Consider the following 55,058-nt stretch of genomic DNA (forward strand, 5'->3'; position numbering starts at 1 on the left):
CCTTCGCCCGCTTCCTGGGCAGCGACTACGAGGAAGCCATCCGGCTCGCACAGGAGGCGCTGCGCCAGCGCAGCGACTTCGTCGGCGGGCATCGGGTGCTGGTCGCAGCCGCCGCCATGGCCGGGCAGACCGAGATCGCGCGCGCGGCCCTGAAGGAGCTCCATCGCGCTCAGCCGAACGTGTCGCTGGCCTGGATCGCCGAGTTCATGCCGATCAAGCTCGACGCCGACCGCGAGCACTACCTCGAAGGCTTTCGCCGCGCCGGCCTGACCTGAGCCGCACGGAGGCCGCTATCCCCTCGAATCAACAATGGTGTTAAGCTCGTTTTGCTTTGGGGGAGCATGAGGCGTGACGGGTTCGCACACTGACCCGTGTTTTCCCGGGGTGAGGCAGTCAGCTCTTTGAGGCGTAACGCGCGGCATGATTCGCATTTCGACGATCTTCATCGCCATCTGCATGGTTCTGGTCGCGGCCTCGCTCGGGCTTGTGCTCTACTCGGTCGCCGGCATCAGCGGAACCGAATCCGCCATCGTGGCGCTGACCGCGCTGACCTTCCTGATCCTCTACAACGCGGTGTCGATGCGGCTGCGCGACCGCAGCGACGTCGGCGGCCAGATCGCCGACCTCTCGCGCGGCACCGCCGACCTCGCCCGCCAGGTCGCCGAGTTCGGCCGCCGGTTGGCTGCGATCGAGGGGCGCATCGCCTCGTCGAATTCGACCAACTCCGACCGCATCCAGTCCGTGGTCGGCGAGATCAACGAACTCGGCGGGCTGGTCAGGCAACTCGCCAGCACCGTCTCGACCCATGAAGACCTCCTGGCGGGGGCCACGCCGACACCCTCCCCCGCTCCGGTCGCCGCGCCCGAACTGATGGCGCCGCTCGACCTGATGGCGACGGTCGAGGAGCGGCCGGTTGCGCCGCCGCTCCCCGCGGCGCCCCCGGCCCCCGCAGCGCAGCCGCGGCCCGCGCCGGCGCTCCAGACCCAGGCCGCCAATGGCCGCAACCAGACCCAGTTGCTGGCCACGCTGCGCAACGCCATCGACGAGAACCGCATCGACATCTTCCTCCAGCCGATGGTGACGCTGCCGCAGCGCAAGGTGCGGTTCTACGAGGCGGTGACGCGCCTGCGCGACGAGCGCGACCAGCTGATCGCCGCCGAGGAGTTCATCAGCATCGCCGAAGCCTCAGGTCTGATCGGACGCATCGACAACATGGTGATGCTGCGCTGTGTGCAGGTGCTGCGCCGCCTGATGGTGCGCAACAAGGATGTCGGCGTGTTCTGCAACGTCGCAGCCTCCACGCTCGGCAATTCCACCAGCTTCGCGCAGTGCCTCGACTTCCTCGAAGCCAACCGGGCGTTGGCGCCATCGCTGGTGCTGGAGTTCAAGCAGTCGACCTTCCGCAATCTCGGCCCGGCCGAGACCGAGAATCTCGCCGCGCTGGCCCAACGCGGTTTCCGCTTCTCGATCGACCATGTCACGGACCTCAGGATCGAGCCGCGCGAGCTCGCCGATCGCGGCGTGCGCTTCATCAAGGTGCCGGCCTCGCTCCTGCTCGACCCCCGGCAAGCCTCGACCTCGGACATCCACCCTTCCGACCTCTCCGACCTGCTCGGCCGCTTCGGCATCGACCTGATCGCCGAGCGGATCGAGGGCGAGCGCGCGGTGGTCGACCTGCTCGACTACGACGTACGGTTCGGCCAGGGGTTCCTGTTCGCGCCGCCCCGGCCATTGCGGCCGGATGGAGCATCTGCTACCGGCGGGGCCTCGCCGAACCAGGCGCAGGATATTCAGGGATCCAATGGCTCCGCTTCCCCCAGCCAAGGTACGACATCTGGCGCGCCGTCTTCAGCGCCTCCGCCCCAGCGCACCACCGGCAACGCGGCGCTCGCGCGCCGCATCTGATCGGCCGCACGCATCATGACAACACTGCATTTCGCCGAAAGCCTGCGCGAACTCGTGGGCGGCGTCGACGTCGTGCTCAGCGACATCTGGGGCGTGGTTCACAACGGCCTGGAATCCTTCCCCGAGGCCTGCGAGGCGCTGCACACCTATCGCAGCCGTGGCGGTACGGTGATCCTGATCACCAACGCACCGCGCCCCGCGGACTCCGTGCAGCGGCAGTTGCGCAAGCTCGGCGTGGCCGACGAAACCTATGACGCGATCGTCTCGTCGGGCGATTTGACGCGGCTCTATGTCGCCGAGCATCCCGGAAGCAGGATGTTCTGGCTCGGCCCCGAGCGCGACAACTCGATCTATCGCGGCCTCGATGCGACGACCGCGCCGCTGGAAGAGGCCGACTACATCGTCTGCACCGGCCTCTATGACGACGAGACCGAGACGGCGGAAGACTATCGCGGCATGATGCTGAAGGCGCGCGAGCGCAAGCTGACGCTGGTCTGCGCCAACCCCGACATCGTGGTGGAGCGCGGCGACCGGCTGATCTATTGCGCCGGCGCGATCGCGGAACTCTATCGCGAACTCGGCGGCGAAGTGATCTTCTACGGCAAGCCGCATCGTCCGATCTACGAGCGCGCGATGGCGCTCGCCGGCGAGCGCCAGGGCCATCAGATCGACCGCAGGAAGGTGCTGGCGATCGGCGATTCCGTCCGCACCGACCTCACCGGCGCGCGCGAATTCGGCATCGACTGCCTGTTCGTCACCCGCGGCATCCATGCCGAGGAGTTCGAGGGGCTCGACCAGCTCGACCCGAATTCCGTGATGGAATTGTTCGGTCACCCGCCGAAGGCGCTGATGCGCGAATTGAAGTGGTGATGGCGCGGCTCGCGCAGGTGCTGCGGGCTTAGACCAATTGCTGAGACCCAACAGCCGTCATGGCCGGGCTTTAGCCGTCCGAAGGACAGTGTCGCTCCCGCTCGCCCATGAGCTAGCCGCACGCGAGTTCCTTCGCAGATCAACAAACGCGGATGCCCGGGACAAAGCCCGGGCATGACGTTCCCAATGGAAGATTTTTGATCCGGCGAAGAGCGCGCTTACGCGCTCGCCATGTCCGGGAAGACCGCTTCGATCTTGGTCTTCAGCGTCGCCGCGTTGAACGGCTTGACGATGTAGTTGTTCACGCCGGCCTTCTTGGCCGCGATCACGTTCTCGGTCTTCGATTCCGCGGTGATCATGATGAAGGGCGTGGTGGCGAGGTTCGGATCCGCGCGCACTTCGCGCAGCAGGTCGTAACCCGTCATCGGCTCCATGTTCCAATCGGAAATCACGAGCCCGTACTTCTTGCCACGCATCTTGTTCAGCGCCGCCGAACCGTCGCTTGCATCATCGATATTCTCGAAGCCAAGCTGCTTCAGGAGATTCCTGATGATACGGATCATGGTGCTGTAGTCATCAACCACCAGAACCGACATCGACAAATCAACCGCCATCTCGACTCCCCCAACGCAAACCCAGGAAATATTACGATCGGACCAGCCGGACCTCAGCCCCGCTGTTCCACATTTCAAGGACTAGCACCAAGGCGTTAAACAGCGCGTTAACTGGGCGCGCCTCCGAAGGACTGAAATCATGTTCAATGCGGCCGGCCCCCTGCCGCTTGACTTCATCCGGCCGGTCAAGCCACGGTCCGGACCGGTCCTGCCGCTTCGAGAATTCCCCTGATGGTCCCGCATTTTACCGTTATCCGCGACTCCACGCCGGATTCCGCGATTTTGAGGGGCGCCGTGGTCGCCATGGGCAATTTCGACGGCGTTCACCTCGGCCATCGCGCGGTGATCGCAGCGGCCCTGGAAATGGGCCGGACGCATGGCCGCCCTGCGCTGGCATTGACCTTCGAGCCGCATCCGCGCCGGTTTTTCAGCCCGAACACCCCGCAATTCCGCCTGACGGACGAGCGGGCCAAGCTGCGGCTTTTGGCCGGCACCGGGCTGGCCGGCGCCGTGGTCATGACCTTCGACAAGGCCAGGGCCGGAACCAGCGCGCAAGATTTCATTCACCATGACCTGATCGGGCGCCTCGGCGTCAGCGGAATTGCGGTCGGCTACGACTTTCATTTCGGCAAGGGCCGCGTCGGCTCGCCGAGCCTCCTGACGCACGAGGCGCCCCGGCTCGGCATCGAGGTCGACGTGCAGCCGCATGTCGACATCGACGAGCGGCCGGTCTCCTCCAGCGCCATCCGGATCGCGCTCGCGGAGGGGCAGCTCGACGAAGCCACCACCATGCTGGGCGCGCCGTGGTTCGTCTCCGGCGAGGTGATTCACGGCGAGAAGCGCGGCCGCGACCTCGGCTATCCCACCGCCAACATCCGCCTCGATGGCAATTGCGGCCTCAAGCACGGCATCTACGCCGTGCGGGTCGGCCGTGGCACCGAGCGGCTGGACGGGGTGGCAAGCTTTGGCCGCCGCCCGACTTTCGACAACGGCGCCCCGCTGCTGGAAATCTTCCTGTTCGACTTCAAGGGCGACCTCTACGGGCAAGCGCTCGACTGCGCCTTCATCGGTTTCATCCGCGAGGAGCTGAAATTCGACAGCCTGGATGCCCTGATCCGCCAGATGGACGACGATTCCGCCCGCGCCCGCGCCATGCTGGCCGCCGCCCCGGACGCTTTTCCGCGGCTTGGCGTGATCGATTAAGGCCCAAATCCGGCCCGCCGAACCTTTTGCGCTTCCCTTGGCCCCCTGCTATGGAGTGCCCATGTTTGCGCGGCGCATCATAGGGATTAGCGGCCCGGCTTCCGCCTGAGCCCAAGGGCTCGGCGCAAGACCGGGATTTTGTCGTTTCACCCCGCGATTCCGCATCGCCATCCGTTCCCGCGCCCTTCCGAGCCAGTCAGCCCCATGTCCGAAAAGCCGCAAAAGCCCGACGCCAAAGACTATTCCAAGACCCTTTATTTGCCGCAGACCGAATTCCCGATGCGCGCCGGCCTGCCGCAGCGCGAGCCGGAACTGCTGAAATACTGGAACGACATCGGCCTCTACGACAAGCTGCGCCAGGAGGCCGAGGGCCGCGCCAAATTCGTACTGCATGACGGCCCGCCCTACGCCAACGGCAACATCCATATCGGGCACGCGCTGAACAAGATCCTCAAGGATGTCGTGACCAAGAGCCAGCAGATGCTCGGCTTCGACTCCAACTACGTGCCCGGCTGGGACTGCCACGGCCTGCCGATCGAATGGAAGATCGAGGAAGAGAACTACCGCAAGAAGGGCAAGCAGAAGCCCGATTTCCGCGACTCCGCCGCGATGGTGGCGTTCCGTAAAGAGTGCCGCGCCTATGCGAGCCACTGGATCGACGTGCAGCGCGAGGAATTCAAGCGGCTCGGCATCATCGGCGATTGGGACCATCCCTATCAGACGATGACCTACCCCGCCGAAGCGCAGATCGCGCGCGAGCTGATGAAGTTCGCGGCCAACGGCACGCTGTATCGCGGCTCCAAGCCGGTGATGTGGAGCGTGGTCGAGAAGACCGCGCTGGCGGAAGCCGAGGTCGAGTACGAGGACTACACGTCCGACATGGTGTGGGTGAAATTCCCGGTCACCTCGCCGGCTCATGGCGCGCTCGCCTCCGCAAGCGTCGTGATCTGGACCACCACGCCCTGGACGCTGCCCGGCAACCGCGCCATCTCGTTCTCGCCGAAGATCGCCTACGGCCTCTACAAGGTGACGGACGCGCCCAGCGACAATTGGACCAAGACCGGCGACCTCCTGATCCTGGCCGATGCGGTGGCCGCAGAGGTGTTCAAGCAGGCGCGCGTCACGTCCTATGAGAAAGTGCGCGACATTCCCGGCGACACGCTGGACGCCGTCGAATGCGCCCATCCCTTGCGCGGCCTCGATGGCGGTTACGAGTTCATCGTGCCGCTGCTCGCCGGCGATCATGTCACCGACGACACCGGCACCGGCTTCGTGCACACCGCCCCCGGCCATGGCCGCGAGGACTTCGATGTCTGGATGGCGAATGCGCGCGAGCTTGACGCGCGCGGCATCCCAACCGCGATCCCCTATACCGTCGACGAGAACGGCGCCTACACCGCACAGGCGCCCGGCTTCACCGGCAAGCGCGTGCTCAACGACAAGGGCGAAAAGGGCGATGCCAACGAGGCCGTGATCAAGGCGCTGATCGAGGGCGGCAAGCTGCTCGCGCGCGGCCGTCTCAAGCACCAATATCCGCATTCGTGGCGCTCGAAGAAGCCGGTGATCTTCCGCAACACGCCGCAATGGTTCATCGCGATGGACAAGGACATCAGCGAGGATGGCCACGCGAAGAAGGGCGACACGCTGCGCGCCCGCGCGCTGCGTGCGATCTCGGTCACGCAATGGGTGCCGCCGTCGAGCGAGAACCGCATCAACGGGATGATCGCCAACCGCCCGGACTGGGTGATCTCGCGCCAGCGCGCCTGGGGCGTGCCGATCGCCGTGTTCGTGCGCGAGAAGAGCGACGGCTCGGCCGAGATCCTGCAGGACGAGATCGTCAACCAGCGCATCAGCGAAGCCTTCATGGAAGAAGGCGCCGACGCCTGGTACATGGACGGCGCCCGCGAGCGCTTCCTCGGCTCTCGCGCGAGTGAAGACTGGAAGAAGGTCGACGACATCTGCGACGTCTGGTTCGATTCCGGCTCCACGCACGCCTTCGTGCTCGAGGATCGGCAGAACTTCCCGCAGCTCGGCAACATCGTCCGCAAGATCGACGGCGGCAACGACACCGTGATGTATCTGGAAGGCAGCGACCAGCATCGCGGCTGGTTCCATTCCTCGCTGCTGGAAAGCGCGGGCACGCGGGGCCGCGCGCCCTACGATATCGTGCTGACCCACGGCTTCACGCTCGACGAGAACGGCCGCAAGATGTCGAAGTCGCTCGGCAACACCGTCGAGCCGCAGAAGGTGATCAAGGATTCGGGCGCGGACATCCTGCGCCTGTGGGTCTGCGCTACCGACTATGCCGACGATCAGCGCATCGGCCCGGAGATCCTGAAAAACACCATCGAGACCTATCGCAAGCTGCGCAACTCGATCCGCTGGATGCTTGGCACGCTGCATCACTTCAAGCCGAGCGAGAAGGTCGCCTACGCCGAGATGCCCGAGCTCGAGCGGCTGATGCTGCACGAACTGGCCGGCCATGCCGAAACCGTTCGCAAGGCCTATGCCGCCTTCGACTACAAGACCGTCGTCGCAAGCCTCTCGGCCTTCATGAACTCCGAGCTGTCGGCGTTCTACTTCGATATCCGCAAGGACACGCTGTATTGCGACCCGCCGTCCTCGCCGGCGCGCAAGGCCGCGCTCACCACGATCGACCTGTTGTGCGATGCCCTCCTGAAATGGCTCGCGCCGATCCTGAGCTTCACGACCGAGGAAGCCTGGCGGATGTTCCGGCCGAAGGCGCAGCCGTCCGTCCATTTGACCCTGTTTCCCGACGGCATCGAGCAGCTCCGCGACGACAAGCTCGCCGCGAAGTGGGAGACGATCCGCAACGTCCGCCGCGTCGTCACCGGTGCGCTCGAGCTCGAACGCGCTGCCAAGAACATCGGCTCGTCGCTGGAGGCCTCGCCGGTGATCTACGTGGCCGATCGGGATATGCTGATGACCCTGTTCGACACCGATCTCGCCGAGGTCTGCATCACCTCGAACTACGAGGTGCGTGAGGGCGAGGCGCCGGCCAATGCGTTCCGTCTCGATGCCGTGCCCGGCGTCGCAGTCGTCGTCGAGAAGGCGGTCGGCACCAAATGCGCCCGCTCCTGGAAGATCTCGCCCATGGTGGGCGAAGACCCTGAATACCCCGACGTCACCCCGCGCGACGCCAAGGCGTTGCGCGAATGGAAGGCGTTGGGCGTAAGCGTCTGATCGGACGGCCATGACCCCGCTTCACGCCGGCATCCTCGCGGCCGTGGTCACGGTGGTGGCCGACCAGGCCTCAAAGCTCTGGCTGCTGAACGTGTTCGACCTCGCCCGCCGCGGCGTGGTGAAGGTGATGCCGTTCTTCGACCTGGTGCTGGCCTGGAATATCGGCATCAGCTTCGGCTGGCTCCAGAACGACAGCCAAGCGGCACAGATCGCGCTGATGGCGGTCAAGGCCGTCGCCGTGGTCGCGCTGGCGATCTGGATGGCGCGCTCGCACACCTGGCTTGCGACCGTCGCGCTGGGCCTGATCATCGGCGGCGCGATCGGCAACGGCATCGACCGCTTCGCCTACGGCGCGGTGGTCGATTTCGCCCTGTTCCATATCGAGATCGCCGGAAATACCTATAATTGGTATGTGTTTAACCTCGCGGACGTGGCCATCGTTGCTGGGGTGGCGGCGCTATTGTATGATTCCTTCCTGGGGGTACCCGCCGCAAAAGCGCCCTGATCCCGGCCGATACGGACCGGCAGGTGGAACCCTGCTTTTGCGAGCGTTTGGCCGCGCGCGAGCGGCAATCTGCCACAATATGGAACAGGTACAGCGATGCGCAGCTCGAAGACCAGCGGTTCGATGGTTCGAGACCCCAAATCGGGGGTCTGGCGGGCGTTGAAATTATCCGCTGTCGCGCTCGGCGTCGGCCTCGTCATGTCGGCAGGCGCGGCCCGCGCCGGTGACGACGACGAAGATGACGGGATGACCTTCGAAGAGAAGATCATCGACAATCTGATGTCCGGCATCGGCGCCAAAAGCATGGAAAAGCCCGGCATCGAATACCGCGAGCGCTCGCCGCTGGTGGTGCCGCCCAAGCTCGACCTGCCGCCTCCCGCGACCCAGGCCAAGGCCGCGCCGAACTGGCCCAAGGACCCCGAGGAGAAGCGGCGCAAGGAAGCCATCGCCGCGCGGAAGAAGGCCACCAAGGCGACGGAGAACTGGCAGGCCGCCCAGCCGCTGACGCCCGCCGAGATGAAGGCCGGCCAGGTCGCCGCGCCCGAGCGCACCAGCAATGATCCGATTCAGCCGGGCACCAACGCCAACCCGTCGCTCAGCCCCGCCCAGCTCGGTTTCTCCGGTGGCCTGTGGAACATGATGAAGGGCGGCAATAGCTCCGAAGAGAAGCAATTCACCACCGAGCCGCCGCGCTCGTCGCTGGTCGAGCCGCCGCCGGGCTACCAGACGCCGTCCCCGAACTACGCCTATGGCGCCGGGCCGGACAAGTCGCGCCGGACCTATTTCGACATCATGTCGGGCAAGGACAAGGAACAATAGCGTTCCTGTCCACCGCGACATCCTGACCGGCGCGGACCTGGCGCCGGCGGTTTATGCACGCCGGACGCGACCTGCAAATTGCTTATCAGTAACTTGCCTTCGAGCTGAGTTCTCTGCTTCGTGAGGCGAAGCCTCAGCCGCACGGTGTAGCATGCCGTGCCTCCGAGCCGGACATCCGGACCTCGGCCTTTTTCATAAGGATTATGATGTCCTCCTACCGATCGGCCGCCTGCCTCCTTGCCGCGCTGCTTTCGACAAGTGTCCTCTCAGCCGGCGCCGCCCTCGCCCAGACGACGGTGACATCGGCTCCGCCCGCCAGCTTCACGCTCGCCAACGGCATGCAGGTCGTGGTGATCCCGGACCACCGCACGCCCGTGGTCACGGAGATGATCTGGTACAAGGTCGGCTCGGCCGACGAGACGCCGGGCAAGTCCGGGCTCGCGCACTTCCTCGAGCACCTGATGTTCAAGGGCACTTCGAAGCATCCCGTCGGCGAATTCTCCCAGACCGTGCTCCGCGTCGGCGGCAACGAGAATGCCTCGACCTCGGTCGACTACACCAACTACTACCAGCGCGTGCCGAAAGAGCAGCTGCCGACCATGATGGAGTTCGAGGCCGACCGCATGACCGGCCTGATCCTCAAGGACGAGAACGTGCTGCCCGAGCGCGACGTCGTGCTCGAGGAGTACAACATGCGCGTCGCCAACAATCCGGACGCGCGGCTCAACGAGCAGATCATGGCCGCGCTTTATCTCAACCATCCCTACGGCCGGCCGGTGATCGGCTGGCACCAGGAGATCGAGAAGCTCGACCGCGAGGATGCGCTCGCCTTCTACCGCCGCTTCTACGCGCCGAACAACGCGATCCTGGTGATCGCCGGCGACGTCGAAGCCGCCGACATCCGTCCGCTGGTCGAACGCAATTTCGGCTCCATCCCGGCCCAGCCCGCGATCCCGGCGCGCCGCGTTCGTCCGCAGGAGCCGGAGCCGGCGGCACCGCGCACCGTCACGCTGGCCGATCCGCGCGTCGAGCAGCCGAGCCTGCGCCGCTACTACCTCGTGCCCTCGGCGACGACCGCCGCGGCCGGTGAAAGCGCGGCCCTCGACGTGCTGGCGCAGCTGATGGGCAGCGGCAGCAATTCCTATCTCTACCGCGCGCTCGTGGTCGACAAGCCGCTCGCGGTCTCCGCCAGCGCCAGCTATTCGAGCATCTCGCTCGACCCGACCCAGTTCGCGATCTCGGCCGCGCCGAAGCCGGGCGTCAGCTTTGCCGATGTCGAGCAAGTGGTCGACGGCGTCATCGCCGACATCGCCCAGAACCCAATCCGCGCCGAGGACCTCGAGCGGGTCAAGACCCAGCTCATTGCAGAGGCGATCTACGCCCAGGACAACCAGGCAGTGCTGGCGCGCTGGTATGGCGGCGCGCTGACCACGGGCCTGTCGATCGAGGACATCAGAAGCTGGCCCGACCGCATCCGCGCGGTCACCGCCGAGCAGGTTCGCACGGCTGCGCAGAAATGGCTCGAGAAGAAGCGCTCGGTGACGGGCTATCTGATCAAGGACACCAGTGCCGCCAAGCGCGAGGAGAAGCGTTCGTGACCTATCCCTTCCTTCGACGCGTTGCATTCTCCCTTGTCACCGGCGCGGCACTCGCGCTGGCGACGAGCTCGCCGTCGCAAGCCGCGGCAAAGATCCAGCACCTGACCTCGCCGGGCGGCATCGAAGCCTGGTTCGTGCAGGATGCGACCGTGCCGCTGATCGCCATGGAATATTCCTTTGCCGGCGGCGCGGCGCAGGATCCCAAGGACAAGGCCGGCGTCGCCAATCTGGTCGGCGATCTCCTCGACGAAGGCTCCGGCGATCTCGATTCCAAGACCTTCCATGAGCGGCTCGACCGCCGCGCCATCGAGCTCTCCTTCAGCGCCACGCGCGATACGTTCCGCGGCAGCCTGCGGATGCTGCGCGACAACAAGGACGAAGCCTTCGACCTGCTCAGGAGCGCGTTGACCTCGCCGCATTTCGACACCGCCGACGTCGAACGCATCCGCTCGCAGGTCATCTCGGGCCTGCGCCGCGAGACCACCAACCCGACCTCGCTGGCGAGCCGCAAATTCCTGGAGGTCGCCTTCGGCGATCATCCCTATGGCCGGCAGACCAACGGCAACCTCGACAGCGTGCCGACCATCACGGTCGCCGACATGAAGGACTATGTCGGCCGCGTGCTCGCAAAGGACGGGCTGAAGATCGCGGTCGTCGGCGACGTCGATCCGGCGACCCTCGGCAAGCTGCTCGATCACACGTTTGGCGCCCTGCCCGCCAAGGCCAAGCTCACGCCGGTCGCCGACGTCGAGGCTGCAAAGCCACCGCAGCGCGCCTTCGTGCAGCTTGACGTGCCGCAGACCGTGATCACCTTCGGCGGGCCCGGCGTGAAGCGCAGCGATCCGAACTTCATGGCGGCCTATGTCGTCAACCACATCCTGGGCGGCGGCGGACTGTCCTCGCGGCTCTATCGCGAGGTCCGCGAGAAGCGCGGGCTGGCTTATTCCGTGTTCGAATCGCTGCTCTGGATGGAGCATTCGGCGGTCTTCATCGGCAACACCGGCACCCGCGCCGACCGCGCCGGCGACACCATCGACGCCATCGACAAGGAAGTGCGCCGCATCGCCGAGGAGGGCCCGACGCAAAAGGAGCTCGACGAGGCCAAGTCCTACCTCAAGGGCTCGCAGATGCTGGCGCTGGATACGTCCTCCAAGCTCGCGCAGGCGCTGCTGCAATATCAGCAGGACAAGCTCCCGATCGACTATATCGAGAAGCGCAACGCCATCGTCGATGCGGTCACCCTGGACGACGCCAAGGCAGCCGCCAAGCGCCTCTGGGGCCAGGGGCTTCTGACCGTCGTCGTCGGCCGCGCGCCGCAGGCAGCCGCGCAGCCCGCAGCAGCACCGGCGACGAAGTCGAACTGACGTCCCCGACGTTTTCCGAAATGGCCGGGCTCGTCCCGGCCATTTCCGTTTCCACGATGCACCATTGCCGAACGTGGACGTCCGCGATATGTCCGGACATCACGAATGGTGCCCCCATGCTGCGGATATCCCGCGATCTCGTCATCGACGAGGACGATATCGAGATCGGCTTCGTCCGCGCCTCCGGCCCGGGCGGGCAGAACGTCAACAAGGTCGCGACCTCGGCCCAGCTGCGCTTCGACACGCGCAAGCTGACCTTGCCGGAAGATGCGGCGATCCGGCTCGCCCGCATCGCCGGTCAGCGCATGACCAAGGACGGCGTCATCGTGATCCACGCCCAGCGCTTCCGCACCCAGGAGCGTAACCGGCAGGACGCTATCGACCGGCTCGTCGATATCCTGACCGAGGCGATGATACGGCCGACACCGCGCCGGGCGACGCGGCCGACCTTTGCCTCCAAGCAGCGCCGGCTCGACGGCAAGAAGCGCCGCAGCGACGTCAAGTCGAAGCGCGGCGGCCGCTTCGACGACTAGCGCAAAAAACTCCGGCCGCAGAGCGACCGGAGTTCTGTGGTTTCCCCGACAGGGCTAGTAACGCTTACCCGGGGCGGCACCGCCCGTGGTGGAATCGTCGGCGGTCCCCTTATGCGCAGCGCTGCCGGTGGTGCCGACCGTGCCTCTGGTGCCTTTGGTCGATTTCATGCCCGTCTTCTCGCCGGCTGCGCCCGGCGGAGCAGTCATCTCCTCATCGCCGCTGCCCATCGTGCCGCCTTGCATGGGTTTGCTCTGCACGGTGCCGCCTGTCTTAGCGGGTGGTGCACCTTGCGCGAGAACGGGCGTCGCAACCAGAGCCGACAGCGCGCATGCGATCATCGAGGTCTTCACCAACTTCATCCATTTCTCCTGGATTTTTTCGCGATGAACGGCTCGGCCGTTTCCTGCGCCGCTTGCCTGCACCGGGCCATTGCATCGCGTAAAGAAATCAAGCGGCGCGGTCGTCATGCAATCCGCATCGTGTGGTGATCGTTTAGGGATTTGACGGCGGTTTCGCGGAATTGTGCTCCGCATATAAGGCAGCGCGGAACACCGCACGCCACAGCCATCCCGCTCGCAGCGAAACAGCCCGCTACTACCACCGCATCTTTGGCGGCGCCTAGAGTTTGCGCAGGCCGAGGTTGATGTGGATGGGCGAGCTGTAGGCGATGCGCGCGATCGTGCTGGGATTGTGCACCGCGATGGTGCTGGTGGTGCGGGTTGCCGATGCGCAAATGCCGTTACCGGCCGCAAAGCCGCCGGATGGCGCGACACTCTTCAAGCAGCAATGCGCGGTGTGCCACACGACAAATTCGTCGGAGCCGATGCGGCAGGGTCCGCCGCTGGTCAGGATCGTTGGCCGCCCGGCCGGCAAGATCGAAGGCTTCAAATACTCGGAGGCGCTGGCGAAAGCGGACTTTGCCTGGGACGAGACGAAGCTCGACGCCTGGCTGACCAATCCGCCGGCCGTCGTTCCAGGCGTGACCATGGTCTACCGGCAGGCGAAGCCGGAGACGCGCGCCGCCATCATCGCCTACCTGAAGGAGCTGAACTGAATGGCCAAGCCAGTCCATTCCATGATCCGCGTGCTCGACGAGGCCCGCTCGCTCGACTTCTACAGGCGCGCCTTCGGCCTGGAGGTCGCCGACCATCTGAAATTCGCGGACTTTGCCCTGATCTATCTGCGTCACCCCTCCTCACCTTTCGAGGTGGAGCTGACGGTGAATTTCGATCGCAAGGAGCCGTATCAGCTCGGCGATGGCTACGGACATATCGCCGTGGTCGTCGAGGATCTCGATGCCGAACATGCCCGCTTCGAGCGCGAGAAGCTCGCACCGGGACCGCTGCGCGACTTCAAGCACGACGGCAAGACGCTGGCGCGCTTCTTCTTCGTCAGCGATCCCGATGGCTACAAGATCGAGGTGATCCAGCGCGGCGGACGTTTCGGCTGATCAAATCACAAGAATCAGAATCACGAACATCGAAGGAGGACATGCCATGAGAGAAGTCGATCGTCGAAGCAAGCACAGCCGCCGCGTCTTTCTCAAGGGCGCGGCAACGGCCGTGCCAGTCGTGGCCGTGGCGACCAGCGTCGCCGTGAGCATCGAAGATGCCTGGGCCGATGATGCCAGTTCGCTGACGCCCGCGACGATGAAGACGCTGCTGAAGGTCGCGCGCGACATCTATCCGCACGACTTCCTCGGCGACAGTTACTACATCATCGCGATCAAGCCGTGGGACGGCAAGGCGGCCAAGGATCCCGCCGTCAAATCGCTGATCAGCGACGGCATCACGCGGCTCGATCAGAACGCGCGCGATCGCCACAAGGTGGCTTACGCAGAAGTGCCCTGGGAAGCCGACCGCGTGGTGCTGCTGAAGGAGATCGAGGGAAGCGACTTCTTCCAGAAGGTGCGCGGCGACCTCATCGTGTCGCTCTACAACCAGAAAGAGGTCTGGCCGCGGTTCGGCTACGAGGGCTCTTCCGCCGAGCACGGCGGCTACATCAACCGCGGCTTCGCCGACATCGACTGGCTGCCGAAGGCTTAAGGCTCACCCAACGGTTCAGGAGAACGCATATGGCAAAATTCGATCTGAACGACTCCAGCGTTGCGGTGATCGTCGGCTCCGGTGCCGGCGGCGGCACGCTGGGCAACGAGCTCGCGCAAAAGGGCGTCAAGGTGGTCATCCTCGAAGCAGGTCCGCGCATCGAGAACCAGGACTTCGTCAACGACGAGTGGGAGAGCTTTTCCCAGCTAGCCTGGACCGATGCCCGCACCACGTCGGGCACATGGCGTGTCGCCAAGGATTTTTCGGGCCTTCCCGCCTGGATCGTCAAGGCGGTCGGCGGCTCGACGACGCATTGGGCCGGCGCGTCGCTGCGCTTCGACGAGCACGAGTTCAAGGTGAAAAGCACCTACGGCAACATTCCCGGCGCGAACCTCCTGGATTGGCCGGTGACGCTGGCCGAGATGGAGCCGTGGTACGCCAAGGCCGAGAACAAGATGGGCGTGACCCGCACCAACGGCATTCCCGGACTTCCCGGCAACAATAACTTCAAGGTGCTGGAGGCGGGCGCGAAGAAGCTCGGCTACAAGACCGTGCACACCGGCAACATGGCGATCAACAGCCAGCCGCGTGACGGGCGCGGCGCCTGCCAGCAGATCGGCTTCTGCTTCCAGGGCTGCAAATCCGGTGCGAAATGGTCGACGCTCTACACCGAGATCCCGAAGGGCGAGGCCACCGGCAATCTGGAGGTCCGCCCCGGCAGCATGGTGGTCAAGATCGAGCACGATGCCGGCGGCAAGGTGACCGGCGTCGTCTATGCCGACGAGACCGGCGCGATGCAGCGCCAGAAGGCCCGCATCGTCGCGGTCGCCGGCAATTCGATCGAAAGCCCGCGGCTACTCCTGAACAGCGCTTCGAGCATGTTCCCCGATGGCCTCGCCAACTCGAGCGGTCAGGTCGGCCGCAACTACATGCGGCACATGACTGGCAGCGTCTATGCCGTGTTCGAGAAGTCCGTGCACATGTATCGCGGCACCACGATGGCCGGCATCATCCGTGACGAATCCGTCAACAACCCGAAGCGCGGCTTCGTCGGCGGCTACGAGATGGAGACGCTGTCGATCGGGCTGCCCTTCATGGCGGCGTTCCTCAATCCCGGCGCCTGGGGCCGTCCGTTCACCGCGGCGCTTGACGGCTATCCACGAATGGCCGGCATGTGGCTGGTCGGCGAGGACATGCCGCAGGAGACCAACCGCATCACGCTCGACCCCAGCGTGAAGGACAAGCACGGTCAGGCGGTCGCGAGCGTCCATTTCGACGATCACCCGAACGACGTCGCGATGCGCGCGCACGCCTACAAGCAGGGGGCGGCGGTCTACGACGCCGTCGGCGCCACCGTGACCTATCCGACGCCGCCTTATCCGAGCACGCATAATCTCGGCACCAACCGGATGAGCGAGAAGCCGCGCGACGGCGTGGTCAACAAGTTCGGCCAGAGCCACGACGTCAAGAACCTGTTCGTCTCCGACGGCAGCCAGTTCACCAGCGGCGCGGCCTGCAACCCGACGCTGACCATCGTCGCCCTCGCGATCCGGCAGGCGGATTACATCGCCGGCGCGATGCAGAAGAAGGAGATTTGAGGTAATTGAGGCGGTCTCGTAGCCCGGATGGAGCGAAGCGTAATCCGGGAATCTATCAGCCGGCACTAAGCCCCGGATTGCGCTGCGCTCCATCCGGGCTACACGTCTGCGGCTACGCCGTCCCTTCTATTCGGCCGCGTCGAGAAGCGGTGCAACTGTGGCCTTGAACTCCGGCACCGTCACCATGCTCTTGGAGCGGTAGATCAGGCAGGAGCAGCGCAGCAGCGAGGCGAAATTATTGACCTCGCCGTGATGGTCGAGCACCTCGTTGTAGAGTGTCGTCAGGAACTTGCCGACGCTCATATTCTCCTTGGCCGCGATCTCCTCCAGCGTATCCCAGAACGCCATCTCCAGCCGGATCGAGGTGCAGTGCCCGCCGATCCGCAAAGAGCGGGTCTGGGATTCGTAGTCGCGTTGGGGCTGGTGCGCGAAGAGATGGCACATGGCGTCCTCCCGTCCTGTTGCCATTTTTTCACGATGCTACACCGCTGCTTGGGCCCCCACAATCAGGACGGTAGCGGGACGATCGCTCCATCCCGGCTGCGCGAATTTTCTCGAACGTCCAATGTCTTCAATGTGATAGGCATCCCTCTTCCCCAGGGCGCCACACGGCTGTTGCCCAACACATGCTTTTGACGCAACACGGCCTAGAATAGCGCCGTCAGCGAATCCAAATCGAAAGCTCCATGCCCGTCCGCCAATTGCCAGAGCAGGTCGTCAACCGCATCGCCGCCGGCGAGGTGGTCGAGCGTCCGGCGAGCGTGGTCAAGGAACTCGTCGAGAACGCCATCGATGCCAGGGCGAGCCGGATCGACGTCTTCACCGATGGCGGTGGACGGCGGCGGATCGGCATCACCGACGACGGCGGCGGCATGACCGCGAAGGATCTCGCACTCGCGGTCGAGCGCCATGCGACGTCAAAACTCGACGACGAGGATTTGCTTCAGATCCGCACCCTCGGGTTCCGCGGCGAGGCGCTGCCCTCGATCGGCTCGGTGGCGCGTCTCTCCATCACCACACGGCACGCGAGCGAGCCGCATGCCTGGGCGCTGTCGGTCGAGGGCGGCGAGAAGTCCGAGATCATGCCGGCCGCGCTGGCGCATGGCACGCGCGTCGAGGTCAACGACCTCTTCTATGCAACACCCGCGCGGCTGAAATTCCTGAAGACCGACCGCACCGAGGCGGAGGCGATCCGCGAGGTGGTCAGGCGCCTCGCCATGGCGCGGCCCGATATCGCCTTCACGCTGGCGGGCGAGGAGCGCGCGCCGGTGACCTGGGCCGCGGCGCTGCCCGGTGCCGCCGGACGGCTGACGCGGCTCGGCGATATCCTGGGCGCGGAGTTCCGCAGCCATGCCTTCGAGGTCCATGCCGAGCGCGAGGGCGTCGTCGTCGCCGGCTATGCCGCGGCGCCCGCGCTGACCAAGGCCAACGCGCTCGGGCAATATCTCTTCGTCAACGGCCGCCCGGTGCGCGACAAGCTGATCCTCGGCGCAGTGCGCGGGGCCTATGCCGACTATCTGCCGCGCGACCGCCATCCGGTGCTGGCGCTGTTCGTCACGCTCGATCCACGCGAGGTCGATGCCAACGTGCATCCGGCCAAGACCGAGGTACGCTTCCGCAACGCCGGCCTCGTGCGCGCGCTGATCGTGCACGGACTGAAGGAAGGGCTTGCACGCGAGGGCCGGCGCACGGCGGCCAACAGCGGCGAGAGCGCGCTGTCCTCGTTCCGGCCCGCGTTCACGCCGCGCCCGGCAGGCTGGGACTGGCGGGCTTCGCCATCCGCCCCGGTCGCGCCGATGCCGTCCTTCGACGGCTCGGCTGCGCCCGCCTTCGCCGAGCGCGCACAGGCCGCATTCGATGTCGGTGCGCCCAGTGCCGACGTGCGGATCGAGGCGCAGCCGGTCGGCGATCTCGTCGATCGCCCGCTCGGCGCGGCGCGCACGCAGATCCACGAGACTTACATCGTCTCGCAGACCCGCGACGGCCTGATCATCGTCGACCAGCACGCCGCGCATGAACGCATCGTCTATGAACGGCTGAAGGCGTCGCTCGCCGCCAACGGCGTGCAGCGGCAGATCCTCCTGATTCCCGAGATCGTCGAGATGGACGAGGCGACGGTGGAGCGCCTGCTCGAGCGCAGCGAGGAGCTTGCGTCATTCGGCCTTGCGATCGAATCCTTTGGACCCGGCGCGGTCGCGGTGCGCGAGACGCCGTCGCTGCTCGGCAAGACCAATACGGGCGGCCTGTTGCGCGATCTCTCCGAGCACATGGCCGAATGGGACGAGGCACTGCCGCTCGAGCGCCGCCTGATGCACGTCGCCGCGACCATGGCCTGCCACGGCTCGGTGCGAGCCGGCCGCCGGCTGCGTCCGGAAGAGATGAACGCCCTGCTCCGCGAGATGGAGGAGACGCCGAACTCCGGCCAGTGCAATCACGGCCGGCCGACCTATGTCGAGCTGAAGCTAAGCGACGTGGAGAAGCTGTTCGGGCGGAGGTGATCTTCGTAGGACGGGTTAACGAAGCGTAACCCGCCGCTTTTGCGCCCGCGGGGACATGGCGGATTACGCTTCGCTAATCCGCCCTACCGACTACGGCCTCTTCAAAAACACGAACTCCGTGTCGTCGTAAGCCCGCCGCTCCAGCTCCTCATACCCTTCCGGCGTCGCAAACTGCGCAGCCTTCGCCTCTTCCACCACGAGCAGCGCGCCCGGCGTGAGCCAGCCGCCGTCGCGCAAAGACGCGAGCGCCTTCTCGGCAAAACCCTTGCCGTAGGGCGGATCAAGGAACACCAGCGAGAACGGCTCGACCGGATGCGCGGGGCCGAGATCGGTCGCATCGCGGCGATAGACCTTTGTCGTGCCGCCGAGGCCCAGCGACTCCACATTGTTGCGGAGCAGCGCGCGCGCTTCCGCGCCGTTGTCGACAAACAGCGTGAACTTCGCCCCGCGTGATGACGCCTCGATGCCGAGCGCGCCAGTGCCGGCGAAGAGATCGAGCACGCGCGCGCCCTCGATCGGATCGTCATAGGCGTGCACGAGGATGTTGAACACGGACTCGCGCAGGCGGTCCGCCGTGGGGCGGATGTCGCGCGAGGACGGCGAGGCCAGATTGCGCCCCTTCAATCGACCGCCGACGACGCGCAACGTCAGTCCTCCCGCGGCGTCAGGTCGCGCTTGCCGTGATAGCCGCGCTTGGGACGGCGCGGCGGGCCGTAGCCGTTGGCCTCGGACTCGTTGCGCTCGCGCGCCTCCTCGCTGCCCGTGCGCTGCACCAGCACGCGGCGGCCCTTGCGGTCGTTGATCACGCCACGTTTGCTGGCGGGCTTCTTTTCGCGCGGGGCATCGTCGACGCGCGAGGCGGACTTCGAGGGCACATCGAACTGCGCGCCCGACTTCTCGATCACCTTGTCGCCGAGCTGCTCGCGCAGCACGCGCGACTTGATCTCCTCGACCTGGCCCTCGGGTACCTCGCCGAGCTGGAACGGGCCGTAGGACACGCGGATCAGCCGGTTCACCTCGAGCCCGAGATGGGCGCAGACGTTGCGCACCTCGCGGTTCTTGCCTTCGCGGATCGCGAACACCAGCCAGACATTGGCGCCCTGGTCGCGTTCCAGCGTCGCCTCGATCGGACCGTATTTGACGCCCTCGACCTCGATGCCACCCTTGAGCTCGTCGAGCTGGGCCTGCGTGACGTCGCCATGGGCGCGGACGCGGTAGCGGCGCAGCCAGCCGGTGTCCGGCAGCTCGAGCGTGCGCGCGAGGCCGCCGTCATTGGTGAGCAGCAGCAGCCCTTCGGTGTTGAAGTCGAGCCGGCCGATCGAGATCAGTCGCGGCAAACCCTCAGGTAGATTGTCGAACACGGTCGGACGCCCCTCGGGGTCGTCATGCGTCGTCATCAGCCCGCGCGGCTTGTGATAGAGGAACAGCCGCGTGCGCTCGCGCTCCGGCAACGGCTTGCCGTCGACAGTGACGACATCATTCCGGGTGATGTCGAGCGCCGGCGAATTGATGACACGGCCGTTGACGGCGACGCGCCCCTGCGTGACCATCTCCTCGGCGTCGCGGCGCGAGGCGAGGCCTGCGCGCGACAATACCTTGGCGATACGTTCGCCGGCCTTCTTCGGCTTCGGCGCGTCGTCCCGGCGCGGCCGGCCCTCGAAATCCCGATCACGGTCACGATAGGCGCCGCGGCCGCCGAACGCCGGACGCTTCTCGAAGATCCGGCTCTCGTCCTCATTGTCGCGGCGCGGACGATCGCCGAAACGATTCTCGCTCCGCGGATGCTCGTGCCAGTCGGAGCGGCCTTCGGAGCGCTCGCGCGGCCGATTGAATTTCGGCCGGTCGCCGCCGCGTCCTCCGCGGTCGTCATCGCCATCACGACGGGGCCGATCAAACTTGGGACGATCACGGAACGGACGATCACCCGATGCGCGATCGTCGCGCGAGCGCGAGAAGCGCGGACGGTCCTCACCGCGGCCGTCTTCGCGACGGTCGTCGCGCTTTTGCCAAGGCTTGTCCTCGCCGCGATCGCGGCCGCCAAAATCCTTGCGCGGACCCTTGCTGAAATCCTTGCGCGGCGGACGATCGCCACGCGGACCCGCGTCGCGCTTCTGCCAGGGCTTGGAATCGCTGCGCTCACCACGATCGCGCGGGCGGTCGCCACGGTCGGGGCCGCCTCGCGAAAACTTGCGCTCGCCGTCGAACTTGCGTTCCGGACGGTCACCGCGCGGCGCATAGGGGCGCTTGTCGCCGAACTTCTTGTCGCCGAACCTGCCGGCCGGGCGGGAGTCGTCGCGATCGCGGCTGCGCGGCGGACGGTCGTCACGGCCATAGGAGGGGCGGTCACCACGCGGCTTGAACGGCCGCTTCTCGCCGTCGCGCGAGGAGCGGTCGGAGAAGGGACGGTCGCCACGCGGCTTGAAGCTGCGCTCGCCGCGATCCTCACCGCCGCGGTCATCGCGCTTGAAGCGGGGACGGTCGCTGAAGTCGCGGCGGGGCGCATCGCCCTCTTCGCGGCGGCGGAAGGGGCGGCCCTCGCGGTCGCCGCGGGGCGGGCGGCTGTCGCGATCGCCCTTGCCCTCGAAGCCGCGCTTGGCGAATTTCTTCTCGGGGCCGCGCGCCTTGCCGGAACGGCCCTTGGCCGGGCCTCGATCACGCCGGCCGCGGGAATCGTTGTCTTTGTCGCTGTCGCGAGGCATGAATAATCTCACTCAGGGGGTGGCGCGAGAGCATTGTGCGCGCTCGTTTCGAGCCGCATGCTCAGGCAAAACCGGTATTCACTCTTGCTGAAGGCGGAGCTACTAGCAGGTTTCTGGCAATGATACGAGGCTTGAAAGCCCCCTCTTTCATGGATTTGGCGCTCAAAACGGCCGAAAATGCCGGAAAGGCGGGCGAAGTTCCGATCGGATGCGTCGTGGTCCGGAATTACGAGGTCATCGCCACCGCGGCGAACAGGACGCTGACCGATCATGATCCGACCGCCCATGCCGAACTCGTCGCGCTGCGCGAGGCCGCCAAAAAGATCGGCAGCGAACGCCTGGTGGACTGCGACCTCTACGTGACGCTGGAGCCTTGCACCATGTGTGCGGGAGCGATCTCCTTTGCAAGGGTCAGACGACTTTATTACGGCGCCGCAGATCCCAAGGGCGGCGCGGTCGAGTCCGGCGTGCGGTTCTTCGCCTCGCCGACCTGCCATCATGCGCCGGACGTCTATTCCGGCGTCGGTGAGAGCGAGTCGGCGCGGCTGCTGCGGGAGTTCTTCCGGGAGCGGCGTTAAGGCGCGAGGAAGAACTCCCGCAGCGCCTTGGCGGTCACGTCAGGGTTCTCCTCGGTGAGGAAGTGCCCTGAATCCACCGGCATGCCGTCCACCTTCGTGGCCCATTGCTTCCAGGTGTCGAGCGGCGTGGCGGCGGCCTGGGCGATGCCGGCGTTGCCCCAGAGTGCCAGCATGGGAATGGTGATCTTCTTGCCGGAATCGAAATCGGCCTTGTCGAGGTCGTAGTCGAAATAGGCGCCGGCGCGGTAGTCTTCGCACATCGCGTGCACGCGGGCGGGATCCCGGAACGGGGCGATGTAGTGCTCGAGCGCGCGCTCATCGATGGCATCGAGCGTCTTCGATTTGGTCTGGCTCGCCATCTTGAAGCGCAGGAAGAACTCGCCATTGCTCGAAATGAGCGTCTCCGGCAGCGGTGCGGGCTGGGCCAGGAAGGTCCAGTGATAGATCTTCAGCGCGTAGGCGCGGTTCATCCGCTCCCAGTAATTATAGGTCGGCAGGATATCGAGCACGGCGAGCTTCGACAGCCGGCCGGGATGGTCGAGCGCGAGGCGATAGGAGACACGGCCGCCGCGGTCGTGGCCGGCGAGCGCGAAGTGGACGTGGCCGAGCTGCTCCATCGCCTCGACCATGGCCTTGGCCATCGCGCGCTTGCTGTAGGGGACATGCAGCGCATCGCTCTTCGGCATGTCGGACCAGCCATAGCCCGGCAGATCGGCGATGATCAGCGTGAAGGCGTCGGCAAGCTGCGGCGCCACGCGGTGCCACATCACGTGGGTCTCGGAGAAGCCGTGCAGCAGCAGCAGCGGCGGCCCCTTGCCGCCGACGCGGGCGAAGATGCGGCCGGAGGAGGTGTTGATCCATTCCGAGGCAAAGCCCGGATAGAGGTCGGCGAGATCGGACATCTTCTGCATCCTTATCTGGTCAGTCGCGAGGGTGCCTCAAACAAAAATGTCGAAAACAACCCCATGCACAGTAGCTAAGTTCATGACCTGCCTGTGCATTTTTTCAGTGCCGACGGGCGCGGCGAGACATTGCGCGCCGGCAGCAGAAAACCCTGTCAGCTCTTGGCCTTGTCAGCTCTTGGCCTTGTCAGTTCTTGGCCTTCTCGGCTTCCACCGCCTGCCAGCCGATGTCGCGGCGGCAAAAGCCTTCCGGCCAGTTGATGCGGTCGACGGCCTGATAGGCGCGCGCCTGCGCCTCGGTCACGGTCGCCCCTAGCGCGCAGACATTGAGCACGCGGCCGCCATTGGCGAGGATCGCGCCGTCCTTCTCGACGGTGCCCGCATGGAAGATCTCGGCGGTCTCGACCTCTGAGGCGTCATCGAGCCCCTCGATGCGCGTGCCCCTCTCGTAGTCGCCAGGATAGCCCTTCGCCGCCATCACCACGGTCAGCGCGGCCTCCGGATACCAGCGAATGTCAAAGTTCTTCAGCTGCCCGTCGCAGGACGCGAGGAACGCGGGCACGATGTCCGACATCATGCGCATCATCAGCACCTGGCACTCGGGATCGCCGAAGCGGACGTTGAACTCGAACAGCTTTGGGCCGTGCGTCGTCAGCATGATGCCGGCATAGAGCACGCCGCGGAACGGGGTGCCGCGCTGTTTCATGCCGGCAACCGTCGGCAAAATGATCTTGGCCATGATCGCGTCGTGGATCGCAGGCGTCACCAGCGGCGTCGGCGAATAGGCGCCCATGCCGCCGGTGTTCGGGCCGACGTCGTGGTCGAACACGCGCTTGTGGTCCTGCGCGGAGGCCAGCGGAATGGCGGTCTCGCCGTCGCACAGCGCGAAGAAGCTGATCTCGCGGCCCGGCAGAAACTCCTCGATCACGACTTCCGCGCCGGCCTCGCCAAAGGCGCCCTCGAACATCATGGCGATGGCGTCCTCCGCTTCGCGCACGGTTTTCGCGACGACGACGCCCTTGCCGGCGGCAAGGCCGTCGGCCTTCACCACGATCGGCGCGCCCTGGCTGTTGACGTAATCGCGCGCGTCCTTGGCGTTGGTGAAGCGCTTGTAGGCGCCGGTCGGAATGCCGAATTCAGTGCAGAGCGCCTTGGTGAACCCCTTGGAGCTTTCGAGCTGGGCGGGGATCTTGTTCGGGCCGAACGCCTTGATGCCGGCGGCGGTGAGGTCGTCGACGATGCCGGCGGCCAGCGGCGTCTCCGGGCCGACCACGACGAGCTCGACCGCGTTTTTCTTGCAGAAGTCGATCACGGCGGCATGGTCAGCGACATCGAGCGCCACGCATTCCGCCTCCCGCGCGATGCCGGCATTGCCGGGCGCGCACCAGAATTTGGTCACCAGGGGAGAGGCTGCGATTTTCCACGCCAGGGCATGTTCGCGGCCGCCGGAACCAAGCAGGAGAATGTGCATCGAAGGCTCGAAATGAGGGGTTTTGCCAGGGGCGGAGGTCGCACGAATCGGGGTGGGGCTCAAGGGGGGATGGCGCCAACCCCCGTCATTCTGGGCCCGACTCTCGGGCGAGCGAGCTCGGATTTATCGTGCCGTGTCACACGGATCGGTTGGCGACAGCCGCGAATTATTCCGCTTTCGGCGGAATACAAGAGAAACCACAATGCTCCTGCCCAATTGCTCTAGCAGCCGTCGCGCCATACCCTTCGAAGCCGTGGCCCTTAAATCAGGATCGACCGACATGGCGATTAACGTTGATTCGGCTGAAGAGGGAAATCGCTTACGGAGTGTTTTCTCTCGCAAGATGTCGTTTGCTAAGAGCAAAGGCATATCATTTCAGTTCGACGGTCCCGACGGATTCATAGCATGGTGGAATAATGCCCTTTTGCAACAGCGGGGCTCTTGTGCGTATTGCGAAACGCCCATCCGCATAATTCGTGAGCTAATTAATCGTCGTTTGATAGCTGGTCGAAACGGCAAAGTACCTGACGCCCGCGGACCGAATTTTGAAATTGATCGAAAGGACGGAAAGGGAGCCTATTCGGCAGACAATTGTGTGTTGGCTTGTCTCTACTGCAATAACGACAAATCAAACATCTACGACCACGTTACGTACAAGGAATTTCTTGGTCCGGCGCGGAGCCGCCACTTTCGATATTTGGCGGAGCAGGCGGGTTTAAGTTGGGACTAGAGGCGCGACAGACTCCAATGTGCCTGCTCATTAGTCGAGATCGACGCACTTCATCGCTTAACGGCATTCCGGTCAACGCGGTCGGACAGCACTGTCACCGTAATCCCTATTCAAGAAATGCCGCCGCAATCGTATAATTGTCGTCAGCTCCTCTTTGCTGAACCAACTCAGCCACCCTCTGCACGAAGACAGAAGCTGTCGCTGAGCTGTCGGACACGTCTTTAAGTTCTCGCAAAAATACTTTGCCGTGAACACCATCCGACATGATGAAAACGCGGTCATTGGTTGAAACGTCGAGAATCGCGGAATCGATCTGCGGGTGCGTCGGAGCTCCTAACGCGCTCTCCAGCACATTTCGTCGTGGATAGCTCTCAAATTCCTCAGGCGAAAGCTTCCCAATCGAAAGCAAGCGATTTGCCTCGGTGTGATCCTTCGTTAACAGCTTAATTCCTTTTCTTCGCTGCAGTACAATTCGGGTATCTCCGCAATGAGCGAAACGCATTGTACCGTCCTTGATATATACGGCGGAAAATGTCGTCGCCATGCGTCGCAGTTCTGGTCTATCTGCTTGGGCTTGCCTGATACGCTGATGGATCTGCCACGCGAGCATCGGCAAATCCATATTGAGATCCTCGCGCACTGCGCTCATGAACACATCTATCGCCAAGCGGGACGCGAATTGCCCACCAATGTGTCCGCCCAACCCGTCAGCCACTGCCATCGCAAGCCCACCCGGCAATCGCCACAAGCCTGCTGAGTCCTCGTTTTCGGGGCGAGGGCCTTTGTCGGACGAGTAGGCGCAATCGAACTTCATCGACAGACTTCAGTCAGAACGGTCTGCAAAAACGGATGCAACTCGGTTCTGGACGCGCCGACCGAGCGCTCCAAGTGAGCGATCAAACGACAAATGTCGTCGCCGCTTGCTCGGAATTCGATGCTGAGGCGTCGCGCTGTCGTTTCGTCCATCTTGGAACCACATAGTTGCAAAAATTTGCGCTCAACATACCATCGATTGTGCGAAGTGCCCATTTCAAGCATCGCCATCAATGCATCAGCTTTGGTCTCCATCGAACACAATGAAAAGAAGGCCTCTAAAACGTTGGCGAGGGAATCGCACCGCTCAAAGACAAACGAGTTCTTCATCACCCACTTGGAGTAAATTTGACCGAGACGGTCGCCGAGGCCTGCCCACTTACTGCAGAGATCTTGGACTTGCGCCAGTGAAAGACGGTCTAATATTTGGGGTGCGTCGCCCTCGTTGTCTTCGACAAACTGCACCAACGCTTTTGCTGCTTGTTCATCCAGCGGCTCACCCAAGCTCAGTTGGTCACCGAAGCCGGGAGTCTTTGTTGCAATGCTTGTCGGCAGTGCATCCGCAGAGGCCGAGTTTATTGCGTCGAGCACCGCGCGGACGGACTTGAATCTCCTATCAGCGTCGGCTCTAGTGCAGTTTCTGAGTATTGCGCCGAAGTCACCCCCTTCTTTAATCTCTGCGCAAGGCACGCGCGGGTCGCTACCGACAATGTCGTGCAGTATGCAGCCTAACGAGTAAATATCAGACTGCGCCGTGGCCTTCCGTAGGTCCGAGGTAATTTCGGGGGCAGTGTAATAGTCGGTACCTTTCGCCATGCCAGTTACAGTGAGAACCGAAAGGCGGCTTTCGTTCATCGCGATCAAACCGAAATCGCTTATAGCATAGTACTCTCGAATCTCGCCTCCGGGGAGGATCGCTTGATATTTGAGAACATTCTGCGGTTTTAGATCTCGATGATAGATGCCCATGTTGTGCAGCTCGTCTAAAGCGGCGACGATGTCCGTAATCGCAGTAATCCATTTACCGCCCAGTGTGCGATCACGGTCTATATCATCTTGCAGACTGCAGATGGCTCTTGGCATCAAGTAATAGGGAGGATTTTCGTCAAGCTCAGTGTGAACAACTGGCACAATGTTTCGGTGCTTGATGCCGGACTGAATTCGGGCCTCTCGCGCAAAGCGCTTTTTTACGTTCTCCTCAATTGCAGGCGTCAAGGGTTGAGCAGGACAGAAAGTCTTTTTAGCATACTCTAGCCCATCGGCTCCCTTCACCAAATCGACGGTCCCAAAGCCGCCGCTCCCGAGATTGCGGATGACATCCAGCCTCATTAATCCTCCCTTCTGCCGCAAGGCCACCGTCAAGCAGCGCCGGGCAAGCAGTTGTGCGTCTTAGTTGCGGAGATCCAACACAACAACCGGGTATTTGGCAAGGATAGCTTTTCAGCGCGGCAGCATTCGCGCGTGCGAGCGCGCGCCATCGGCACAGCCCTTTGAACGCTTGAGTAATGCCGCAATACCTATGCCAGCTCGCAAGCCCTTGTGGGAGAAGGTGGCGCGAGGCGCCGGATGAGGGGTCTCTATCCAAAGGCACAAATGCTCGCGGAGACAGACCCCTCACCCAAGTGAGCCCGCGGTAATCAACGGTGATGCCCTCTCCCACAAGGGGAGAGGGCGCAGCAATCGGCACCGCAGAAGATCACACCTGCTTCCCCGCAATGATCTCCTGCAACGTCGCCACATGCCGCGCGAACGCACCGCGGCCCGCCGCCGTGGCGGTGACCGTCGTCTGCGGCTTCTTGCCGACGAAGGCTTTCTCGACAGAGACGTATCCCGCCTTGGCCAGCGTCTCGATATGCGCGCCGAGATTGCCATCGGTGGCACCGGTGAGCTTCTTCAGCCGGGAAAATTCCAGGCCGGCCGACTGCGGCAGCGCATTCAGCGCGGCCATGATCTTCAACCGCAGCGGCTGGTGGATGATGTCGTCGAGCTCGGCCATATCTAGCTCCGCCGCATCCAGAGGCCGCCGACGATCAGGCCGCCCCCGTTCACGACCGCCATCCATGGCAGGAAGGTGTCGCCGACCACGAAGAAATAGCCGATCAGCGTCAGCGCGGTGATCGCAGCGGCAATCACGATGAAGGCACGGCCGAACCACAGGCCGGCCAGCGCGTAGAACAGCATGAAATAGATCGTCCAGAACGTGCCCTGCTGGCGCGGCGTGAAGTGGCCGAGCACCGACGAGCAGAACAGGCCGAACCCCACGAGCATCAGGAAAGCGGCCAGCATGCGCGCGTCGAAGCTGCGAATGCCACTCGATGGTTGATTGGAGGCGCTGATGGCGAAGGAGCCGGCGATGCCGAGGACGTAGACCGCAATCCAGAGGTAATATCCCTGCCGCGGCCACAGCCAGGTGGCGATATTGGCGGCGAAGACCAGTCCGCCCCACATGATGATCAACCGGCTGGCGAGGTCGTAGATCCGCGATTGACGGACGCGACTGACCATGTCGTCGATATCGGCGAGCGCTTCAGCCGCCTGCTTGCTGTCGATCATGACTGCCCGCTCCCGCGCGTTGCCACGTCCTCGGCGATCGCATTGACCGCTTTCGGGTTGGTGACGATACCCATGTGGTTGATGCCGTCGATGACCTTGACGTCGACCGAAGGCTTCACTGCCTGCACCGTCTCCGCATATTTGTCCGAGATCATCATCTCGTCCTCGGCGCCGCCGAAGACCGTGATCGGGCGTGTCGTCGCCGGAAGATCGATGCGATAGCCGCGCGTGCCGAAATTGCGCATCAGCCGGTCGGAATAGGTGGAGACCAGATATCTCGCCGAATTCTGCGGCACGGCCAGGGCGAGCACCGGAAGCTGCGAGCAGCAGTCGATGCCGAGCTTGCGCAGCGCGGCAAGACCGAAATAGCGCGGCATGTCGGCGTTGGCCCAGCCGCCGGCTTTCGGCTTGTTGGTCGGCGCGTCGTAGCCGAGATAGGGCGCGAGCAGCACGGTGCGCACGAACATGTCCTGCATGATTGGGGTCGCCGCGACGCGCAGCGAGAAGCCGGCGCCGGCGGAATGGCCGATCAGGGTGAGCGGCAGGTCCGGCGCGCTCTTGCGAACGTGGGCGACGAAATCGACGAGATCGTCCTCGAGCTGGCCGACATAGCCGATGTCGCCGCGCGTGCCGGAGCCGCCATGGCCGCGAATGTCGAGCGCCCAGGTCTCCACCCCGCGCGCGGCGATCGCATGGGTCAGCGCGTGATTGACCGTTCCGCTCGAGCCGGAGGAGCCATGGATGAAGATCGCGCCCCGGTCGGTCGCGGCGCCAACCGGCGCATAGTGGCGAAAGCCGATCCAGGTGCCGTCGCGGGCCTGGAAGCGCTCGAGCGCGGGCAGTGTAGACCAGTCGATCCCCTTGGCGGACTCGGAGACCGATCGCATCTCCGGCGGCCGCTCCAGCGGCGTTGCAATCATGGCGACCAGGATCAGCGCCGCGGCGCCGACCGCACACAGCGCCCATTTCAGGCCGCTCAAAACGCCGCGCAGCAGACGGATCGCCATGGCTCAAACTCCCCTCTCACACCATCAATAGAGAACTCTATATTACAGAGTACTCTTACGGTCAATCCTCGGATTGGCGCCGCGCTGCGAAAATCCTTAACGTCGGGTCTGACCCCAAAATGCCGAATCGTTTGCCGATGCCGCCTGCGGAACAACTGAACAACGCGCCCGAATTCACCGTTTCCGAGCTCTCGCAGTCCCTGAAGCGGACGGTGGAGGACACCTATGGCCATGTCCGGGTCCGCGGCGAGATCTCGGGCTTTCGCGGGCCCCACTCCTCCGGCCATTGCTATTTCGCGCTGAAGGACGAGAGCGCCAAGATCGAGGCGGTGATCTGGAAGGGCGTGCACGGCCGCATGCGCTTCAAGCCCCAGGAAGGGCTCGAGGTCATCGCCACCGGCAAGCTCACCACCTATCCGGGCTCCTCCAAGTACCAGATCGTGATCGAGGCGCTGGAGCCGGCCGGCATCGGCGCGCTGATGGCGCTGATGGAGGAGCGCAAGAAGAAGCTCGCCGCCGAGGGCCTGTTCGACGAGGCGCGCAAGCAGCTCCTGCCCTGGCTGCCCGAGGTGATCGGCGTCGTGACTTCGCCGACCGGCGCCGTGATCCGCGACATCCTGCATCGCCTCGAGGACCGCTTCCCCCGCCGTGTGCTGGTGTGGCCGGTTAAGGTGCAGGGCGAAGGTTCGGCCGAGCAGGTCGCAGCCGCGATCCGCGGCTTCAACGCGCTGCCCGAGGGCGGCAAGATTCCGCGGCCCGACGTGCTGATCGTCGCGCGCGGCGGCGGCTCGCTGGAGGACCTGTGGTCGTTCAACGAGGAGATCGTGGTGCGCGCGGCGGCCGAGAGCATGATCCCGCTGATCTCGGCGGTGGGGCATGAGACCGACATCACGCTGATCGATTTCGTCGCCGACAAGCGCGCGCCGACGCCGACGGCCGCCGCCGAGATGGCGGTGCCGGTGCGCAGCGAATTGTTCGTCGAGGTCGCCGATCTCGCCCGCCGCACCCGCGCCTATTGGCAGCGCGCCCATGAGAGCCGCCGCAGCGAGCTGCGCGCCGCCGCGCGCGCACTGCCGGCGGCCGGCGATCTGCTCGCGATCCCGCGGCAGCGGCTGGACTCGGCAGGCGCTGCCCTGCCCCGCGGGCTCAAGGCCAACACGCACGCGCATTTCCGCCGGTTTACCGCCGCCAGCGCCAAGCTGACGCTGCGGGTGCTGCACGGCCAGATATCGCAGGCCGATCACCGGCTCACCGTATGCGGCGAGCGGCTCGGCCTGTCGGCGCGCTCGCTGTTGCGGCAGCGGCGCGACCGTTTTGCCGGACTTGAAGTGCGACTGCGCGCCTCAAAACTCTCCAATGCGCAGGCCCAGCGCAACGCGATCGCCCGCCAGCGCGAGCGCACGCATCGCCTTAGCGAACGCGCCGGCCGCGCGCTCGTCACGCTGCTGCAGCGGCTCGATGCCCGCGTCGAGAACAGCGGCAAGCTGCTCTCCGCGCTGTCCTATCGCGGCGTGCTCGCGCGCGGCTTCGCGCTGGTGCGGGATGAAGCGGGACATCCGTTGCATGCGGCGGATGCGATCGGGCCCGGCGCGCGCGTCGAGATCGAGTTTGCGGATGGACGCGTTGCGGCCACCGCGGATGCGGATCGACCTGCTCCGACGACCAGGCGTGCGCCGTCGCAACCGAAGCCGGCCGCGCAGGACGCCAAACCCGCACCGAAGCGCGTGGCCAAGCCGGTGGACCAGGGCAATTTGTTCTGAGGCGTGAGGGACTGCAGTACAGCCACACGCACAGCTGCGTTCCCTCCCCCCTTGCGGGGGAGGGTTAGGGAGAGGGGTGCCACACGGCACACTCTCTCAACCAAGCGATGGGCTTTGCATCCGGGAGAACGGATGCACCTTTTCCTGGGCTACCCCTCTCCCCCGCCCTCCCCCGCCCTCCCCCGCAAGGGGGGAGGGAGCGCAGTGTGCGATACGGCGCAACTGCGCGGTGTTGCAACGAAAGGCAACAACGATACTCACCGGATGTAGCGATGACAGTTAGCGCGCAAGCCCGCGCTACCGGCAGGACAATCCCGCGTCGATCGTGGTCCAGAAGCCGCAATGTTCCGGCGCGAGTTGCGGCGCGCCGGCGTGGGCTTCGAACAGGAAGATCGCGACGGTGAAGACGATCAGTGCGGACGAGAAAAGGACGAAGCGGTTGCGCATGAACGATGCGTTTAATCGACATCGTGGTCGAATGATGGCGCCGCCACATGCTGAAACCGGTTTGACGCGCCATCCGTAGATTCACGGTCGGCCATCATGGTCCGTGCAGGGCGGTGGTCGATGCGGGGCTGTCCGCTGTTGTTCCTCGGGCGGCCCCGCTTGGGGGATTTGTAGCCCGCATGAGCGAAGCGATATGCGGGGAATAGTCGTCCCGGATGTCGCTTCGCTCATCCGGGCTACGGCACCTCCCTACCGCGCCAGCCACTCCGCAACGTCTTTCTGCGACTCCGCGCGCGCCTGCGCATCCGTGCCGAGATGGCCGTGCTCGGGGGCGGCGGCGTCGGTGCTGCCGGCAGCTGCGTGCAGCGGCGTGTTGGCGCGGTCGAAATCATGATAGGCGCCGGGATAGACCACGATGCGCGCAAGCGCGCTGCGGCCGCGCGCGCCGTCGACCATCTGGCGGCAAGCCGGCGGCGACGAGACGTCATCATTGGCGCCGATCAGCACCAGGGTCGGCACCCGCGCGCTCCAGCCGAGGCCGGCAGAAATCCGGCAATCCGGATAGAACGCGATCGCGGCGCGGAAATCCGGACCCAGATCGCGCGCCGCGCTCTGCGGACGCACGGCCCAGAGCAGCGCGCTGGCGCCGTTGGCCCAGCCGATCAGGCTGACACGGTCGCGCGCCACCCAGGGCTGCTTCATCAGCCAGGCGCGCGAGGCCGCGATGTCGGCAACACGCTCGCGCCGCGCCTTGACGTGCATCTCCTTGACGCGGCATTGCGGCCCGAGCTCGCGCGAGCCGTAGCTGTCGGGCAGCAGCACGGCGTTGCCGGCCTTGAGCAGCCGCTCGGCCCAGTCGCGATAGCGCGGCAGCACCGGCTCGGAATGACTACTGATCCCGCCGCAGTCATGCAGCGCGATGACGGTCGGAAACGGCCCCTCGCCTTCGGGCTTGTAGAGCTGCGCATGCAGGATTCCGGACGACAGCGGAATCTCGACCTGCTGCGGCGCCGGCGCGGCGTTCGCGGCCGGCATCAGGAACATCAGGAACAGGGCGATCAATCGAAGGCGCATCGGACTCTGCCGTTGGATCCTTCGTCCAAGCACTATCACGCGGAAACGGCGCCAAAACATCACAAACCGGTGGGTTTACCGGGCGGACAAGCCGCCCTATCTATGCTACATCCCGTCCAACACATCGTGCCCTCCGGCGTTTTCCGCGGAGAGGCCTTCCACGGAGACTGTCGACCGTGCTGAACAAGTTCGGCCCCTCGGGCCATGGCGAAGCGCAGGTGCAATATCTCGACGGCGATTTCCGCGTGATCTCGCCGGGGACTTTCGTCCGCTGCGCGATCACCGACACGCGGATTCCGCTCGACGAGTTGAAGTACTGGAGCGTGGACCTGCAGGAAGCCTACGCCACGCCCGTCGCCGTGTTGCAGCGGCACTTTCCCGGCGCGCTGAAGCCGCAGCCGTGATCTTGTAGATCTCGTAGGATGGGCAAAGGCGCAAGGCGCCGTGCCCACCATCTCTTGACGATCGCGGCGAAGACGGTGGGCACGCGTCGCTTTGCCCACCCTACGGCACCGAGTTCGCGAGGGCGTTCGGCTATTGCTGCTCGGGACCATCCGTGCCCACGCAAGTCTTGATCGCACTCTTCCTGGCTTCGTCGACGACTTTCTGATCGATCGCCTGCTTCAGGCAATCAAGCCGCGCCTGCGCCATGCAGAGCTGCATCTGGTCGCGCTTGTCCTGCCCCTTCAGATTTTGCGTCGTCGCAAGACATGTGACGCGCTTGGTCGCGGGAACTGGCACCGTGCCGGTTGGACCAGCGGGCGCCGCGACAGGCGGCGTTTGCGCGAACACCGGCGCAATGATCAGACACACAAGGCTGGCGGCAACAGTCGCAGACGGCAGTTTCATCGAACTCTCCCGATCGACTCGGATCGATACGGGTCTTGCGATGAATGTCGCCTGAATGGCGGGTGTCGTGGACAAAGGTGCGAAGGGCCGTGCCCACGACATTACCGCGAATTCAGACAAACATGGTGGGCACGCTGCGCTTTGCCACCCTGCCGGAGCTCCGGGATCACCATCTGTTGAACCGCCGCTCGCACGCCTTGTCGCGATGATTGCTGTTGCCGGAGCGCTGCGATGACCTGAATAGGCAGGCTGCTGCAGCGTTGCATCGAACAGTGCTTGCACTCCGTGGTTAGTCATTTCGCGCTGAGGTTGGATTCTTCGTCGCGATCCGACGCCCTCAAGTTGTTTGACGAAGTCTTGTTGAAACAGAGCACTGCTAAACTGAATGTTAGGTCATTAGCCCTGTTTCTTTTTATCGCGCAGACGATCAAGTCAACCAAACAGCCATCGAGCTTTGGAATTGGCGCAGTCTGTGAACGGGCTCATATCGAAGAGCCATCAGGCGGGCTACGATCACCTCGAAAATTCGCGGTGGAAGATCTGTAAATCGAAAGTCAACGATGGGGGTGATCATGCCCACCATATTCGACCTGCTCTATCGTGAATATTGCCGCGCCCGCCTCGCTGAAATGCGGAAACAGCTTCTGATCGCAGCTGAACGCTCCGAAGCTCATGACGCGAATTATCATCCTGCGGATCAGGGTGACGATGAGAGGACGGACGCACAACGCAAGGCCGGTCGCGGCGCGCCGAATTGAATCGGCCCCAGGATCGGCGATCTCTCCCGCGTAGCAATGACCAAGCAATTGGCAAGCAGTTTGGGAGTCAGCAATGAATACACCCGAATGTTATACTTTCTTGGTGGCTTGCATGTCGTGCCTGACCATTGTCGGGTTGATGGCCGTCGGCGCGTGGTGAGCATGACTGATTGCTGAACCGCGATCGCAGGCCGTATGCCGAGGTCGCTGGCAAACACGTACGGTCAGACCCATAACACCGGATGCAGCACCCCATACCGCATCGTCCATCAATGGACGCCGGCGGATCTTCGCCTCGCCGCGGTTTGCAGACGTGATGATTGCCGAGGGGTGAGCGTTGCCGCCGCATGGTCAAACAGCGGCGGCTTCGCTTTCAATCCGGATGTCAGCTTCCGGGCGGGCTATACGAGGAGCGCAGCTTCGCCGCGTTCTGGCGAACCTGCTTGATCTCGTCCTGCGTGAACAACCGAGTCAGCTTCACGTTCTGCAGGGTGCCCGCCGTGACGGTCAGGCCGGAAATGGCCGGAGCCGCACTCGGATCAGGCACGTCGAAAATCACTAAAACGCCCGGGCCGTCGGCCGCGACGCTATACATCGAAATCAGTTTTCCGCCGGCCGCCTCGATAAGCTTTCTCGCCGCCTCCTGGCGATCGGTCGTGGGATTCTCCAAAATGGCATTGAGAGCGCGTGGCGTGTATTGTCCGGCGAGGCAAAAATGCATGGCATGTCTCCTCTGGGGTTTGACAATGACTCCCCCTGCCGTTCCGAACTGATCGGTACGGCCGCTGCATCTGCAATGATGAAGGTACTGCCCGCCGTGGGCATAAACGCCGCCGATGATTTCCGGGAGTTCGGCACGTCCCGGTAACGGCTCTGCTGCAAGGCTACATCAACTGCCGAAGGCGCGGAAGGGAATTCATCAGCCGCGACATGTCGCCCGCTCGATCGTGAGACATCGCATGACGCTGGGTGAATTATTTTTCCATGGCATCTTCACGGTGGCATGGATACGCGGCGTGTCTTCGCCTTTGCTCTTCGAGCGACGACGAATTCGCTCTACTCTGCGAGATCATCGCCGGCCGAATCTTCGCTCGCGCGCCTTGTAGAGCTGATCGCCGATCAACCGCCGCAGCTTTGCCGGATCGTCGAATTCGAGCTCGACGGCGAACGGCACGATGCCGTCGGGCACGCCGTCGCGGCCGCGCAGGCGCGCAAGATCCTTTTCCGTCGTCACCAGCGTGAGTTGCTCGCGCTGTGCCTCGGCTGCGAGCGCGGCGATTTCGTTGTCCGTGAACATGTGGTGATCGGCGAACGGGCGCGTCCGCACGATCTCGATACCGCTGGCACGCAGGGTGCGGAAGAAGCGTTCGGGATCGCCGATGCCGGCGAAGGCGAAGACGCGCTTGCCGAACAGCTGCGCGAGCGAGGCCGCATCCGGCTTCAAGCGCGCCCGCAGCTCCGGCTTGTTGTGCTTCGCAAGCTCCGCCGCGACATCGTCCGCGGCATGGCCATTTCCGATCAGCACCAGCGCGTCGGTGCGCACGAGCTGCGCCTTCAGCGGCGCGCGCAGGGGCCCCGCCGGAAACACCTTGCCGTTGCCGAGGCCGCGCTCGCTATCGATCACGATCAGGGAGGCGTCCTTGAGCAGGCGCGGGTTCTGGAAACCGTCGTCCATCAGGATCACGGTGGCGCCCTGCGACTTTGCCAGCGCGACGCCGTCGAGGCGGTCGCGCGCGACCGTGACGGGAACGTCGCGCACCATCATCAGCGGCTCGTCGCCGATGTCGGAAGCGGTGTGGCGCATCCGGTCGACCATCACCGGGCCCGTCAGGCGGCCGCCATAGCCGCGGCTGAGCACCACCGGCGTTTCGCCGAGCTCGCGCAGCAGCTTCGTCAACGCCAGCACGGTCGGGGTCTTGCCGGCGCCGCCGACATGATAGTTGCCGACGCAGATCACGGGGATGCCGGCGTCGAAGCCCTTGCGCAGCATGCGCCGTTCGGTGATCGCGCCATAGAGCAGACCCAACGGCTGCAACGCATGTGACTCCAGGGAACGCGGCCGGTACCAGAAGGCCGGCTCACGCATTGGCGGCCCCCATCTCGATCCGCAGCTGCAGCAGATAGGGCTCGAGCGCGGTCATGGTGCGATCGAGCGCGCCGCCGAGATCCTCGACCACGCCGCTACCAGCACGCTGCATCTTGTCGCGCATGGCGGGATCGGCCAGCAGCTGGCCGAGCTGCTTGACCAGCGCCTCCTGCGTGTCGGCCGGGCGCGCGCCGCCGCTGCCGTCGAGCGCCTCGTAGACATCGGCGAAATTGAAGACGTGCGGACCATGGACGATGGCGGCACCGAGCTTGATCGCCTCGATCGGATTCTGGCCGCCATGGCGGATCAGCGATCCGCCCATGAACACGATCCGCGAGAGGCGGTAGAACAGGCCGAGCTCGCCCATGGTGTCGGCGACATAGACGTCGGTCGCGGCCGTCGGCAATTCCTCGCGCGAGCGCAACGCCGGCTTCAGACCCGATGCCGTGATCAGGCCGGCGATCGAGGCGCCGCGATCCGGATGCCGCGGCACGATCACCGTCAGAAGCTGCGGGAAGAAACCGGCGAGGCTGCGATGCGCCGCGACCAGCATCTCGTCCTCGCCCGGATGGGTCGAGGCCGCCACGATGATCGGGCGCCCGCGCGTCATCGCCATCAGCCGTTCGAGCTTTGCGGCATCGGCCGGCGGCGCCGGCACGTCGAGCTTGAGATTGCCCGTGGTGACGACGTCGCGGCCGCCGAGCGCCGAGAAGCGCTCCGCATCGGTCTTCGACTGCGCGAGGCAGATGTCGAACCGCGACAGCAGCGCCGAGATGGTGCCGTACATCCGCCGCCAGCGCGGGAAGGAGCGCGGCGACATCCGCCCGTTGATCAGCACCATCGGCACCCGCCGCGTTGCGCCCGCCAGGATCAGGTTGGGCCACAAATCGGATTCGATGAACAGCGCCAGCGACGGCTTCCAGTGATCGAGGAAGCGCGCGACATAGCGCGGGGAATCATACGGCACGTATTGATGGATGACGTCGGGCGGAAAGCGCTTTGCGACGACGGCGGCCGAGGTGACGGTGCCCGAGGTCAGCAGGATGCGCAGGTTGAGATCGCGCAGGCGCCCGATCAGCGCGGCCGCGGCGAGCACCTCGCCGACGCTGGCGCCGTGGATCCAGACCAGCGGGCCGTGCGGACGTACGTCCCGGGACAGGCCCCGCCGCTCGCCGACGCGCGCGGGATCTTCCTTGCCCTGTTTCAGCCGCCGCTTGATCAGCGCGGGCGCAAGCGGCACCAGGCCCGACGCCAGGCGCCGGTACATCCGCAGCGTCATCGGCAGTCGATTGGGCAGCGAGTTAGCCATCCTGGGGCCCCGGGCGGCCGAGTTGCGCATAGGCGCGGCGGGTCGCCTCGTTCAAGGTCTCTTCCAGCTCCACCCGCAGCGCTTCCATGGTGGCGGCGTCGGCATCCGGCGGAACGTGGATTTCCTTGATGCCGACCAATGCGCCCCGCCCGAACGGCAGGTTGATGGTGGTGCGGTCCCAGTTCTTGAGCCGGATGAAGCGGCTGGTCGCCATCGCGAAAGGCATGATCGGCCGTCCCGATTCCCGTGCCAGCATGATGATGCCGAGCCCGGCCACGCGCGAGCGCTTGGGGACATCGGCGGTCAGCGCGACATTACAACCGTCCTCGAGCGTCTGCACCATTTCCCTGAACGCCCCGACCCCGCCCTTGCGGTGGAAGGCGCCGCCGTGGTCACCGGAACCGCGGATCAGGCCGATGCCGAGCCGCTCGACGGCGATCGCGTTGAACTCGCCGTCGCGATGCCGCGAGATCAGGACCTTGGCCCGGTAGGAGTCCTTGTTCTTGATGAACGGCGTGAGGAAGTGCTGGCCGTGCCAGAAGGCGAAGATCGCGGGGATCTGCGGCTCGACGATGTCATAGACGTCGGGCGGATCGAACGTGAATTTGTTGGTCCGCCAGACAAGGCGCAGATATTCGGCCGCCAGGACCCCGACGGCACGCTGAACGAAGCTGCTTCGCAGCGTATTGCGAAGCAGTTTTTTCAACGCGCCGGTTCTTGATTCGGGTCGAGCAGCCGATGGAGGTGGACGATGAAATAGCGCATCTGCGCGTTGTCGACCGTGCTCTGCGCCTTGGCCCGCCAGGCGACGTGCGCGGACGCATAGTTCGGATAGAGGCCGACGATCTCGACGTCGTCGAGGTTCTTGAAGGTGTTGTGCTCGAGATCGAGCAGTTCGCCACCGATGACGAGATGCAGCAATTGTTGCGGGGCACTATCTGACATGGGTTCTTTCCTAGCGGGCTGCCCGGCAAAGCAGTGTTCGAGAAGCACGGCGGACGCACTCAGGGCAAGGGACGGTCTCGAAAATGCGCGACGATGCCCGCATGACGATCGCGACCCGCTGCCACCAGCACCCCGTGCGTGACTTCCCGGCGGTTATAGAGGATGGGATCTCCGGAGAGGTCGCTCATCCTACCATCCGCTTCCTGCACGATCAAATCGGCCGCCGCAAGGTCCCAATCATGGCTGTTGCCCCCCGCAAAAGCCGCATCCAGCACGCCGTCGGCGACCCGGCACAGGCGTAGCGCGAGCGAGCCGATTCGCGGATGCAGCTTGATGTCGCCGCCCGACATGTTGAGCCGCTCGACCATCGGCTTCGGGCCGGCGACGCGGGAGAAGTCCAGCACCGAGCCGGACGTCGCCCGCACGGCCCTGCCGTTGAGCGTCGTGCCCTGCCCGCGGGCCGCGAAGAAGAACTCGTCGCTGGTGGGCGCGAACACCGCGGCGAGCACCGGCGAGGCCCCCTCGACCAGCGCGACGCTGACGCACCATTCGTCGTGGCCGTTGAGGAAGTTGCGGGTGCCGTCGATGGGATCGACCACCCAGGTCCGCCGCCGCGACAGCCGCGTCGCATCGTCGGCGCTCTCCTCCGACAGCCAGCCGTAATCCGGCGCGGTCGAGCGCAGGCGCGCCTCGAGCAAATCGTTGACGGCGATGTCGGCTTCCGACACCGGCGAGGACGCGCCCTTGGTCCACTTCCTCAATTCGGTACGGAACATCGACTGCGCGAGGCGGCCTGCTTCCCGCACCGTGTCCTGCAGCAGCGCGGCGTCGCGCGTCAGGATGGTGTCGTCCGTCGAATGCGCGTCAGCGTCCGCCAAGCGTCAAACCCTCGATGCGCACCGTCGGCGCATTGATGCCGTAGCGGAACTCCAGATTGTTCGCGGGCTGCATCGACTTGAAGATCTCGAACAGATGGCCCGCGATCGTCACCTCGCTGACCGGATAGGTCAGCTCGCCGTTCTCGATCCAGAAGCCGGAGGCGCCGCGGCTGTAATCGCCGGTGACGCCGTTGACGCCCGAGCCGATCAGGTCGGTGACGTAAAAACCCTGCTTGATGTCGGCGATCAGCTCGGCCGGCGTCGGCGTGCCCGGCTCGAGATGCAGATTGTACGGCCCCGGCGAGGGCGAAGACGAGACGCCGCGATGGGCGTGGCCGGTGGTGGTGAGGCCGAGCTCGCGCGCGGTGGCGCAGTCGAGCAGCCAGGTCGTCAGCACGCCCTCGTCGACCAGCGCGATCCTCTTCACCGCGACGCCTTCGGCATCGAAGGTCTGCGAGCGCAGGCCGCGCTTGCGCAGGGGATCGTCGACGATGCGGATGTTTTTCGCAAACAGCTGCTGGCCGAGCTTGTCCTTGAGGAAGCTGGTCTTGCGCGCGATCGAGGCGCCGTTGATGGCGCCGACGACATGGCCGACCAGCGAGCCCGCGACGCGCGGGTCGAACACGACCGGCACCTTGCAGGTCTCGACCTTGCGCGGATTGGAACGCGCCACGGTGCGCTCGCCGGCGGAACGGCCGACGATTTCCGGCGACAACAGATCGGCGCCGTGCGGCGCCGAGGTGAAGTCGTAGTCACGCTCCATGCCGGTGCCTTCGCCCGAGATCGCGGTCGCCGAGATGCCCTGGCTGGAACGCAAATAGGAGCCGTGGAAGCCGGTGCTAGTGACCAGCACCATGCCGCCTATGCCGGCCGAGGCGGAGGCGCCGCCGGATTTGGTCACGCCCTTCACGGCGAGCGCGGCAGCCTCGGCCTCCAACGCGCGGCGCTCGAGCTCGCTCGTCGCAGGCACGTCGGGATCGAGCAGATCCAGATCGGGGAAGTCGCGCGCGAGCAGCGCGGGATCGGCGAGGCCAACATATTTGTCGTCGGGCGCGACGCGCGCCATCGCAACCGCGCGCTCGGCAAGCTTGGTCACGGCATCGCCGCTGACGTCGTTGGTCGAAACCACCGCCTGGCGCTGGCCGACCAGCACGCGCAGGCCGACATCGTCGCCCTCGGACCGTTCGGATTCCTCGACGCGTCCGTCACGCACCTCGACGCCCTGCGAGATGCCGCGCACAGCGACCGCATCGGCCGCATCCGCACCGGCGCGCTTGGCCGCCTCGACCAGCCGCTGCGCGAGATCGGACAGCGCGGACTGATCGAACAGGTCGCGATTGGCTTTGGGCGAAAGCGTCGAGCTTGGTGAAGGGTTCACAAACGAAATCCTGTTGGGACGGGAGGTTTCGGGGCGATAACGGCCCTGAACACCAGATGTGCCCGATTGGCGCGGACTTCAAGCATTTTCAGCCCGCAAATGGCTCAGATTCGCACCATCAGCGCAACGTCTCGTCAATCATGCGTGCCAAGGTCTTGTCAATCATGAGCGGCGGTGACGCTGGGTTAACCAGCCTTTTTAAGCGGTTTCGGCAAGGCGCGCGCTAAGGTCCTCGCATCGACCGGGAATATAATCCCGGCGGGGAGACTAAAGCCGTGAGGCGTCAAACAGCTACATGCGGGGTCACTCCCGACGGGTCGGGCCGCAGCTTGCGGCTCGACCCTCTTTCCCTTCCGGTCCGCTTCGATGCGCACGATCCGCGCGCCGACGGATACACCCGGCAGATCGAGCTTCATCGCGAGCGTGTCGTGCTGCGCCGTGCCGTCCGCGGCATGCAGATGGCGATCAACGTGCGCGTCAGCGACTTCACCGGCGTCGCGCTGCGCGGCAACGACGAGGCGCAGACCCTCGTGCTCGTGCATCGCGATCCCTCGCTCTCCGTTCCGCTGCTGGTCAGCGCCGATGGCGACGAGCTCGCCGAGGCCTGGGCCGTGTGGAGCGAACTGTTCGCGCTTCCGCAACTCGACGAAGGCGCCCGCAAGCCCACGCCGCGCCGTCGCCGCGCCAACGCAATCCGCGCCCGTCGCCCGAAATTTTTGATGCGCCGGCGCACCGCCATGACCCGCGAGCTGCCGGTTCATCGCGCCGAACGCGAGATCATCGCAAGGAATTGAGCGGCAATCACAAGTGCCGTAGGGTGGGCAAAGCGAAAGCGTGCCCACCTCCTCTATCGCAATCCTGGAAAGATGGTGGGCACGGCGCAAGAGCGCCTTTGCCCACCCTACGGCAGCTACGCCCGCGTCACCGCGTCGACCAGCAATCCCGCAAACAGCAGCAAGCCCGCATATTTGTTCGAGTAGAACAGGCGCTTGCAGAGTTCGGGATCGTCGATCCTCAAGCGCACGATCTGCGAGGCCAGATGCACGGCGAAGGCGAAAAGCCCGAGCCAGGCCGGCCAGCGCGCATCGCCTGAGGCCAGCGCGACGCCGATCAGCATCACCGCAAGGCCGTAGAACAGGATCAGCGCCTGGTGCGTGTGGGCGCCGAACAGGCGCGCGGTGGACTTGATGCCGATCAGGGCGTCGTCCTCGGCATCCTGATGCGCGTAGATCGTGTCATAGCCGATCACCCAGGCAATCGATCCGGCATAGAGCACCAGCGCGGTCAATTCGATGCGGCCGAAGGTGACGGCAAATCCCATCAAGGCGCCCCAGGAGAAGGCGAGGCCCAGCACGATCTGGGGCCACCAAGTGATGCGCTTCATGAAGGGATAGATCGCGACGATCAAAAGCGAGGCGATGCCGGTCGCAATCGCGAAGCGGTTGAACTGCAGCAGCACCACGAGACCGGTGAGCGCCTGCGCGACCATGAAGACCAGCGCCTGCCTGGTGGTCACCTGCCCCGACGGCAGCGGCCGCGAGCGGGTGCGCTCGACCTTGTCGTCGAGGTCGCGGTCGGTGATGTCGTTCCAGGTGCAGCCGGCCCCGCGCATCACGAAGGCGCCGATGAAGAACAGCACGATGGTGAGCGGCAGGCCGCGGACGTCATGTGCCATGGCGGCGGCGAGCGCCGCCGACCACCAGCACGGCATCAACAGGAGCCAGGAGCCGATCGGACGATCAAAGCGCGACAGCCGCAAATAGGGCCGCGCCCATTGCGGCGCGAGCGTATCGACCCAGTTGCCGGTGGAATCGGCAACGCGGGCGGATGTGTCGCTCATCGGGTGAGAACGTTGCCGTTGAGCGTGTCGAAGGTGCTGCCGCCCTTCTTGCCGGCATTGGCCTCAGGCGCCGAGCCCGAACCCAGCACCTCGCTCAAGGACGGGCCGGCCGGACCGCGCGGCTGGTTCTGCATCTGCTGCGCGACGTTGCAGACCTTCGCCTGCATGGCCTCGGTGTTCTTGTGGCCTTCCTTCATCTGCCCGCCAACCTGGGGCGGGATTCCGCATTTGGCGGCGTTGGTCTCGATGTACTTGATCATCTTCGACTCGGCCTGGCTGAAATTGCGGATCAGCTTGCAGGCCTCGTCCGGCGGGGCGTGACGATCGCTCGCGGCCTTGATCAGCTTGCCGCGCTTCTCGGCTTCCTCGCGCAGGGGCATGAAGGCCTTCATGCAGTCCTCGCCGGGACCGCCCTGCGTCGGCGGGGCCGCGCTGAAAGCACCGGCACCACCGACGGGCGCGGTGCCATTCACGGGAAACGACGCTTGCGGCGCCGCACCGACCGAGGCGGTCGGGGCCGAGCCATTCACAGGCGGAAATGCGGAACTGGTTGCGGCCTGTCCGGGCAGCGGCGCAGGGAAGCCCTGCGCGTAGGCGCCAGCGGCACCCATGGTGACCATGGCGGCAGTGATCGGAACCATCAAATGACGGATCATCAAGATAGTCTCTCCGGCAGGAGCTTACGGGGTTCGGCGCCTTCCTAATTGAAGCGCAACCAGCGTGCTGGCGATTCTACGATTCCCGCCGGCCCTTAACAACCCGCCGAATAGGGCAAGAGCGCGGCGCGCCGCCGCACCGATTTGGCAATATTTACCCCCGGAATGGCTGCTTTCGGTTAATAAATGCGGCGAATCGGACCTTTGAACGATGCCCTCCCACGATTTTCGTGCTCCCCGCCTGTTCGTCGACGCCCCCCTTGCCCAGGACACCAGGGTCCCGCTCGACCGCGACCAGAGCAATTATCTCGGCAATGTGCTGCGGCTTGCCGCCGGGGCCGAGGTTCTGGCGTTCAACGGCCGCGACGGCGAGTGGCAGGCCGCGATCGAAGGCCGCAAGCGGCCGGACGGCCTCGTCATCCTCCAGCAGACCCGGCCCCAGGACCGGCTGGCCGACCTCACTTACGTCTTCGCCCCGCTCAAGCATGCCCGGCTCGACTACATGGTGCAAAAGGCCATCGAGATGGGCGCCGCCACGCTTCAGCCGGTCCTCACCCGGTTCACCCAGGCCTCCCGGGTCAACACCGAGCGAATGCGCGCCAATGTCGTCGAAGCAGCCGAGCAGTGCGGCATTTTGAGCATCGCCGCGGTGGCCGAGCCGGTGCCGCTGGAGCGGTACCTCAGTCAGCGCCCTGCGGGCCGCCTGCTCATCTTCTGCGATGAGGCAGCGGAGGTCCAAAACCCCGTTCAAAGCCTGCAAGCTGCGCACGAGCCCGGCCAAGGTATCGACGTGCTGATCGGCCCCGAAGGCGGCTTTGCCGAGGAAGAGCGAGCGCTGTTGCTGCGGCAGCCGAAAATCCTGCGGCTGGCGCTCGGCCCCCGGATCATGCGGGCCGACACCGCCGCGGTGGCCGCTCTGGCGCTGGTGCAGGCGGTGCTGGGCGATTGGGGCGGCGGGACCAGCTGATCCCGGCATTGCCCAGCCATTAAGCGATTGATCCTTTGGAGGTCGAAACCGTTTCCGGGCCATGCTAAGGGCTGCGCCAATTCGCCTCCCCTTGCCCAAGCCCGGTTCCACCGGGACGATGGACCCCTGTGATGACCGCGACTGCCACCTCAAATGCTGCCGGCTCCGCCGCCTGGGCGGATACGCTGCTCTTGTCGTTCGCGCAGGCCGGCTATGTCAGGGCTGAGCCCGCGATCCTGCAGCCGGCCGAGCCGTTCCTGGACCTCTCCGGCGAGGACATCCGCAAGAGCCTGTACCTGACCACGGACCTGTCCGGCGAGGAACTCTGCCTGCGGCCCGACCTGACCATTCCCGTCGCCCGCGACTACCTCGCCTCCGGCCGCGCCGGCCAGCCGGCCGGGTTCAGCTATCTCGGTCCGGTGTTCCGCTACCGCAGCGGCCAGGCCAGTGAATTCCTCCAGGCCGGCATCGAATCGTTCGGCCGCCAGGACCGTGCCGCCGCAGATGCCGAGATGCTGGCGCTGGCGCTGGAGGCGACCAGCGCCTTCGGCGTCCGCGATGTCGAGATCCGCACCGGCGACGTCGCGCTGTTCAACGCCCTGCTCGACGCGCTCGACCTCTATCCGGTCTGGCGCCGCCGCCTGGTCAAGGATTTCAACCGCAAGATCAGCCTGGAAAAAGATCTGGAGAAGCTCGCGGCCGCGACCACCGCGACACGCAGCGAATACGAGGGCGTGCTGGCCGCGCTTGCCGGCTCCGACCGCAAGGCGGCGCTGGCCTTCGTCACCGATCTGATGTCGATCGCCGGCACCACCAATGTTGGCGGCCGTACCACTGCCGAGATCGCCGACCGTTTCCTCGAGCAGTCGACGCTGAAGGGCGGCGCGCTGCCGCGCGAGGCGATCGCCGTGCTGAAGCGCTTCCTGGGCATCGCGGGCAATCCCGACGATGCCATCGCCGAGCTGCGTGCGCTCACCACGGACGCGAAGCTCGATCTCACTGCCGCCGTCGACCAGTTGGAAAGCCGGGTCGGCTTCATGGCCGCGCGCGGCATCGACGTGAAGCAAACCCGCTTTTCGACCGCGTTCGGGCGCGGCCTCGACTACTACACCGGTTTCGAATTCGAGCTGCATCACAGGGGCAACGGCGCCGAGCCATTGGTCGCCGGCGGCCGCTATGACGGGCTGATGACCCAGCTCGGTTCAGCCGAGCCGATCCCCGCGGTCGGCTTCTCGGTCTGGGTGGACGCGCTGACCCGGATCGGCCGCAAGGTGGGAGCTTAAGCCATGAGCGCGCCATTCGTCCTGGCCGTTCCCTCCAAGGGCCGCCTTCAGGAAAACACCGAGGCGTTCTTCGCCCGCGCCGGGCTCAAGCTGTCGAAGGCCGGCGGCGCGCGCGACTATCGCGGCACGCTTGCGGGCCTCGACAATGTCGAGGTCGCGTACCTGTCGGCGAGCGAGATCGCTTCGCAACTGTCACGCGGCAATGCGCATCTCGGCGTTACCGGCGAAGACCTGGTGCGCGAGAACATCGCGGATGCCGACAAGCGCGTGTCCCTGATCGAGGGGCTCGGCTTCGGCTATGCCGACGTCGTCGTCGCGGTGCCGCAGGCGTGGATCGACGTCCGCACCATGGCCGACCTCGACGACGTCACCACCGGCTTCCGCGAGCAGCATCACATGCGGATGCGGGTCGCGACCAAGTTCATCAACCTCACCCGCGCCTTCTTCCAGAGCCACGGCATCACCGATTACCGCATCGTCGAGAGCGCGGGCGCGACCGAAGGCGCGCCGGCGGCCGGCAGCGCCGAGCTCATCGTCGACATCACCACGACCGGCGCGACGCTCGCCGCCAACGGATTGCGGGTGCTCGACGACGGCGTGATCCTGCGCAGCCAGGCCAATCTGGTCGCCTCAAGGGACGCCGACTGGTCGCCGCAGGCGCGGGAGACCGCCCGCGTCATCCTCGATCACATCGCAGCAAGGGCACGGGCGAACAAATACCGCGAGGTCCGGACCCGCTTCCGGCAATGCGACGCGGCCCTGCTCGGCGAAGCCCACAGCCGTTTCGGCGTCGAAGCCCCGTTCGGCGGACCGACCTCGTCGGGCATGCTGACGCTGCACTGCCCGCCGGGCCAGCTCTATGCGCTGGCGAGCTTCCTCCGCGAGCATGGCGCCGAGACCGTCTCGGTGGTTTCGCTCGACTACGTGTTCGACCGGGAGAACCCGCTGTTCGCCAAGCTCGAGGCGTTTCTGCGGCGGTGAGCCTCGGGTCCGTTCAGCGTAGCGACAGCAAACGGCAGCTACCATATGCTGCTCAGAACAATTGGACGCCTCTGGAACCTTGATCAATGACGCTGGGCTCTGACGTTTCCGGCATGACGACCACCGCGGCCAGCGCCGCCGCGAAGGGGTTGTCGATTGTCGTCCCCGTCTACAACGAGGCGGCGGGCCTCGCCGCCCTGCACCAGCGCATCTGCGATCTCGCAAGGACCTTGCAGGAGCGCTATCGCCTCGCTTGCGAGGTCGTCTATGTCGACGACGGCAGCGCAGACGCCACGCTGGCGATCGCCCGCTCGCTGCCGGCCGACGCGATCGACGTCCAGGTGGTCTCGCTGTCGCGCAATTTCGGCAAGGAAGCGGCGCTGATGGCCGGCCTCGACCATGCCCGGCTCGGCGCCGTGATGTTCATGGACGGCGACGGCCAGCATCCGCCGGCCCTGGTCGAGCAGCTCGTGCGGCACTGGATCGAGGACGGCTATGACGTCGTCTATACCGCCAAGGCCCATCGCGACAACGAGCCCTTCCTGCGCCGCGTCGCCGTGCACGGCTTCTATGCGCTGATCAATTGGGGCGCGCGCCAGAAGATCCCTGAAGACGCCGGCGACTTCCGCCTGCTGTCGCCGCGCGCGGTCGCAGCCCTCAGGCAGCTGCCGGAGCGCAACCGCTTCTTCAAGGGCCTCGCGAGCTGGATCGGCTTCCGCCAGATCCGCGTCGACTACGAACCCGCGCCGCGCACCCACGGCGTGACGACCTTCAGTGCCGCGCGTCTGCTCGGCCTGTCGATCGAAGGGGTGACCTCGTTCTCGGTCGCGCCGCTGCGCTTCGCCAGCCTGCTCGGCGTGATCCTCGCCGGCGGCGCCTTCCTGTTCGGCCTCTCGATCCTCTGGGAGGTCTGGACCACCGGCAAGCAGGTGCCCGGCTATCCCTCGCTCGTGATCGGCCTGATGACCATCGGCGGCGTGCAGCTCATCATGATCGGCATCGTCGGCGAATATATCGGCAAGATCCTGTCCGAGCTGAAGGCGCGCCCGATCTATTTCGTCGCCGAGCACAGCGAGAAGCATTTCGAGACCGACAAGGCCCAGGCCGCTTCAAGCCAGGACGCCTCGAAGAGGACGGCCGCCGAATGAGCGCGGCCGCGGGCCTGCGGCGGATCTGGCTCTGCGCCGACGACTACGGCATCAGCCCGGGCGTCAACCGCGCCATCCGCGACCTGATCGCGCGCGGCCGTCTCAATGCCACCTCGGTGATGATGGTGGGACCCGCGATCGAGCGCAGCGAGATCGAGGCGCTCCAGACGGCGGCGAAAGCCAGCCCGCGCTGCGCCATCGGCTTGCACGTGACATTGTCGGCGCCGTTCCGGCCGCTCACCATGCATTTCCGACCGCTCGACGGCGACATGTTCATGCCGTTCCCGAAACTGCTGCGCGCGGGCCTTGCGCGCCGGCTCGACCGCGAATTCTTTCGCAACGAGGTCAAGGCGCAGCTGGCGGCATTCGCGGAAGCGTTCGGGCGCGTGCCTGACTTCGTCGACGGCCACCAGCATGTGCAGCTCTATCCGCAGGTGCGCGACGGCTTTGTCGACGCGGTCGCCGAAGTCGCACCAAAAGCCTGGGTGCGCCAGGGCGGCCGCGACCTGCCGCTCCTGCAGCGGCTGGCCTCACCAAAAGCGATGGTGCTCGATATCCTCAGCGCACAGTTCCGCCGCCGCGCCGGCACGGCCGGCCTCAGCTTCAACCCCGGCTTCGCCGGCGCCTATGATTTTACGCGCGAGGCCGATTTCGGCGCGTTGATGCGGCAATTCCTGGAGGGCCTTCCCGATGGCGGCCTCGTGATGTGCCACCCCGGCTTCGTCGACGACATCCTGTCCGGCCTCGATCCGATGACCGACGTCCGCGAACGCGAGCACGCTTATCTGGCGGGCGATGCGTTTGCGCGCCTGCTGGCGGACAGCGGCGTCACGCTGGGGTGAAACCGGCGGAAAGCCGGCCCGGGAGGCAGCTTGTCGCATACCGAAATTTAATCCGGCCGCCACTGTTGGGGCCACAATGGAACCCTACATCCCGCTTGCGCTTGTTTTCGCGCGAGGGAGATTGACCATGACGCCGCAGGAACGCCAGCTCGTTGACGAGCTTTTCGACCGGCTTTCGAAACTGGAAAATGCACCGCGCGATCCCGACGCGATTGCCGCGATCTCCGATGGCCTGCGCAAGGCCCCCGGCGCAGTCTACGCGCTGGTGCAGACCACGCTGCTGCAGGACGAAGCGCTGAAGCGCGCCCATAACCGCATCCAGGAGCTGGAAGCGGCGCAAGCCCCCGAGCAGGCGCAGTCCGGCGGCTTCCTCGACACCATGCGCGATTCGCTGTTCGGCGGAGGCCCGTCGCGCGGCTCGGTTCCGAACGTGCCGCCGCGCGATGCGCGGCCGGTCTGGAACACCGGTCAGGCGATGCAGCAGACGCAACCGGGCTACCCGCCTTACGGACAGGCTTACGGCCAAGGTCAGGGCCAGGCCCCGGGCTATGGCGCCCCGCCGGTCGGCGGTGGCGGCGGCTCGTTCCTCGGCACGGCGGCGGCCGCCGCAGCCGGCGTCGTCGGCGGCTCGCTGCTGCTCTCCAGCATTCGCGGCATGATGGGCGGATCGCACCAGCAGGCCTTTGGCGACACCAACTCCCTGGGCGGCGATCGCAGCCCCTGGGGCGGTAGCGATCAGTCCGGCGGCTCGCTGGCGCGCGATGCCGGCCTCAACGACATCGGCTCGAGCCGCGACCGCGGCGACAGTTCACGCCAGGGCTTCGCCGACCAGGCGTCGAACGATCGGGACAACAACGACCAGAACTACGACGACAACAACGACGACGGCCATATGGACATGGCCGACGACAGCGATTTCGACGACGGAGACGACGGCGGCAGCGATTACGCGTGAGGCTGCCCGATAACGCCGCAAGCAAAAACGGCCGCCCCGAGGGCGGCCGTTTTCATTTTGAAACCCCAGAGCCTCACATCACCACGACCTTGGTGCCGACATTGACGCGGCCGTAGAGGTCGATGACGTCCTCGTTGCGCATGCGGATGCAGCCGGAGGAGACGTTGGTGCCGATGGTCCAGGGCTCGTTGGAGCCGTGGATGCGGTAGAGCGTCGAGCCCAGATACATCGCGCGCGCGCCGAGCGGATTTTCCGGGCCGCCTTCCATGTGCCGGGGCAGATCGGGCCGGCGCGCGATCATTTCCGCCGGCGGCGTCCAGTCCGGCCATTCGCGCTTGGCCGTGATCGACTTCACGCCGGACCAGGTGAAGCCGGGACGGCCGACGCCGATGCCGTAGCGCATCGCACGTCCGTTGCCCTCGACGAGATAGAGAAACTTGTTCGGGGTATCGACGACGATGGTCCCGGCAGTTTCCTTGCCGCTATAGTCAACAGACTGTTTCTCGAACCTCGGATCGAATGGACGCTGACGCGGGTCGACCGCTTCCTGCTGAACCGCGCCTTGCTGATATCCGCCTTGCATCTGCGGCTCGCCCATCGGCGGCAGGCGGCGCGGATCGTAATAGCCCGGCTGCTGCTGATAGACCGGCTGCTGCGGCGCGTAGGCCGGACCGCGACCGGGGCCGTCGCCGAACAGGAACTCGATGAAGCCGCCGCCCATGTTCGCGTTGGAGGCGACGCGCACCGGCGCCGTCGGCACCTGCGGCTGGTAAAGCACCGCTGGCGGATCGTTCGGCACGCTATTGTCGAAGGCGCTGGCGCTGCTCGCGCCGGCAATGAAGGTGCAAGCGCTGCCGAGCAGCGCGACAGACATTTTCTTGAACATCGACGTACTCTGTACTGTTTCGTCTAGATCACATGCGTCGTGGCGCGTTGATGGCTACGACCGCGACGTGGTCAATAAAGAGCAAAAGCCGTTTTGTTTGGTAAACGGAAACAGCGTTTGGATTCACCACGTCGTCAGCAGCGGGGCAATTTGGCGATCAGCGTTTATTTTCGATGAACGCCTCGCACCCATGGTTAATCGCTCGTTTTCACGCCGTCGCGCGCGGCCGCAGAACAGTTCCGGCTGTGAACTTCGTGTTAAATCGCTTCTGCCTACAAAGACGCGTGAATGAGGTGGGGGGAGTATCCTGATGGCTGTTCACCGCAAGCGTTTTCGTGTCGAGGATATCGCCGGTGGCGAGATGCCGATTCTTGATTTAACTGAAGAGGCAGGCCCGATGCATAGCGAGATCATGGCGGAGCTGCGTGCGATCCGCGCACAGATGGCGAAGGGCACTGCGCCCTTGTCCGGCAGCGCAGCCATGGCGGCGATCGACGCCTCCACTGCCCACGAGCTCTCCGAAGCTCGCACCATGCTCGACACCTACCGGGCGCAGATCGAGCAGTGCGAGAAGCTGAAGGTCGAGCTCGACCTCATCCACGACGCCATCGATCGCACCAAGCGCGAGATCGCGACGCTGCACGGCAAGAGCTTCGACGGCGGCGAGATGGCCAAGGTCAATGGCGAGCTCGGCGCGGTCGTCGGCGGCACCGAGCAGGCGACCCAGCAGATACTCGAAGCCGCCGAGTCGATCGACCAGGCGGCCAGCGCGATGTCCAAGGTGCAATCGGCCGACCAGCAGAAGCGACTGGCCGACGACATCCAGGAACGCGTCATCTCGATCTTCGAAGCCTGCAACTTCCAGGACCTGACTGGCCAGCGCATCAGCAAGGTCATGACCACGATGAAGTTCATCGAGCAGCATATCAATGCGATGATGGAGATCTGGGGCGGCGTCGACGCGATCAAGGCCCATGTGCCCGCGCCGGCCGACACCCGCAGCGAGGACGAGAAGCTGCTCAACGGCCCCAAGCTCGCCGGCGACGTCGGCCACGCCTCGCAGGACGACATCGACGCGCTGTTCGACTAAGCGAACGCGGGCATACGGAAAAACAAAACGCCGGCGAAAGCCGGCGTTTTTTGTTGTCTTGCTGAATGTGTCTCACGTCATTCCGGGGCGGTCCGCAGGACCGAACCCGGAATCTCGAGGTTCCGGTTTCACGCTTCGCGTGCCCCGGAACGACAGCAGGACATCACGCCCTCGGCGCGCAGCGGACGTAGACCATGTTGCCGTAGCGGGTGGCGGCGTCCTTGTCGATGAAGCGGGTGATCAGGACGCGGCCGTCGAAGGAGACGATCTCGCGGTCCTGCTCGCCGGGGGTGGGACCCGCCGGCCCGATATAGTTCTTGCCGCTGGGCGAGCCCTTCAGCCGCAGCTCCTGCGGCGTCGCCTGGTCGGCCAGATGCATGATCACGCCGCCGGAGGAACCGGCGGTGATCACGTAGGGGTTCTTGCATTGCGCCCTTGCCGCAGCTTCCGTGCGGGCGCGGTCGGCCGGGTTCTGGAACGAGGCGAGGCCCCAGCGGCCGACGATCTCGTCGGCGCGGATGGTCGCCGGCATTTCCGGACCGGTGCCGGGCTCGGCCTCGGGCGGCGGCGAAGACGACGAGAAGGACGGCAGGCTCATCCCGCCGCCGCAGGCGCCAAGCAGCAGCGCCAGGCAGGAGGCGGCCGCCAGATTGGCAACCGTGCGTGCGTGAGCTGAACTGATCATGACATTCCCCCGAGCAAACCGTCCCCCAAACGAGACCCCGACCGTATCCCTCCTGCAGCCAAGCGCAAAACCGCTGTCGGAGCAATGACGTCCTTTATACGCCAGCGCGACCAATAAGTTTCTGTAGACACAATCCTATATCCGCCTCACCAATCGCTTAACCACCATTGCTTGACAGGATCGCGGCCAAGCCATATTTCCGGGCGCACTATTAGCACTCGGAAAGCCCGATTGCTAAGCGCGCCGTTCGATCCTCGGCAAGAGGGTGGACGAAGCGCCGCCCCACCCACTTCCACTACCTCCGAAGCGAGCCTCCAAAGGGAAACGTCATGGCTAAATCCAAATTTCGTCCGCTGCATGACCGTGTCGTGGTCAAACGTATCGACGCCGAGGAAAAGACCAAGGGCGGCATCATCATTCCGGACACCGCCAAGGAAAAGCCGTCCCAGGGCGAGGTCGTCGCCGTCGGCCCCGGCGGCCGTGACGAGGCCGGCAAGCTGATCCCGATCGACCTCAAGATCGGCGACCGCGTGCTGTTCGGCAAGTGGTCGGGCACCGAGGTCAAGATCGACAACGAAGACCTCCTGATCATGAAGGAGTCGGACATCATGGGCGTAATGGCCTAAGGCCATCCGCCTGAACAGCCGCTGAATGTCATGCCCGGATCGCGCGATCCGGGCATTCCATCATTCCGCCGGGTTCGATTGCGGACCCCCGACATGATGCGACAGACGAGCGGCAGACACATCACGAAACACGAGGGATTGAAGAAATGGCTGCCAAAGACGTCAAGTTTTCCGGAGACGCGCGCGATCGCATGCTGCGCGGTGTCGACATTCTCGCCAACGCCGTCAAGGTGACGCTCGGTCCGAAGGGCCGCAACGTCGTCATCGAGAAGAGCTTCGGTGCGCCCCGCATCACCAAGGACGGCGTCACCGTCGCCAAGGAGATCGAGCTCGAGGACAAGTTCGAGAACATGGGCGCCCAGATGCTGCGTGAGGTCGCCTCCAAGACCAACGACCTCGCCGGCGACGGCACCACCACCGCGACCGTGCTGGCCCAGGCCATCGTGCGCGAAGGCGCCAAGGCGGTCGCCGCCGGCATGAACCCGATGGACCTCAAGCGCGGCATCGACAGCGCGGTTGCGGCCGTCATCAAGGACATCGAGAAGCGCGCCAAGCCGGTCGCTGCCTCCTCCGAGGTCGCCCAGGTCGGCACCATCTCGGCCAACGGCGATGCCGCCATCGGCAAGATGATCGCCCAGGCGATGCAGAAGGTCGGCAACGAGGGCGTCATCACCGTCGAGGAGAACAAGTCGCTCGACACCGAGGTCGACATCGTCGAGGGCATGAAGTTCGACCGCGGCTATCTGTCGCCCTACTTCGTCACCAACGCCGAGAAGATGACCGCCGAGCTCGAGGACGCCTACATCCTCCTGCACGAGAAGAAGCTGTCGGGCCTGCAGGCCATGCTGCCGGTGCTGGAAGCCGTGGTGCAGTCGGGCAAGCCGCTCGTCATCGTCGCCGAGGACGTCGAGGGCGAGGCGCTGGCCACCCTGGTCGTCAACCGCCTCCGTGGCGGCCTGAAGGTCGCCGCCGTCAAGGCGCCGGGCTTCGGCGACCGCCGCAAGGCCATGCTGGAGGACCTCGCGATCCTCACCGGCGGCCAGCTCATCTCCGAAGACCTCGGCATGAAGCTCGAGAACGTCACGGTGAAGATGCTCGGTCGCGCCGGCAAGGTCGTGATCGACAAGGAGAACACCACGATCGTCAAGGGCGCCGGCAAGAAGCCGGAGATCGAGGCCCGCGTCGGCCAGATCAAAGCCCAGATCGAGGAGACCACCTCGGACTACGACCGTGAGAAGCTCCAGGAGCGTCTCGCCAAGCTCGCGGGCGGCGTCGCGGTGATCCGCGTCGGCGGCGCGACCGAGATCGAGGTCAAGGAGAAGAAGGACCGCGTCGAGGACGCGCTCAACGCCACCCGCGCCGCGGTGCAGGAAGGCATCGTCCCCGGCGGCGGCGTCGCGCTGCTGCGCGCCAAGAAGGCGGTGGGCCGCCTTACCAACGCCAATGCCGACGTCCAGGCCGGCATCAACATCGTGCTGAAGGCGCTGGAAGCCCCGATCCGCCAGATCTCCGAGAACGCGGGTGTGGAAGGCTCGATCGTCGTCGGCAAGATCCTGGAGAACAAGTCCGAGACCTTCGGCTTCGACGCCCAGAACGAGGACTATGTCGACATGGTCGAGAAGGGCATCATCGATCCCGCCAAGGTGGTGCGCACCGCGCTCCAGGACGCCTCCTCCGTCGCCGGCCTGCTGGTGACCACGGAGGCCATGGTCGCCGAATTGCCGAAGAAGGAAGCTCCGCCCGCCATGCCGGCCGGCGGCGGCATGGGCGGCTTCTAAGCCTGCCGTTCCGTTACAGTGTTGCGAAGGCCGCCTCCGGGCGGCCTTCTTTTTTGCCGACCCTGCCCCTCCGCTTTCCGATTCAACCGGCGGCCAAAACCCACTACGGTGGCGCGCCGATTCTGTTTCCGCGAGGATTTCGTCGATGCGCGCGCTTCTGGTTTGCCCGACAGTTGCTTTGGCCGCCCTGCTTGCAGTTTCGCCGCATTCCGCATCGGCCCAGATGAAGCTGTCGCCGAAGGCCACCACGCCGGGCGGAACCGAGATCCGCTATTTCACCTCGATCGACGGGCTGATGGACGGCAATGCTGACGTGATCCTGAAGGA

Annotated in this window: 57 protein-coding genes (2 of these 57 running past the window's edge); 31 read left to right on the forward strand and 26 right to left on the reverse strand. The window is 65.2% G+C overall.

The annotated features are described in order from the left end of the window. The 3 genes from NLM15_RS39175 to NLM15_RS39185 form a co-directional block, all read left to right on the forward strand. Positions 1-275: the 3' portion of a winged helix-turn-helix domain-containing protein gene (locus NLM15_RS39175; protein ID WP_254123295.1), read on the forward strand. 1,288 nt of this gene lie to the left of the window's left edge; only the last 275 of its 1,563 coding nucleotides appear in the window; its start codon lies off the left edge, out of view; the stop codon is at positions 273-275. Between the two features lie 145 nt (positions 276-420). After that, positions 421-1,905 carry an EAL domain-containing protein gene (locus tag NLM15_RS39180; protein ID WP_254123296.1) on the forward strand — a complete coding sequence of 495 codons (1,485 nt, stop codon included), beginning with the start codon at positions 421-423 and terminating at the stop codon, positions 1,903-1,905. Between the two features lie 15 nt (positions 1,906-1,920). Continuing rightward, positions 1,921-2,775: a TIGR01459 family HAD-type hydrolase gene (locus NLM15_RS39185; RefSeq protein WP_254123297.1), complete on the forward strand. Its 855-nt coding sequence runs from the start codon at positions 1,921-1,923 to the stop codon at positions 2,773-2,775. Between the two features lie 218 nt (positions 2,776-2,993). On the opposite strand, the gene NLM15_RS39190 is transcribed toward NLM15_RS39185, so the two are convergent. Beyond that, positions 2,994-3,389 carry a response regulator gene (locus NLM15_RS39190; protein WP_007596883.1) on the reverse strand — a complete coding sequence of 132 codons (396 nt, stop codon included), beginning with the start codon at positions 3,387-3,389 and terminating at the stop codon, positions 2,994-2,996. A gap of 231 nt (positions 3,390-3,620) precedes the next feature. On the opposite strand from NLM15_RS39190, the gene NLM15_RS39195 reads away from it, so the two are divergent. From NLM15_RS39195 to arfB, 7 genes are all read left to right on the forward strand, one after another. Continuing rightward, on the forward strand, positions 3,621-4,592 hold the full coding sequence (locus NLM15_RS39195) for a bifunctional riboflavin kinase/FAD synthetase (protein ID WP_254123298.1): 972 nt from the start codon (positions 3,621-3,623) through the stop codon (positions 4,590-4,592). Between the two features lie 204 nt (positions 4,593-4,796). Next, positions 4,797-7,796, forward strand: coding sequence for an isoleucine--tRNA ligase (gene ileS, locus NLM15_RS39200; RefSeq protein ID WP_254123299.1), 3,000 nt, complete (start codon positions 4,797-4,799; stop codon positions 7,794-7,796). 10 nt (positions 7,797-7,806) lie between these two features. Further along, the gene (lspA, locus tag NLM15_RS39205; RefSeq protein ID WP_254123300.1) at positions 7,807-8,301 is read left to right on the forward strand and encodes a signal peptidase II; all 495 of its coding nucleotides are present in this window, start codon (positions 7,807-7,809) and stop codon (positions 8,299-8,301) included. A gap of 96 nt (positions 8,302-8,397) precedes the next feature. Beyond that, positions 8,398-9,120 (forward strand): hypothetical protein, encoded by a 723-nt coding sequence (locus NLM15_RS39210; protein WP_254123301.1) that lies wholly within the window; start codon positions 8,398-8,400, stop codon positions 9,118-9,120. Positions 9,121-9,323: 203 nt separating this feature from the next. Beyond that, positions 9,324-10,718: a M16 family metallopeptidase gene (locus NLM15_RS39215; RefSeq protein WP_375166916.1), complete on the forward strand. Its 1,395-nt coding sequence runs from the start codon at positions 9,324-9,326 to the stop codon at positions 10,716-10,718. Beyond that, positions 10,715-12,082 carry a pitrilysin family protein gene (locus NLM15_RS39220; protein ID WP_254123303.1) on the forward strand — a complete coding sequence of 456 codons (1,368 nt, stop codon included), beginning with the start codon at positions 10,715-10,717 and terminating at the stop codon, positions 12,080-12,082. The genes NLM15_RS39215 and NLM15_RS39220 overlap by 4 nt, the downstream gene beginning before the upstream one ends. A gap of 116 nt (positions 12,083-12,198) precedes the next feature. Further along, complete coding sequence (gene arfB, locus NLM15_RS39225; protein WP_254123304.1) at positions 12,199-12,615, forward strand: alternative ribosome rescue aminoacyl-tRNA hydrolase ArfB; 417 nt, start codon at positions 12,199-12,201, stop codon at positions 12,613-12,615. Positions 12,616-12,669: 54 nt separating this feature from the next. On the opposite strand, the gene NLM15_RS39230 is transcribed toward arfB, so the two are convergent. Then, positions 12,670-13,083 (reverse strand): hypothetical protein, encoded by a 414-nt coding sequence (locus tag NLM15_RS39230; protein ID WP_254123305.1) that lies wholly within the window; start codon positions 13,081-13,083, stop codon positions 12,670-12,672. A gap of 200 nt (positions 13,084-13,283) precedes the next feature. Between NLM15_RS39230 and NLM15_RS39235 the strand changes: the two genes are divergently transcribed. From NLM15_RS39235 to NLM15_RS39250, 4 genes are read left to right on the forward strand one after another with little or no spacing between them, the layout of a single operon-like run. Beyond that, positions 13,284-13,670, forward strand: coding sequence for a cytochrome c family protein (locus NLM15_RS39235; protein WP_254123306.1), 387 nt, complete (start codon positions 13,284-13,286; stop codon positions 13,668-13,670). After that, positions 13,671-14,066, forward strand: a complete 396-nt coding sequence (locus NLM15_RS39240) for a VOC family protein (RefSeq protein WP_254123307.1) — start codon at positions 13,671-13,673, stop codon at positions 14,064-14,066. Between the two features lie 46 nt (positions 14,067-14,112). Next, positions 14,113-14,661 (forward strand): gluconate 2-dehydrogenase subunit 3 family protein, encoded by a 549-nt coding sequence (locus NLM15_RS39245; protein WP_254123308.1) that lies wholly within the window; start codon positions 14,113-14,115, stop codon positions 14,659-14,661. Between the two features lie 29 nt (positions 14,662-14,690). Next, positions 14,691-16,259 carry a GMC family oxidoreductase gene (locus tag NLM15_RS39250; RefSeq protein WP_254123309.1) on the forward strand — a complete coding sequence of 523 codons (1,569 nt, stop codon included), beginning with the start codon at positions 14,691-14,693 and terminating at the stop codon, positions 16,257-16,259. A gap of 126 nt (positions 16,260-16,385) precedes the next feature. On the opposite strand, the gene NLM15_RS39255 is transcribed toward NLM15_RS39250, so the two are convergent. Continuing rightward, the gene (locus NLM15_RS39255) at positions 16,386-16,703 is read right to left on the reverse strand and encodes a ribbon-helix-helix domain-containing protein (RefSeq protein ID WP_254123310.1); all 318 of its coding nucleotides are present in this window, start codon (positions 16,701-16,703) and stop codon (positions 16,386-16,388) included. A gap of 242 nt (positions 16,704-16,945) precedes the next feature. Here NLM15_RS39255 and mutL point away from each other — a divergent pair, with 242 nt between their 5' ends. Beyond that, a complete protein-coding gene (gene mutL, locus NLM15_RS39260) occupies positions 16,946-18,757 on the forward strand; it encodes a DNA mismatch repair endonuclease MutL (RefSeq protein ID WP_254123311.1) in 1,812 nt (603 codons plus the stop codon). A 90-nt stretch (positions 18,758-18,847) separates the two neighbouring features. Here mutL and rsmD read toward each other — a convergent pair whose 3' ends face one another. Both rsmD and NLM15_RS39270 read right to left on the reverse strand, forming a co-directional pair. Continuing rightward, the gene (rsmD, locus tag NLM15_RS39265; RefSeq protein ID WP_254123312.1) at positions 18,848-19,402 is read right to left on the reverse strand and encodes a 16S rRNA (guanine(966)-N(2))-methyltransferase RsmD; all 555 of its coding nucleotides are present in this window, start codon (positions 19,400-19,402) and stop codon (positions 18,848-18,850) included. Positions 19,403-19,404: 2 nt separating this feature from the next. After that, complete coding sequence (locus tag NLM15_RS39270) at positions 19,405-21,456, reverse strand: pseudouridine synthase (RefSeq protein ID WP_254123313.1); 2,052 nt, start codon at positions 21,454-21,456, stop codon at positions 19,405-19,407. A 119-nt stretch (positions 21,457-21,575) separates the two neighbouring features. Between NLM15_RS39270 and NLM15_RS39275 the strand changes: the two genes are divergently transcribed. After that, positions 21,576-22,034 carry a nucleoside deaminase gene (locus tag NLM15_RS39275; RefSeq protein ID WP_254124653.1) on the forward strand — a complete coding sequence of 153 codons (459 nt, stop codon included), beginning with the start codon at positions 21,576-21,578 and terminating at the stop codon, positions 22,032-22,034. Here NLM15_RS39275 and NLM15_RS39280 read toward each other — a convergent pair. Both NLM15_RS39280 and purD read right to left on the reverse strand, forming a co-directional pair. Then, on the reverse strand, positions 22,031-22,936 hold the full coding sequence (locus NLM15_RS39280; protein WP_254123314.1) for an alpha/beta fold hydrolase: 906 nt from the start codon (positions 22,934-22,936) through the stop codon (positions 22,031-22,033). The two genes, NLM15_RS39275 and NLM15_RS39280, sit on opposite strands and share 4 nt — an antisense overlap. A 187-nt stretch (positions 22,937-23,123) precedes the next feature. Continuing rightward, positions 23,124-24,407, reverse strand: a complete 1,284-nt coding sequence (gene purD / locus NLM15_RS39285; protein ID WP_254123315.1) for a phosphoribosylamine--glycine ligase — start codon at positions 24,405-24,407, stop codon at positions 23,124-23,126. A 202-nt stretch (positions 24,408-24,609) separates the two neighbouring features. Here purD and NLM15_RS39290 point away from each other — a divergent pair, with 202 nt between their 5' ends. Continuing rightward, entirely contained in the window at positions 24,610-25,137 is a 528-nt protein-coding gene (locus NLM15_RS39290) for an HNH endonuclease (protein ID WP_254123316.1), read from the forward strand. Positions 25,138-25,243: 106 nt separating this feature from the next. On the opposite strand, the gene NLM15_RS39295 is transcribed toward NLM15_RS39290, so the two are convergent. The 5 genes from NLM15_RS39295 to NLM15_RS39315 all read right to left on the reverse strand — a co-directional run bounded on the left by NLM15_RS39295 (position 25,244) and on the right by NLM15_RS39315 (position 29,510). After that, positions 25,244-25,951 carry a PP2C family serine/threonine-protein phosphatase gene (locus NLM15_RS39295; protein WP_254123317.1) on the reverse strand — a complete coding sequence of 236 codons (708 nt, stop codon included), beginning with the start codon at positions 25,949-25,951 and terminating at the stop codon, positions 25,244-25,246. Then, positions 25,948-27,279 carry a serine/threonine-protein kinase gene (locus NLM15_RS39300; RefSeq protein ID WP_254123318.1) on the reverse strand — a complete coding sequence of 444 codons (1,332 nt, stop codon included), beginning with the start codon at positions 27,277-27,279 and terminating at the stop codon, positions 25,948-25,950. Before NLM15_RS39300 ends, NLM15_RS39295 begins: the two co-directional genes overlap by 4 nt. A 367-nt stretch (positions 27,280-27,646) precedes the next feature. Further along, positions 27,647-27,946: a transcriptional regulator gene (locus NLM15_RS39305; RefSeq protein WP_254123319.1), complete on the reverse strand. Its 300-nt coding sequence runs from the start codon at positions 27,944-27,946 to the stop codon at positions 27,647-27,649. A 2-nt stretch (positions 27,947-27,948) separates the two neighbouring features. Then, entirely contained in the window at positions 27,949-28,503 is a 555-nt protein-coding gene (locus NLM15_RS39310) for a hypothetical protein (RefSeq protein WP_254123320.1), read from the reverse strand. Further along, positions 28,500-29,510: an alpha/beta hydrolase gene (locus tag NLM15_RS39315; protein ID WP_254123321.1), complete on the reverse strand. Its 1,011-nt coding sequence runs from the start codon at positions 29,508-29,510 to the stop codon at positions 28,500-28,502. Before NLM15_RS39315 ends, NLM15_RS39310 begins: the two co-directional genes overlap by 4 nt. Before the next feature lie 137 nt (positions 29,511-29,647). Here NLM15_RS39315 and xseA point away from each other — a divergent pair, with 137 nt between their 5' ends. Further along, the gene (gene xseA, locus NLM15_RS39320) at positions 29,648-31,270 is read left to right on the forward strand and encodes an exodeoxyribonuclease VII large subunit (RefSeq protein WP_254124655.1); all 1,623 of its coding nucleotides are present in this window, start codon (positions 29,648-29,650) and stop codon (positions 31,268-31,270) included. 297 nt (positions 31,271-31,567) lie between these two features. Here the strand turns inward: xseA and NLM15_RS39325 are convergent, their stop codons facing one another. Both NLM15_RS39325 and NLM15_RS39330 read right to left on the reverse strand, forming a co-directional pair. Next, on the reverse strand, positions 31,568-31,717 hold the full coding sequence (locus NLM15_RS39325; protein WP_254123322.1) for a hypothetical protein: 150 nt from the start codon (positions 31,715-31,717) through the stop codon (positions 31,568-31,570). 249 nt (positions 31,718-31,966) lie between these two features. After that, complete coding sequence (locus NLM15_RS39330; protein ID WP_254123323.1) at positions 31,967-32,791, reverse strand: dienelactone hydrolase family protein; 825 nt, start codon at positions 32,789-32,791, stop codon at positions 31,967-31,969. A 176-nt stretch (positions 32,792-32,967) separates the two neighbouring features. Between NLM15_RS39330 and NLM15_RS39335 the strand changes: the two genes are divergently transcribed. Further along, the gene (locus NLM15_RS39335; RefSeq protein ID WP_028181257.1) at positions 32,968-33,195 is read left to right on the forward strand and encodes a DUF2093 domain-containing protein; all 228 of its coding nucleotides are present in this window, start codon (positions 32,968-32,970) and stop codon (positions 33,193-33,195) included. Between the two features lie 130 nt (positions 33,196-33,325). On the opposite strand, the gene NLM15_RS39340 is transcribed toward NLM15_RS39335, so the two are convergent. Then, positions 33,326-33,640 (reverse strand): hypothetical protein, encoded by a 315-nt coding sequence (locus NLM15_RS39340; protein WP_254123324.1) that lies wholly within the window; start codon positions 33,638-33,640, stop codon positions 33,326-33,328. 572 nt (positions 33,641-34,212) lie between these two features. Here NLM15_RS39340 and NLM15_RS39345 point away from each other — a divergent pair. Next, on the forward strand, positions 34,213-34,398 hold the full coding sequence (locus NLM15_RS39345; protein WP_254123325.1) for a hypothetical protein: 186 nt from the start codon (positions 34,213-34,215) through the stop codon (positions 34,396-34,398). A gap of 385 nt (positions 34,399-34,783) precedes the next feature. On the opposite strand, the gene NLM15_RS39350 is transcribed toward NLM15_RS39345, so the two are convergent. The 7 genes from NLM15_RS39350 to NLM15_RS39380 form a co-directional block, all read right to left on the reverse strand. After that, positions 34,784-35,119 carry a GYD domain-containing protein gene (locus NLM15_RS39350; protein WP_254123326.1) on the reverse strand — a complete coding sequence of 112 codons (336 nt, stop codon included), beginning with the start codon at positions 35,117-35,119 and terminating at the stop codon, positions 34,784-34,786. A gap of 348 nt (positions 35,120-35,467) precedes the next feature. Then, entirely contained in the window at positions 35,468-36,484 is a 1,017-nt protein-coding gene (lpxK, locus tag NLM15_RS39355) for a tetraacyldisaccharide 4'-kinase (RefSeq protein WP_254123327.1), read from the reverse strand. Beyond that, positions 36,477-37,823, reverse strand: coding sequence for a 3-deoxy-D-manno-octulosonic acid transferase (locus tag NLM15_RS39360; RefSeq protein ID WP_254123328.1), 1,347 nt, complete (start codon positions 37,821-37,823; stop codon positions 36,477-36,479). The genes lpxK and NLM15_RS39360 overlap by 8 nt, the downstream gene beginning before the upstream one ends. Beyond that, entirely contained in the window at positions 37,786-38,499 is a 714-nt protein-coding gene (locus NLM15_RS39365; protein WP_254123329.1) for a lysophospholipid acyltransferase family protein, read from the reverse strand. The genes NLM15_RS39360 and NLM15_RS39365 overlap by 38 nt, the downstream gene beginning before the upstream one ends. After that, positions 38,496-38,738: a DUF4170 domain-containing protein gene (locus NLM15_RS39370; RefSeq protein WP_254123330.1), complete on the reverse strand. Its 243-nt coding sequence runs from the start codon at positions 38,736-38,738 to the stop codon at positions 38,496-38,498. The genes NLM15_RS39365 and NLM15_RS39370 overlap by 4 nt, the downstream gene beginning before the upstream one ends. Positions 38,739-38,797: 59 nt before the next feature. Beyond that, positions 38,798-39,616, reverse strand: coding sequence for a 3'(2'),5'-bisphosphate nucleotidase CysQ (locus NLM15_RS39375; protein ID WP_254123331.1), 819 nt, complete (start codon positions 39,614-39,616; stop codon positions 38,798-38,800). Then, positions 39,603-40,994 carry a TldD/PmbA family protein gene (locus NLM15_RS39380; protein WP_254123332.1) on the reverse strand — a complete coding sequence of 464 codons (1,392 nt, stop codon included), beginning with the start codon at positions 40,992-40,994 and terminating at the stop codon, positions 39,603-39,605. The genes NLM15_RS39375 and NLM15_RS39380 overlap by 14 nt, the downstream gene beginning before the upstream one ends. Before the next feature lie 275 nt (positions 40,995-41,269). Here NLM15_RS39380 and NLM15_RS39385 point away from each other — a divergent pair, with 275 nt between their 5' ends. Next, positions 41,270-41,788, forward strand: a complete 519-nt coding sequence (locus NLM15_RS39385) for a DUF6101 family protein (RefSeq protein ID WP_254123333.1) — start codon at positions 41,270-41,272, stop codon at positions 41,786-41,788. Between the two features lie 116 nt (positions 41,789-41,904). On the opposite strand, the gene ubiA is transcribed toward NLM15_RS39385, so the two are convergent. Further along, the gene (gene ubiA, locus NLM15_RS39390; RefSeq protein ID WP_254123334.1) at positions 41,905-42,834 is read right to left on the reverse strand and encodes a 4-hydroxybenzoate octaprenyltransferase; all 930 of its coding nucleotides are present in this window, start codon (positions 42,832-42,834) and stop codon (positions 41,905-41,907) included. Then, positions 42,831-43,490 (reverse strand): hypothetical protein, encoded by a 660-nt coding sequence (locus NLM15_RS39395; protein ID WP_254123335.1) that lies wholly within the window; start codon positions 43,488-43,490, stop codon positions 42,831-42,833. The genes ubiA and NLM15_RS39395 overlap by 4 nt, the downstream gene beginning before the upstream one ends. Before the next feature lie 211 nt (positions 43,491-43,701). Here NLM15_RS39395 and NLM15_RS39400 point away from each other — a divergent pair, with 211 nt between their 5' ends. The 6 genes from NLM15_RS39400 (at position 43,702) to NLM15_RS39425 (ending at position 49,666) form a co-directional block, all read left to right on the forward strand. Further along, on the forward strand, positions 43,702-44,457 hold the full coding sequence (locus NLM15_RS39400; protein ID WP_254123336.1) for a 16S rRNA (uracil(1498)-N(3))-methyltransferase: 756 nt from the start codon (positions 43,702-43,704) through the stop codon (positions 44,455-44,457). A gap of 131 nt (positions 44,458-44,588) precedes the next feature. Next, complete coding sequence (locus tag NLM15_RS39405) at positions 44,589-45,740, forward strand: ATP phosphoribosyltransferase regulatory subunit (RefSeq protein ID WP_254123337.1); 1,152 nt, start codon at positions 44,589-44,591, stop codon at positions 45,738-45,740. A 3-nt stretch (positions 45,741-45,743) separates the two neighbouring features. Further along, on the forward strand, positions 45,744-46,721 hold the full coding sequence (hisG, locus tag NLM15_RS39410) for an ATP phosphoribosyltransferase (RefSeq protein ID WP_254123338.1): 978 nt from the start codon (positions 45,744-45,746) through the stop codon (positions 46,719-46,721). Between the two features lie 86 nt (positions 46,722-46,807). Then, positions 46,808-47,869, forward strand: coding sequence for a glycosyltransferase family 2 protein (locus tag NLM15_RS39415; RefSeq protein WP_254123339.1), 1,062 nt, complete (start codon positions 46,808-46,810; stop codon positions 47,867-47,869). Next, complete coding sequence (locus NLM15_RS39420; protein WP_254123340.1) at positions 47,866-48,711, forward strand: ChbG/HpnK family deacetylase; 846 nt, start codon at positions 47,866-47,868, stop codon at positions 48,709-48,711. The genes NLM15_RS39415 and NLM15_RS39420 overlap by 4 nt, the downstream gene beginning before the upstream one ends. A gap of 127 nt (positions 48,712-48,838) precedes the next feature. Beyond that, positions 48,839-49,666 carry a DUF2076 domain-containing protein gene (locus NLM15_RS39425; RefSeq protein WP_254123341.1) on the forward strand — a complete coding sequence of 276 codons (828 nt, stop codon included), beginning with the start codon at positions 48,839-48,841 and terminating at the stop codon, positions 49,664-49,666. 73 nt (positions 49,667-49,739) lie between these two features. Here the strand turns inward: NLM15_RS39425 and NLM15_RS39430 are convergent, their stop codons facing one another. Then, the gene (locus NLM15_RS39430; protein ID WP_254123342.1) at positions 49,740-50,552 is read right to left on the reverse strand and encodes a L,D-transpeptidase; all 813 of its coding nucleotides are present in this window, start codon (positions 50,550-50,552) and stop codon (positions 49,740-49,742) included. Between the two features lie 310 nt (positions 50,553-50,862). Here NLM15_RS39430 and NLM15_RS39435 point away from each other — a divergent pair, with 310 nt between their 5' ends. Next, positions 50,863-51,642, forward strand: coding sequence for a protein phosphatase CheZ (locus tag NLM15_RS39435; protein WP_254123343.1), 780 nt, complete (start codon positions 50,863-50,865; stop codon positions 51,640-51,642). A 163-nt stretch (positions 51,643-51,805) separates the two neighbouring features. Here the strand turns inward: NLM15_RS39435 and NLM15_RS39440 are convergent, their stop codons facing one another. After that, positions 51,806-52,327 carry a hypothetical protein gene (locus NLM15_RS39440; protein WP_063687171.1) on the reverse strand — a complete coding sequence of 174 codons (522 nt, stop codon included), beginning with the start codon at positions 52,325-52,327 and terminating at the stop codon, positions 51,806-51,808. A 329-nt stretch (positions 52,328-52,656) separates the two neighbouring features. Here NLM15_RS39440 and groES point away from each other — a divergent pair, with 329 nt between their 5' ends. The 3 genes from groES to NLM15_RS39455 all read left to right on the forward strand — a co-directional run. After that, positions 52,657-52,953 (forward strand): co-chaperone GroES, encoded by a 297-nt coding sequence (gene groES, locus NLM15_RS39445; protein ID WP_254123344.1) that lies wholly within the window; start codon positions 52,657-52,659, stop codon positions 52,951-52,953. 146 nt (positions 52,954-53,099) lie between these two features. Continuing rightward, positions 53,100-54,731: a chaperonin GroEL gene (gene groL, locus NLM15_RS39450; RefSeq protein ID WP_254123345.1), complete on the forward strand. Its 1,632-nt coding sequence runs from the start codon at positions 53,100-53,102 to the stop codon at positions 54,729-54,731. Between the two features lie 145 nt (positions 54,732-54,876). Beyond that, positions 54,877-55,058, forward strand: partial view of a hypothetical protein gene (locus NLM15_RS39455; RefSeq protein ID WP_254123346.1) — the start only. Its footprint extends 1,030 nt past the window's final position; only the first 182 of its 1,212 coding nucleotides appear in the window; its start codon is at positions 54,877-54,879; its stop codon lies beyond the right edge, outside the window.

The sequence above is a fragment of the Bradyrhizobium sp. CCGB20 genome (assembly GCF_024199855.1).
In the GTDB taxonomy this organism is placed as follows: Bacteria; Pseudomonadota; Alphaproteobacteria; order Rhizobiales; family Xanthobacteraceae; genus Bradyrhizobium.

What these genes read in the sequence shown, in the direction of transcription:
- NLM15_RS39180 (WP_254123296.1), top strand. Translation starts at nt 421, where the DNA reads ATGATTCGCATTTCGACGATCTTCATCGCCATCTGCATGGTTCTGGTC.
- NLM15_RS39185 (WP_254123297.1), top strand. Translation starts at nt 1,921, where the DNA reads ATGACAACACTGCATTTCGCCGAAAGCCTGCGCGAACTCGTGGGCGGC.
- NLM15_RS39190 (WP_007596883.1), bottom strand. Translation starts at nt 3,389, where the DNA reads ATGGCGGTTGATTTGTCGATGTCGGTTCTGGTGGTTGATGACTACAGC.
- NLM15_RS39195 (WP_254123298.1), top strand. Translation starts at nt 3,621, where the DNA reads ATGGTCCCGCATTTTACCGTTATCCGCGACTCCACGCCGGATTCCGCG.
- ileS (WP_254123299.1), top strand. Translation starts at nt 4,797, where the DNA reads ATGTCCGAAAAGCCGCAAAAGCCCGACGCCAAAGACTATTCCAAGACC.
- lspA (WP_254123300.1), top strand. Translation starts at nt 7,807, where the DNA reads ATGACCCCGCTTCACGCCGGCATCCTCGCGGCCGTGGTCACGGTGGTG.
- NLM15_RS39210 (WP_254123301.1), top strand. Translation starts at nt 8,398, where the DNA reads ATGCGCAGCTCGAAGACCAGCGGTTCGATGGTTCGAGACCCCAAATCG.
- NLM15_RS39215 (WP_375166916.1), top strand. Translation starts at nt 9,324, where the DNA reads ATGATGTCCTCCTACCGATCGGCCGCCTGCCTCCTTGCCGCGCTGCTT.
- arfB (WP_254123304.1), top strand. Translation starts at nt 12,199, where the DNA reads ATGCTGCGGATATCCCGCGATCTCGTCATCGACGAGGACGATATCGAG.
- NLM15_RS39230 (WP_254123305.1), bottom strand. Translation starts at nt 13,083, where the DNA reads ATGACGACCGCGCCGCTTGATTTCTTTACGCGATGCAATGGCCCGGTG.
- NLM15_RS39235 (WP_254123306.1), top strand. Translation starts at nt 13,284, where the DNA reads ATGCGCGCGATCGTGCTGGGATTGTGCACCGCGATGGTGCTGGTGGTG.
- NLM15_RS39240 (WP_254123307.1), top strand. Translation starts at nt 13,671, where the DNA reads ATGGCCAAGCCAGTCCATTCCATGATCCGCGTGCTCGACGAGGCCCGC.
- NLM15_RS39245 (WP_254123308.1), top strand. Translation starts at nt 14,113, where the DNA reads ATGAGAGAAGTCGATCGTCGAAGCAAGCACAGCCGCCGCGTCTTTCTC.
- NLM15_RS39250 (WP_254123309.1), top strand. Translation starts at nt 14,691, where the DNA reads ATGGCAAAATTCGATCTGAACGACTCCAGCGTTGCGGTGATCGTCGGC.
- NLM15_RS39255 (WP_254123310.1), bottom strand. Translation starts at nt 16,703, where the DNA reads ATGTGCCATCTCTTCGCGCACCAGCCCCAACGCGACTACGAATCCCAG.
- mutL (WP_254123311.1), top strand. Translation starts at nt 16,946, where the DNA reads ATGCCCGTCCGCCAATTGCCAGAGCAGGTCGTCAACCGCATCGCCGCC.
- NLM15_RS39270 (WP_254123313.1), bottom strand. Translation starts at nt 21,456, where the DNA reads ATGCCTCGCGACAGCGACAAAGACAACGATTCCCGCGGCCGGCGTGAT.
- NLM15_RS39275 (WP_254124653.1), top strand. Translation starts at nt 21,576, where the DNA reads ATGATACGAGGCTTGAAAGCCCCCTCTTTCATGGATTTGGCGCTCAAA.
- NLM15_RS39280 (WP_254123314.1), bottom strand. Translation starts at nt 22,936, where the DNA reads ATGTCCGATCTCGCCGACCTCTATCCGGGCTTTGCCTCGGAATGGATC.
- purD (WP_254123315.1), bottom strand. Translation starts at nt 24,407, where the DNA reads ATGCACATTCTCCTGCTTGGTTCCGGCGGCCGCGAACATGCCCTGGCG.
- NLM15_RS39290 (WP_254123316.1), top strand. Translation starts at nt 24,610, where the DNA reads ATGCTCCTGCCCAATTGCTCTAGCAGCCGTCGCGCCATACCCTTCGAA.
- NLM15_RS39295 (WP_254123317.1), bottom strand. Translation starts at nt 25,951, where the DNA reads ATGAAGTTCGATTGCGCCTACTCGTCCGACAAAGGCCCTCGCCCCGAA.
- NLM15_RS39300 (WP_254123318.1), bottom strand. Translation starts at nt 27,279, where the DNA reads ATGAGGCTGGATGTCATCCGCAATCTCGGGAGCGGCGGCTTTGGGACC.
- NLM15_RS39305 (WP_254123319.1), bottom strand. Translation starts at nt 27,946, where the DNA reads ATGGCCGAGCTCGACGACATCATCCACCAGCCGCTGCGGTTGAAGATC.
- NLM15_RS39310 (WP_254123320.1), bottom strand. Translation starts at nt 28,503, where the DNA reads ATGATCGACAGCAAGCAGGCGGCTGAAGCGCTCGCCGATATCGACGAC.
- NLM15_RS39315 (WP_254123321.1), bottom strand. Translation starts at nt 29,510, where the DNA reads ATGGCGATCCGTCTGCTGCGCGGCGTTTTGAGCGGCCTGAAATGGGCG.
- xseA (WP_254124655.1), top strand. Translation starts at nt 29,648, where the DNA reads ATGCCGCCTGCGGAACAACTGAACAACGCGCCCGAATTCACCGTTTCC.
- NLM15_RS39325 (WP_254123322.1), bottom strand. Translation starts at nt 31,717, where the DNA reads ATGCGCAACCGCTTCGTCCTTTTCTCGTCCGCACTGATCGTCTTCACC.
- NLM15_RS39330 (WP_254123323.1), bottom strand. Translation starts at nt 32,791, where the DNA reads ATGCGCCTTCGATTGATCGCCCTGTTCCTGATGTTCCTGATGCCGGCC.
- NLM15_RS39340 (WP_254123324.1), bottom strand. Translation starts at nt 33,640, where the DNA reads ATGAAACTGCCGTCTGCGACTGTTGCCGCCAGCCTTGTGTGTCTGATC.
- NLM15_RS39345 (WP_254123325.1), top strand. Translation starts at nt 34,213, where the DNA reads ATGCCCACCATATTCGACCTGCTCTATCGTGAATATTGCCGCGCCCGC.
- NLM15_RS39350 (WP_254123326.1), bottom strand. Translation starts at nt 35,119, where the DNA reads ATGCATTTTTGCCTCGCCGGACAATACACGCCACGCGCTCTCAATGCC.
- lpxK (WP_254123327.1), bottom strand. Translation starts at nt 36,484, where the DNA reads ATGCGTGAGCCGGCCTTCTGGTACCGGCCGCGTTCCCTGGAGTCACAT.
- NLM15_RS39360 (WP_254123328.1), bottom strand. Translation starts at nt 37,823, where the DNA reads ATGCGCAACTCGGCCGCCCGGGGCCCCAGGATGGCTAACTCGCTGCCC.
- NLM15_RS39370 (WP_254123330.1), bottom strand. Translation starts at nt 38,738, where the DNA reads ATGTCAGATAGTGCCCCGCAACAATTGCTGCATCTCGTCATCGGTGGC.
- ubiA (WP_254123334.1), bottom strand. Translation starts at nt 42,834, where the DNA reads ATGAGCGACACATCCGCCCGCGTTGCCGATTCCACCGGCAACTGGGTC.
- NLM15_RS39395 (WP_254123335.1), bottom strand. Translation starts at nt 43,490, where the DNA reads ATGATCCGTCATTTGATGGTTCCGATCACTGCCGCCATGGTCACCATG.
- NLM15_RS39400 (WP_254123336.1), top strand. Translation starts at nt 43,702, where the DNA reads ATGCCCTCCCACGATTTTCGTGCTCCCCGCCTGTTCGTCGACGCCCCC.
- NLM15_RS39405 (WP_254123337.1), top strand. Translation starts at nt 44,589, where the DNA reads ATGACCGCGACTGCCACCTCAAATGCTGCCGGCTCCGCCGCCTGGGCG.
- hisG (WP_254123338.1), top strand. Translation starts at nt 45,744, where the DNA reads ATGAGCGCGCCATTCGTCCTGGCCGTTCCCTCCAAGGGCCGCCTTCAG.
- NLM15_RS39415 (WP_254123339.1), top strand. Translation starts at nt 46,808, where the DNA reads ATGACGCTGGGCTCTGACGTTTCCGGCATGACGACCACCGCGGCCAGC.
- NLM15_RS39420 (WP_254123340.1), top strand. Translation starts at nt 47,866, where the DNA reads ATGAGCGCGGCCGCGGGCCTGCGGCGGATCTGGCTCTGCGCCGACGAC.
- NLM15_RS39425 (WP_254123341.1), top strand. Translation starts at nt 48,839, where the DNA reads ATGACGCCGCAGGAACGCCAGCTCGTTGACGAGCTTTTCGACCGGCTT.
- NLM15_RS39430 (WP_254123342.1), bottom strand. Translation starts at nt 50,552, where the DNA reads ATGTTCAAGAAAATGTCTGTCGCGCTGCTCGGCAGCGCTTGCACCTTC.
- NLM15_RS39435 (WP_254123343.1), top strand. Translation starts at nt 50,863, where the DNA reads ATGGCTGTTCACCGCAAGCGTTTTCGTGTCGAGGATATCGCCGGTGGC.
- NLM15_RS39440 (WP_063687171.1), bottom strand. Translation starts at nt 52,327, where the DNA reads ATGATCAGTTCAGCTCACGCACGCACGGTTGCCAATCTGGCGGCCGCC.
- groES (WP_254123344.1), top strand. Translation starts at nt 52,657, where the DNA reads ATGGCTAAATCCAAATTTCGTCCGCTGCATGACCGTGTCGTGGTCAAA.
- groL (WP_254123345.1), top strand. Translation starts at nt 53,100, where the DNA reads ATGGCTGCCAAAGACGTCAAGTTTTCCGGAGACGCGCGCGATCGCATG.